Origin of the sequence: Nonomuraea typhae (assembly GCF_009760925.1) — a bacterium.
Taxonomy (GTDB): domain Bacteria; phylum Actinomycetota; class Actinomycetes; order Streptosporangiales; family Streptosporangiaceae; genus Nonomuraea; species Nonomuraea typhae.
The window spans coordinates 20,723-65,453 of the sequence record NZ_VRLV01000027.1 but is presented as its reverse complement, the minus strand read 5'-3'; the positions used below and the strand labels follow the sequence as shown (position 1 = coordinate 65,453).

At 66.3% G+C, this 44,731-nt stretch carries 38 protein-coding genes; 6 read left to right on the top strand and 32 right to left on the bottom strand.

Annotated elements, in window-relative coordinates:
* Positions 1-214: 214 nt before the first annotated feature.
* Positions 215-478 (top strand): hypothetical protein, encoded by a 264-nt coding sequence (locus FVE25_RS52730; protein ID WP_157254988.1) that lies wholly within the window; start codon positions 215-217, stop codon positions 476-478.
* Here the strand turns inward: FVE25_RS52730 and FVE25_RS52725 are convergent.
* The 3 genes from FVE25_RS52725 to FVE25_RS52715 are packed head-to-tail and all read right to left on the bottom strand — an operon-like array spanning position 473 to position 12,335.
* Positions 473-4,465 carry an Eco57I restriction-modification methylase domain-containing protein gene (locus FVE25_RS52725; protein ID WP_157254986.1) on the bottom strand — a complete coding sequence of 1,331 codons (3,993 nt, stop codon included), beginning with the start codon at positions 4,463-4,465 and terminating at the stop codon, positions 473-475. The two genes, FVE25_RS52730 and FVE25_RS52725, sit on opposite strands and share 6 nt — an antisense overlap.
* On the bottom strand, positions 4,462-7,272 hold the full coding sequence (locus tag FVE25_RS52720; protein WP_157254984.1) for a helicase-related protein: 2,811 nt from the start codon (positions 7,270-7,272) through the stop codon (positions 4,462-4,464). The genes FVE25_RS52725 and FVE25_RS52720 overlap by 4 nt, the downstream gene beginning before the upstream one ends.
* Entirely contained in the window at positions 7,269-12,335 is a 5,067-nt protein-coding gene (locus FVE25_RS52715) for a DEAD/DEAH box helicase (RefSeq protein ID WP_246268852.1), read from the bottom strand. The genes FVE25_RS52720 and FVE25_RS52715 overlap by 4 nt, the downstream gene beginning before the upstream one ends.
* Positions 12,336-12,540: 205 nt before the next feature.
* Between FVE25_RS52715 and FVE25_RS54210 the strand changes: the two genes are divergently transcribed.
* The gene (locus FVE25_RS54210; RefSeq protein WP_181020001.1) at positions 12,541-13,341 is read left to right on the top strand and encodes a hypothetical protein; all 801 of its coding nucleotides are present in this window, start codon (positions 12,541-12,543) and stop codon (positions 13,339-13,341) included.
* A 178-nt stretch (positions 13,342-13,519) separates the two neighbouring features.
* Here the strand turns inward: FVE25_RS54210 and FVE25_RS52705 are convergent, their stop codons facing one another.
* The 21 genes from FVE25_RS52705 to FVE25_RS52615 form a co-directional block, all read right to left on the bottom strand.
* Positions 13,520-14,923 (bottom strand): tyrosine-type recombinase/integrase, encoded by a 1,404-nt coding sequence (locus FVE25_RS52705; RefSeq protein ID WP_246268837.1) that lies wholly within the window; start codon positions 14,921-14,923, stop codon positions 13,520-13,522.
* Positions 14,924-14,943: 20 nt separating this feature from the next.
* Entirely contained in the window at positions 14,944-15,141 is a 198-nt protein-coding gene (locus FVE25_RS52700; protein WP_157254979.1) for a helix-turn-helix transcriptional regulator, read from the bottom strand.
* Between the two features lie 190 nt (positions 15,142-15,331).
* Positions 15,332-16,492: a DUF3631 domain-containing protein gene (locus tag FVE25_RS52695; RefSeq protein ID WP_157254977.1), complete on the bottom strand. Its 1,161-nt coding sequence runs from the start codon at positions 16,490-16,492 to the stop codon at positions 15,332-15,334.
* Positions 16,489-17,454, bottom strand: a complete 966-nt coding sequence (locus tag FVE25_RS52690; protein WP_246268835.1) for a bifunctional DNA primase/polymerase — start codon at positions 17,452-17,454, stop codon at positions 16,489-16,491. Before FVE25_RS52690 ends, FVE25_RS52695 begins: the two co-directional genes overlap by 4 nt.
* The gene (locus FVE25_RS52685; protein ID WP_181020000.1) at positions 17,451-17,846 is read right to left on the bottom strand and encodes a MazG-like family protein; all 396 of its coding nucleotides are present in this window, start codon (positions 17,844-17,846) and stop codon (positions 17,451-17,453) included. Before FVE25_RS52685 ends, FVE25_RS52690 begins: the two co-directional genes overlap by 4 nt.
* Positions 17,843-18,016: a hypothetical protein gene (locus FVE25_RS54205; protein WP_181019999.1), complete on the bottom strand. Its 174-nt coding sequence runs from the start codon at positions 18,014-18,016 to the stop codon at positions 17,843-17,845. Before FVE25_RS54205 ends, FVE25_RS52685 begins: the two co-directional genes overlap by 4 nt.
* A gap of 544 nt (positions 18,017-18,560) precedes the next feature.
* Positions 18,561-18,917, bottom strand: a complete 357-nt coding sequence (locus tag FVE25_RS52675) for a hypothetical protein (protein ID WP_157254976.1) — start codon at positions 18,915-18,917, stop codon at positions 18,561-18,563.
* 90 nt (positions 18,918-19,007) lie between these two features.
* Positions 19,008-19,457 carry a single-stranded DNA-binding protein gene (ssb, locus tag FVE25_RS52670; RefSeq protein WP_157254974.1) on the bottom strand — a complete coding sequence of 150 codons (450 nt, stop codon included), beginning with the start codon at positions 19,455-19,457 and terminating at the stop codon, positions 19,008-19,010.
* Between the two features lie 17 nt (positions 19,458-19,474).
* Positions 19,475-19,789 (bottom strand): hypothetical protein, encoded by a 315-nt coding sequence (locus FVE25_RS52665; RefSeq protein ID WP_157254972.1) that lies wholly within the window; start codon positions 19,787-19,789, stop codon positions 19,475-19,477.
* Positions 19,790-19,822: 33 nt separating this feature from the next.
* Positions 19,823-20,041, bottom strand: a complete 219-nt coding sequence (locus FVE25_RS52660; protein WP_157254970.1) for a hypothetical protein — start codon at positions 20,039-20,041, stop codon at positions 19,823-19,825.
* Positions 20,042-20,181: 140 nt separating this feature from the next.
* Positions 20,182-22,530, bottom strand: a complete 2,349-nt coding sequence (locus FVE25_RS52655; RefSeq protein ID WP_157254968.1) for a cell division protein FtsK — start codon at positions 22,528-22,530, stop codon at positions 20,182-20,184.
* A complete protein-coding gene (locus tag FVE25_RS52650; RefSeq protein ID WP_157254966.1) occupies positions 22,527-22,826 on the bottom strand; it encodes a hypothetical protein in 300 nt (99 codons plus the stop codon). Before FVE25_RS52650 ends, FVE25_RS52655 begins: the two co-directional genes overlap by 4 nt.
* Positions 22,823-24,106, bottom strand: coding sequence for a DUF2637 domain-containing protein (locus FVE25_RS52645; protein ID WP_181019998.1), 1,284 nt, complete (start codon positions 24,104-24,106; stop codon positions 22,823-22,825). Before FVE25_RS52645 ends, FVE25_RS52650 begins: the two co-directional genes overlap by 4 nt.
* Positions 24,103-24,252, bottom strand: coding sequence for a hypothetical protein (locus FVE25_RS54200; protein WP_181019997.1), 150 nt, complete (start codon positions 24,250-24,252; stop codon positions 24,103-24,105). Before FVE25_RS54200 ends, FVE25_RS52645 begins: the two co-directional genes overlap by 4 nt.
* A gap of 3 nt (positions 24,253-24,255) precedes the next feature.
* Complete coding sequence (locus tag FVE25_RS54195) at positions 24,256-24,528, bottom strand: hypothetical protein (protein WP_181019996.1); 273 nt, start codon at positions 24,526-24,528, stop codon at positions 24,256-24,258.
* Positions 24,525-24,926 (bottom strand): RRQRL motif-containing zinc-binding protein, encoded by a 402-nt coding sequence (locus FVE25_RS52640; RefSeq protein ID WP_157254962.1) that lies wholly within the window; start codon positions 24,924-24,926, stop codon positions 24,525-24,527. Before FVE25_RS52640 ends, FVE25_RS54195 begins: the two co-directional genes overlap by 4 nt.
* Positions 24,923-25,114, bottom strand: coding sequence for a hypothetical protein (locus FVE25_RS52635; RefSeq protein WP_157254960.1), 192 nt, complete (start codon positions 25,112-25,114; stop codon positions 24,923-24,925). Before FVE25_RS52635 ends, FVE25_RS52640 begins: the two co-directional genes overlap by 4 nt.
* A 188-nt stretch (positions 25,115-25,302) precedes the next feature.
* A complete protein-coding gene (locus FVE25_RS52630; RefSeq protein ID WP_157254958.1) occupies positions 25,303-25,662 on the bottom strand; it encodes a WhiB family transcriptional regulator in 360 nt (119 codons plus the stop codon).
* 99 nt (positions 25,663-25,761) lie between these two features.
* Positions 25,762-26,412: an NUDIX domain-containing protein gene (locus FVE25_RS52625; RefSeq protein ID WP_157254956.1), complete on the bottom strand. Its 651-nt coding sequence runs from the start codon at positions 26,410-26,412 to the stop codon at positions 25,762-25,764.
* Positions 26,409-26,630, bottom strand: a complete 222-nt coding sequence (locus FVE25_RS56080) for a hypothetical protein (RefSeq protein WP_246268833.1) — start codon at positions 26,628-26,630, stop codon at positions 26,409-26,411. Before FVE25_RS56080 ends, FVE25_RS52625 begins: the two co-directional genes overlap by 4 nt.
* 236 nt (positions 26,631-26,866) lie before the next feature.
* Entirely contained in the window at positions 26,867-27,025 is a 159-nt protein-coding gene (locus FVE25_RS52615; RefSeq protein WP_157254954.1) for a hypothetical protein, read from the bottom strand.
* Positions 27,026-27,175: 150 nt separating this feature from the next.
* Between FVE25_RS52615 and FVE25_RS52610 the strand changes: the two genes are divergently transcribed.
* Positions 27,176-27,841 carry a GntR family transcriptional regulator gene (locus FVE25_RS52610; protein WP_157254953.1) on the top strand — a complete coding sequence of 222 codons (666 nt, stop codon included), beginning with the start codon at positions 27,176-27,178 and terminating at the stop codon, positions 27,839-27,841.
* 54 nt (positions 27,842-27,895) lie between these two features.
* On the opposite strand, the gene FVE25_RS52605 is transcribed toward FVE25_RS52610, so the two are convergent.
* The 4 genes from FVE25_RS52605 to FVE25_RS52590 all read right to left on the bottom strand — a co-directional run bounded on the left by FVE25_RS52605 (position 27,896) and on the right by FVE25_RS52590 (position 31,972).
* A complete protein-coding gene (locus FVE25_RS52605; protein ID WP_157254952.1) occupies positions 27,896-28,723 on the bottom strand; it encodes a hypothetical protein in 828 nt (275 codons plus the stop codon).
* Between the two features lie 324 nt (positions 28,724-29,047).
* Entirely contained in the window at positions 29,048-29,566 is a 519-nt protein-coding gene (locus tag FVE25_RS52600; protein WP_157254951.1) for a hypothetical protein, read from the bottom strand.
* A 684-nt stretch (positions 29,567-30,250) separates the two neighbouring features.
* Positions 30,251-30,982, bottom strand: coding sequence for an integrase core domain-containing protein (locus tag FVE25_RS52595; protein ID WP_246268858.1), 732 nt, complete (start codon positions 30,980-30,982; stop codon positions 30,251-30,253).
* 513 nt (positions 30,983-31,495) lie between these two features.
* On the bottom strand, positions 31,496-31,972 hold the full coding sequence (locus tag FVE25_RS52590; protein WP_157254950.1) for a hypothetical protein: 477 nt from the start codon (positions 31,970-31,972) through the stop codon (positions 31,496-31,498).
* A gap of 1,329 nt (positions 31,973-33,301) precedes the next feature.
* Between FVE25_RS52590 and FVE25_RS52585 the strand changes: the two genes are divergently transcribed.
* Both FVE25_RS52585 and FVE25_RS52580 read left to right on the top strand, forming a co-directional pair.
* Positions 33,302-37,309, top strand: coding sequence for an SGNH/GDSL hydrolase family protein (locus FVE25_RS52585; protein ID WP_157254949.1), 4,008 nt, complete (start codon positions 33,302-33,304; stop codon positions 37,307-37,309).
* Positions 37,310-37,362: 53 nt separating this feature from the next.
* Entirely contained in the window at positions 37,363-37,806 is a 444-nt protein-coding gene (locus tag FVE25_RS52580; protein WP_157254948.1) for a hypothetical protein, read from the top strand.
* Positions 37,807-37,887: 81 nt separating this feature from the next.
* Here the strand turns inward: FVE25_RS52580 and FVE25_RS52575 are convergent, their stop codons facing one another.
* The 4 genes from FVE25_RS52575 to FVE25_RS52560 all read right to left on the bottom strand — a co-directional run bounded on the left by FVE25_RS52575 (position 37,888) and on the right by FVE25_RS52560 (position 43,494).
* Complete coding sequence (locus FVE25_RS52575) at positions 37,888-38,949, bottom strand: integrase core domain-containing protein (protein ID WP_157254947.1); 1,062 nt, start codon at positions 38,947-38,949, stop codon at positions 37,888-37,890.
* A 69-nt stretch (positions 38,950-39,018) separates the two neighbouring features.
* On the bottom strand, positions 39,019-39,324 hold the full coding sequence (locus FVE25_RS52570; RefSeq protein WP_157254946.1) for a hypothetical protein: 306 nt from the start codon (positions 39,322-39,324) through the stop codon (positions 39,019-39,021).
* Between the two features lie 447 nt (positions 39,325-39,771).
* Entirely contained in the window at positions 39,772-40,416 is a 645-nt protein-coding gene (locus FVE25_RS52565; RefSeq protein ID WP_157254945.1) for a M15 family metallopeptidase, read from the bottom strand.
* Between the two features lie 69 nt (positions 40,417-40,485).
* The gene (locus FVE25_RS52560; RefSeq protein ID WP_157254944.1) at positions 40,486-43,494 is read right to left on the bottom strand and encodes an AfsR/SARP family transcriptional regulator; all 3,009 of its coding nucleotides are present in this window, start codon (positions 43,492-43,494) and stop codon (positions 40,486-40,488) included.
* A 183-nt stretch (positions 43,495-43,677) separates the two neighbouring features.
* On the opposite strand from FVE25_RS52560, the gene FVE25_RS52555 reads away from it, so the two are divergent.
* Positions 43,678-44,731 (top strand): FG-GAP-like repeat-containing protein (locus FVE25_RS52555; RefSeq protein ID WP_219826049.1); only part of this gene is annotated, 1,054 nt, incomplete at its 3' end.

Genomic DNA, 44,731 nt, shown 5'->3' with positions numbered 1-44,731 from the left:
CGCCCGGCTCAGCAGTTCCGCACGCTCGTCCTCGGACAGCGTGACTTCCACAGCGGAAGGCCCCGGATGCGACATGCCAACAGGCTACTTCCTTACCCTCAGAATTTCTGGCGCATCACACTAGCGACGGGCCGTCTGGGGGAAGGCCATCCGCGACTCTCGCAGCACCCAGGCCACGGCCTCGCGTTCACCGAGGATGAGCAGGTACGGGGTCATGCCAACCACCGTAGCGGGTTCCGGCGAATCGCAGATTTTCATCCTTCTGACACAGAGCACGCCGTCGCTGCTTGCGGAGCAAGGGCGCGGACTGGCGTTGGTCCGGGAGCTGTCTCAGGGCTACTGCCGGACCTATCCGACGATGATCGCCACTTACGCCGCCCCGGGCAAGGCCGTCGCCTTCGCCCTCCCCACCCGGTCGGGAGTGCGGCTGATGGGCCCGTCACCGCTCGACCTCGGCCGCCGCCTCCAGCCTTCATGAGCGGGGCTGGTGACGCGGTCCCTGTCCCGGCGGAGGGTTCAGCATCGTCTGGTACGGCTTACCGCCCGCGATGGCGTCGCCCATCAGTTCGTAGATTTCGAGGATGGCCTTCTTCGTGCGGACGAAGCGTTCGGGGGCGTTGTTCTGGAAGGCACGGAAGGAGTCCATAATGTAATTCACGTCTTCCCGCTCGATGCCATAGAGGTGGAAGTACGCGGCATCCAACTCCGCCCGCAACCAGAACCGCCGCTCCTCATCCCAGCGGTACGGCGGGCCTTCGTCGCCGTGGTCGCGGGCGAACGCCTCCATTTCGTAGGAGTTGTAGGAAAGCTCTATAGCACGCGCATTGATCCACTCACCCAGACCGCCCTCCGCCCAAGCACTATTGCCGTCATATGTTTGTGGCAGTAGCACAGGAAGCTGCATGATGAGACTATATGTTAGGTGGGTGCTGGATATTTTTTGACGAGCGGCAAAGTCAAAAACCAATGAGCAGAAGTTTACATATAGAGCAAGAATGGCCGCCGAAGAAGTCAGTGCAAGTGGAAAGGTGTGCCCAACCCCAACACGAGGAATGATTGAGCTAATAACGGTGCGTTCATTCCACGAATTCGAGATGTCGCGCCAGCCCATAAGCCAGTTCTTGTCCCAGCCTTTGGCGTCGAGGCGCCTGTCGATCTCCGCTTGCTCCACCCAATACCGGGGCTGCACAACGTAGCCCGGATCGTCTTTCTGCTCAGGCGTTGATCGAGGCAGCGTGCCCTTGTTAGCCTGAGCCTCGGTCTGCCCGTCATATGTGCCGAACCTGTGGTCGAAGTGATGGACCATCTTCGCCTCATACAAGGGCAGCATGCGTCTGGGGCCATCCGCAAAGACGTTGCCTTCTAGGCGCCAGCCCGCCCTTTCCACCGAAAGGCGCTCATGAAAACTATTGGAGTCATTTGCCATATCCAGCATGCGCACGAATGACAGTCCCCAGGAGTTTCGCTCGGGACTCTCCTGCCACAGCACCGGAACCCGCCTGTAGATCTTCAGTGTGATCTCGGCATTTCGCCGATAGTCGAACACCGGGCAGGTCCCGGTGTTTGGGTTGAGCAAAGTTATGTCCTCGGGAGCGAGCGTGAAGCTGCGCTCTTCGACCTGGACGACCCTTCGCAGCCGGAAAGCCAGGCTGATGCGCTTCTGCTGCGCCCTTGCGCCCGCCGCCGACCAGAGGCAGAAGCGGAATTGATTATGAACCTGCGGGAACATCTTGTCTTCATTCTCGAAGTCGTAGATCGCGACCAACGTCCGCGAGGTGACCAGATCCTTGAAGAAGTACTGGGTGGTGGCGTCGGTGGCGATTCCGGTGGGCAGCACCATTCCGACCCGACCTTCGGCCGCCAGGATGATGCGGCCAGTCTCGGCGAAGACCGCATAGGTGTTGATGTCGCCGCGCCCGGTCAGCGGATATCTCCCGGAGGTCCGCAGCACATGGCTCCACCCCGAGGCCACCCGCAACTCATCCTGGTAATCCGCCCACAACGCCCGCTCGCGCGACTCCGCGCTCTCGGCCAGTGCCGCGATCATCTTCTTCCGCTGCGCCGCGTTCTTGGCCCCGGCGATCTCCGGGGCCCGCGCGGCGAAGAACTCCTGCTCCTGTAGCTTCACCCGCTCCCATGGCGGATTGCCCAGCACGCAGGCGAACCCGCCCCGCCACCCCGCTGCAGAGTCCGCCCCGCCATCGGACGCCTCCTCGAAGACCTCGGGGAACTCCAGGTGCCAGTGGAAGAACCGGTACCGCTTCACAATCTCCCGTAGCTCCCCCGCCACCGCCTTGGGCAACGTCCCACCGTCCGCGAGCCGCCGTACCATCTGCGTAGTGATCGCGGCAGGCGCGTCGGCGTGCTTGCGCCACACGAAAGCCGCACACCAGGCGTCCGCGACGAGACGTTTCCGCTCGGCCGCCTCCTCCATCGCCAGGAACCGCCGCTCCTGCTCCCGCACGTCGGCCACCGACGACACCGGCACGGCGGCGAGCGCCCGCGCCCGCCCGGCGAGGTCCTTGTTGCCCACCCGCACGCCGGTCTCGTCGATGAGCGTCTCCTGCCCGCCCCGCTCGCGGGCGTTCTGCTTCTTCAGCGACGAGGCGACCTTGCGGTCGTCGCCTTCGATCGGCTTGAACGCGTCGTCCGGGATGCCCGAGGTGAGCAGTGCCGGAGTGACGCCGAGCAGGGAGTTGCCCACCTTGATGTGGGCGTCGAGGAAGGCCAGCGGCCGGCCCGGGTCCAGGGACTCGATCCACAGCGACACCTTGGCCAGCTCGGCGGCCAGCGGGTTGACGTCCACCCCGTACACACAGCGCGCCACGACCTCCCGCATAGACTCGCGCACGGCCTTGGGTACCGGCTCGTCCTCGCCGGTCCTGAGGGCTGCCAGGCGCTTGGCGATGCGGCGGGCGGCGGCGACGAGGAAGTGGCCCGATCCGCAGGCCGGATCGCACACGGTGATCTTGAGCAGGTCCTCGCCGGTCGAGACGTACCGGTCGATGACGGGGTCGAGGGTGGTGTCGAGCAGGGACTCGATGAGGGACGAGGGCGTGTAGTAGGAGCCGGTGGTCTTGCGGTCGTTGCCCGCGACCTTGTCCAGCAGCGCGAACTTCGGCTCGGCGAGGTCGGGGTCCGGCACCAGCTCCAGCAGCGACTCGTACACACTGCCCAGCTCGGCCGTGCCCAAGTGCTGGAAGTCCACCTCGCGGGGACGTCCGTCCTTGCCTCTGACGGTGGACATGTTCCTGATCGCGGCGAGCAGCCGGTCGTTGGGCAGGTCGCAGGCCAGGAGCTGGTCGGGGTGCGGGTCGGCGCTGAGCGGGCCGACCGTGGGCGAGGTGCGGAAGAACAGGCCCCCGAGGCCGGGCAGGGCGAGCGCGGGCAGCCCGTCGTCGTCGCCGAGCGCGGCGATGACCTTGACAAGGGTCTTCCAGAGGTCGGTGTGGCGATCGCCGGTGCGCTTGGCGGCCAGGCGGCGCAGGCGGCGGGTGGAGAAGTAGGTGGTGTAACGGTCCTTCGCCTCCTGAGGAGCCTCGGGGAGCAGCAGGGCGGCGCGGTCCTCGGCGACAAAGACGAAGATGAGCTGGTAGGCCAGGCGCAGCAGCTCGTGGTGGAACTCGTCAGGGTCGAGATCGCCGGATTCGAGCTGGTCGCGGAGTAAGGGGTTGGCGACCAGGAAGCCGGTCCCCAGCTCCTCCAACGCCCGCTGAACGCCGAAGCGCATCTGCTCCCGAGCCTGCATGCCGGTCTCGGCCGCGTAAGCGCGCCAGCGTTCCAGCCAGCAGTCGGCGGGCGTGGGTGACGAGCCGTCCTGCCGTACGGGCAGCTCGAACCTGGAGGCGTGCAGCAGCGTGTAGAGCAGCACGAACTCGGCGTACAGCTCGCCGGCGAACATCGCCTCCAGGTCGAACTCGACGTAGGCGGAGCCGATGAGCGCGGTGGAGTCGCGCAGGATGCGCAGGCGGCGCCCGTTGGACAGGACGCCCCACAGGTGGTCGTCGGACAGGTTGAGGAACTCCTGAACCATCGACTGTGGCGCGCGCTTGGTGACTCCCGGAGTGGCCCGGTCGAGCCTGACGTTCCAGCCCACCAGGTGGACGGGGACGTGCTGCCACAGGTGGGAGACGGGGAACTCCTTGTCCCCTGCCCGCATGCCGCCCCGCACGTACGGGATCTGGCCGAAGCCCAGCTCGCTGAGCAGGATCAGCGACCAGCGGTCACGGGTGAGGGCGGTGGCGGGCTCGTCCTCCGGGACCCGGTCGTGGAAGGCCCGGTACGCGCCCAGCAGGTAGTCCCACTTGCGGCTGGCCGCGTCGCCGAGCCGCTCGGACGCGGCCAGGTGGTAGTCCTCGGGCCGGATGCCGGGCAGGTCCCGGTCGGCGGCGCCGATGCGGGACAGCACGTCGTGCGGGATGAGGCCGCCGGCCACGTCGACGGTCGAGTAGGTGGTCTCCCTCATCGGGTACCGCCCATGGGCAGGTAGACGTACATGCCGAGCACGTCGGCGGGGGTCGTGGCGGTCACCTTGAGCCCTCTCACTCCGGCGCCGGAGGCGCCGCGTACCCGCAGGTGGGATTCGGCCAGGCGCTCGGCGACCGCCCGGCCGTGCTCGTCCAGGTCGGTGAGCACGTCGTCCAGTTCGGCGACGGCACGCTGGGCCATGCGCTCGATGAGCTCGCGCATGGTGTTCTCGGGACGGGCGGACAGCAGTCCCGTCACCTCGTCCGGTGACAGCCATTCCCTGGCGGACGGGCCGTTGCGGTAGGCGAGGGTCTGGGCGTCCTCGGCGACGATCGCGCGGCCGGAACGGCCCGGCAGGGTCAGGTGGAAGCGGTAGCGGACCAGCAGCACCGTGGTACGTGCAGCGACCGACGCGGTGCGGACGACCCCGCAGCGGCGGGCCGGCCCCTCGGCGTCGAGCGCGGAATCCAGGACGGTACGCGCCAGCGTGCGGACCATGGGATCGGTGCGCACCAGCGGATGTCTGCCCGGCGGAGCGGGGATGTCGAGATGGAAGGCCAGCCGGTCGGCTCCGTTGAAGCCGAGCGCGTGCCGTACCGAGAGTGGGAGCTGGCGGGTGTCGGCGTCGAACCCGTCAGGGCGGGCGTCGATGATCGCGCCGAAGCCTGACAGCGCCTCCCTGACGAAACGGAAGATGTCTCCGGGGGCGCCCAGCGCGGCGCGGATGTCGGCGACCTCCCGCTCGACCTCGTCGAGCTTGACGCCGGAGTGGGCGTACTTGGTGACGGCCTTGGACTCGCGCTCGGCGGCGCTCTCCCAGGAGCGGTGGAGCTGGTCGCGGGTGCGGGTGACGCCGAAGTCCAGGTCGAGCTGTTCCTGGGCGGAGTCGTCGCGCAGCAGCAGGCCCTCCACCAGCGCCTTGACGACGTCGTCGCCGCCGGCGGGCACCGGGACGGCCACGCCGGTCTGGCGCGCGATGGTGCGGTGCTTGCGGATGAGCACGTCGAGAACGACACCGTCGATGCCGTTGTCCAGCCCGTACATGGTGAGCGCGCGGACGATCTGCTTGCGCTGGCCGAACCGGTCCACGCGGCCCTCACGCTGCTCGTGCCGGGTCGGGTTCCAGGCCAGGTCGTAGTGGATCACCGCCTGGAAGTGGTCTTGGAGGTTGATGCCCTCGGACAGGCAGTCGGTGGCGACCAGGACGTGGTGGCCGGGCTCGGCGCCCAGCTCCTCGATGGCGGCCACGCGCGCGGCCGCCGGGAGCTGGCCGGTGACGTGCCGGACGCTCGCCTTCTTCCCGAGCGCGACGGCCAGGTGCTCGGCGACGTACTGGGCGGTGGGGATGAACCGGCAGAAGACGATCGGGTCATAGCCGTCGGCCAGCAGCCCCTTGACTTCGGCGATGAGCGCGGCCAGCTTGGCGTCACCGGCCGGGCCCTCGATCCTGGCGAACGCGCGGGCCAGGCGCTTGAGCCGTTCGCGGTCGGCGGGTGGTTCGTCGTCCTCGCCGGTCCTGCCGCCGGCGGCGGCGTCGATGCCCTCGATGGCCTCGTCGTCGGTGAGGTCGAGCACGCTGGAGCGGCCCAGTTCGTCGGCCTCCTCGCGGGTTTCGGCGGCGACGGCGACCGATCGGGTGGTGAGGGTGGCGGCGGCGGCTCTGGGTGAGGAGGCGACCGAGCGGAGCAGGGCCAGCGCCGACCACCAGGAGACGCGCTGGCGCAGCCCGGTCCCCGGCCGGCGCACGGTCTCCCTCGCGTAGGCCAGCACGCTTCCGGCGAGTTTGGCGTACTCCCCCGTCAGGACGTAGGAGATGTCACGGGTCTGGCGGTCCTGCGGGAAGGGCGTGTCCTGCTGGTACGAGGTGCCCTGCAGATAGCGCCGGATGTCGACCCGGCGGCGCTGGACGAAGTTCCTGGCCAGCCGCTCGCGGCCCTTGGCGCTGTCGAGATCGACGTCGCGCAGCTCGGGGTCGAGCAGGCCGATCAGGTCGCGGAAGGCGTTCTCCTTTCCGCTGTGCGGCGTCGCGGTCACCAGGATGAGGTGGCGATGCGGGTCGGCGGCGAGTTCCTGCAGGAGCCGGTAGCGGAGCTGGCCTTGGCGGCTCGCCGAGCCGGTCGACACGCAGGTGTGCGCCTCGTCCACGATCACCAGGTCCCGGCAGGTGCGGACGAACTGCTGGTAGCGGCGGTCACTCTTGATGAAGTCGGTGGACACGACCGTGTACCGGTGGCGCTGGAAGATCGACTCGTCGATACGGAGTGCCCGTTCGAGCCGTCCTGCGGTGGAGGGCAGCACGAGCGTGGCCTCGATGCCGAACTTGTCACGCAGCTCCGCCTGCCACTGCTCGGCCAGCGCCGGGGAGCACAGCACGGTAAGGCCGCTCGCCTCGCCCCGTTCCAGGAGCTCCTTGGCGATCAGGGCCGACTCCACGGTCTTTCCGATGCCGACGTCGTCGCCGATCAGCAGTCGCACGGTTGGCATCCGTAAGGCCAGCAGCATCGGGACGAGCTGGTACTGGCGCGGCTCCACGGCGATCGAGGCCAGCGCGCGGAACGGCCCCGCGCTTGAGGTGAAGCCGATGCGCAGCGCCGTACGCAACATTCCGGCGGCCACGCTGTCGCCCACCTGGTCGGGGCGGGGCGGCGGGAACGTCGCCGCGGACACCTCGTCGGCGAACAGGCACGCCTCGAAGTCGGTGTCGCCGTTGAGCGGCCGGGCGAGCAGGAAGTCCGCGTCCGCAGACTGCACGACCCATTCCCTGCCGCGGGCCGCCACCAGCGAGCCCGCGGTGTAGCCGCTCATCGGCCGCTCCGGCCACTGCCGAAGACGCTCGGGTACCTGCGCACCGTCTGTTCCCACTCCTCGTCATACCGGAATCTGATGACCAGCCACCCCAGCTCCATGAGCCGGTCCTCGGCCTGCTCGTCGCGCTGCGCCACATACGCGGTGTCGTGGTGCGGCCCGTCCACGAAGATCGCAACGTCGCCGGCCTGGGTGTGGTAGGCGAAATCGGGCCTGGCCCTGGCGGTGGCCACGAGTTCCTGCGCCGCGTCGGGGAGCCGGTAGTCGCCCTGGCGCAGGAAGGCGAGCAGATCGCGCTCCAGCACGCTGCCGGCCGAATCGCGCAGATCCTGGATGTGCTCGTCCTGTGTGCGCCGGTCGTTGCCGCCGCGGGCGTGCGCGCCAGCGAGTTCGAGCAGCAGGTCGCGGGCGCTGAGCCGGTCGATCTGGGTGTGGTAGCGCTGGTTGGTGTAGGCGAGCAGGCAGTCGTAGCAGCCGCGCTCACATCTTTCGCGGGCGTCGGGGGCGTGCTCCTCGTCCTCGCCGGTGTCCGGGTCGACGTGGATGATCTGCAGGGCCTGGCGAGCGACGGCGGCGATCGCGCCCGGCTCGTCGCGCAGCCTGCGCAGCACGCCCGCGCCGCCTTCGGCGCTCTCGACGAACAGCATGCGGCCGCGGCGCTCGCGGTCGGGCAGTTCCTCACTGGTGAGCTCGCCGTCCTCGAGCTGGAACTCGGCCTCGATGCCGCGCTCCAGGGCGTAGCGGAGTGTGGTGGCCACGTGGTCGGGGACGGGCTCGGCCAGGCGCAGCACGAGGATGTTCTTGTGGTCCTCGACGAACGGGACGACCTTGACCACCCGGTTGGCGCTCTCCTCGGAGACCAGCCCCTCCTCTTCGGGAGCCCGGTCGGCCGCTCTGGACTCTGGCTCCCACTTGCCGCGTACGGGGTCGAGCCAGTAGCCGATATCGTCACGGTTGCGGCGGCCCTTGAAACCCCGGTTGATGAGGCGGACGGTGGCGGTGTCGCCGTACACGAGATCGGCCAGTTTGCCCTGCTCACCCTGAACCTCGGCCTCCAGCCGCCCGGAGCGGGCACCATGGCGGCTGAACTCATAGGTGGTGATGACCTCGAAGCCGGCGCGGCGGCGCTCCTCCTCGTCGGAGGAGATGCGCTGGCGGCGGATCGTCTGCACGGTCTGGAGCTGCATCAGGTTGGAGAGCAGGCCCGACAGCTCCGAATCGCACTCACCGCAGCGCTCGTTACCAGCCTCGCGCTTGTGCCAATAACCGCAGTTGTGACAGATCCAGGCCTCGGATGTGGCCACGTCCCCGGACTCGCCCGCCGGAACCTGGACGTTGGCCACCTGATAGCGCTGCCCCTCGTGATAGATCAGCGCGCCGGGCCCGAACTCCCCGATGGCGATGAACCGGGGCCGCTGGATGTAGGCGCCGCGCTTGCGCTGGCCGGGGATGTAGGCGGCCAGGGGCAGCCGGGGGAAGGAGTAGCCGGGCAGGAAGCCTTCGGAGGCGAAGTAGCGGTAGGTGTAGAAGTCGCTGAACTGCTGGTCGTTGTCCTCGTTCTTGAGCAGCCTGAGCTGGTTCTCGGCCTGCATGCGCCGCGACTGGGCGCGCCTGATCGTCTGCGGGCTGGAGGCGTGGTCGAGCACGCGCTTGTTCTGCTCGGCCTGCTCGTGCATGGCCGCCCGGTACAGGTCGCGCCACCGGTCGCACGCCGCGTCGAACCGCCGGGCGGCTCCGCGCACGGTGTCCTCCAGCCATTCCTCCGCCCACCACAGGCTCTGCCCGAGCCCTTCCTTCTCCAAGAGGTCCTTGAGGACGGCCCCGGCCCGAGGCACCGCGCGTCGGCGGGCGTTCTCGTCGGCGAGCTGACTTGCGATGTGGTCGTGGACGGGCAGGTCGGGCTGGGAGACGTCGAGCACGTCCGTCATCTGCCTGCGCAGGCTGGCGCCCGTCTCGGCCAGCCAGATGGCGTGGATGTGGGATTCCAGCAGGTCCTTGTTGGTCAGGTCCAGACGGGGCGGCTGGACACTGCCCGCGACCATCCGCTCACTGCGGCGGAAGTAGTACTGGTCGTGAGCGTTGCCGGTGGAGCAGTACGTGGTGATGAGCGCCGGCTGGCCGCTGCGGCCGGCGCGGCCCGAACGCTGGGCGTAGTTGGCCGGAGTCGGGGGCACGTTGCGCATCGCGACCGAGTTCAGCGTGGCGATGTCGACGCCGAGCTCCATGGTCGGTGAGCAGTAGAGCAGCGGCAGATCCCCTTCGCGGAAGAACTTCTCGCGCTCCTGGCGATCCTCCGCGCGCACCTGGGCGGTGTGTTCCGCGGCATGCAGGCCCGCGAGGTCGGTGGCGACGTTCGCATACAGGTTCTTGAAGAACTCGTTGACCCTGGCGCCGACCGCCGGGTCGACGGTCTTGCGCAGCGGGTCCGGCGCTCCCGACGTGCCGTCTCCGGCCCGCCAGATCATCGCCGACGCCTTGAGCCGGTATCCGCCCTCGTAATCGATGAGCAGGCCGTACTCTCTGAGCGTGTCGAGGAGACTGGTGATCACGTCCTGCGCCTCGTCCACCGTAAGCCGCGGCCCGTTACCGGGGCGGCGCAGGTAGCGGCCGAGCGCGGAACGGCCGGTGAAGTTGACCCGGTCGCGGCTCTCCCCCGGGCGCCCCGGTCGTGCGAACACGGTGCGCGCGGTGTCCCGGCTCCCGTCCCCGAGCGACCATGGACCGGTCAGGAGCTGATCGGACTGGTTGTAGACGCGCTCGAACCCCTCCTTCGTGAGCACCTCCACGTCAACGGCCAGCGCCCTGCGCATCTCGTCCAGCACGATGCGGGACAACTCCGCCCGCCGCCCCGGTTCGGCATTCCGCAGGACGGGGTGCGCCTTCGGCCAGCGCTCGTCGTCCGCCGCTATCTCGTCGAGGGCCACATAGTCGAACTTGAGGAGCCCGGTCTGTTCCAAGTTGGGCATGGTGATGCGCCAGCCACGTTCCAGATCGAGGTAGATGAGGTACGCCAGCACCCCACGGAACGCCTTGAGCACGGCCTCCTTCTGGCCGAACTTGACCCCGGGGTTCAGGGCGAACGCCTTCAGCGGCAGGTCCATGGCCTTGGCCACCCGCTGAGCCACCTCGTCGTAGGCCAGCCCTTCCGCACCCGCGGCGAGCGCGGCTCGGTAGAGCGCGCCGCGAAGCTGAGTCACCTGGACGAAGTCGTTGAGATGACCTGCCTGGAGACTGGCGTCCTGCCGGTTGTCGACGAATGTCAGCAGCTTCCTCGCCTTCGAGTCGATCTCCTGCCCGCGGAGGCTGCGGACGATGCTGGTGCTGATCAGCGAGACTGCGGAACTGCGACCCTCGGCGGCGAAGGTGGCCAGCTTGGCGAGATCCCTGCCTCTGACCTGCTCGTAGGAGACACGGCAGCGCAGGCAGAAGCGGAAGGGGGACGGCACGTACCAGGCGGGTACCCCCTCCCCGTCCGGGCGTTCGGTGCCGTCGGGGGCCAGCCACACCTGTCCAGGCAGATAGTCGATCAGGTTCGGGCGGACCTGTGTGCCACCGTCGGCGGACGGTTCCAGCCAGGTGTCAGGCAGGCGGCCGGCTTCGATGGGATCGGCAGGCCAGGGACGTTCCTCGCTGATGTACAGGTAGCCATTGACGCTGTCACCACCCTCCACGATCTGCTCCTGGCGGGCGACGAAGCTGCTGTCCTTCCGCTTGGCCACCACGAGATACTCCTGGCCACATTCCCGGCAGAAGGCCAGGGGCAGGAGGATCTTGTCGCGGTGGCCGGGGACGCTGATCTGGTATTGGCTGGTGATGTGCCGCTCGGCCTCGGGTTCGAGGCTGACGTAGCTGGTGTCCCCTTTGGATAGGAATTGGTGCAGCCGGAAGGCGAACAGGGGCCGGTTCGTCGTCGGGTGCCGGGTCCTGGCGCCTTCTTGCAGCAGGCGCTCGATGGCCTGCGCACACTCCTGCTCAGGACGTCCGGTCAGGTCGGCGAGTTCGGCGGCTGCGACGGCGACCTTGGTAGGCGTGCGGCGGACGAGGCGTCCGCCGGTCTCCGTCGTCAGGCCGAATTCCGTCTCGACCCAGCTCGCCAGTGGGTCGTCGGCAAGCTCGGCGTAGGAACGATCCAAGGAGCCCGCCCTCGTGACGCTCTCCGCCAAGCCTTTGGCCTGGCTCAGCTCCGTCGTGGCGCGGACCAAGGTTTCGCCGATGACGCGTTGCTCGGCGACCGGCACGCCGAACAGCCTGGTGGCGACGCCGGCGACCACTTGCCTGGTCTCGTGGAACGTGTCGGAGGTGGCCATCGTGGCCGAGGTGCCCACGCACTGGAGGTCGGGGGCGTCGCACGCGTCACGCAGGCGGCGGACGAGCAGCGCGACGTCGGCGCCCTGCCGGCCTCGGTAGGTGTGCAGTTCGTCCAGCACCAGGAAACGCAGCCCGCGAGCGGCGCTGATGAGGTCGCGGCGTTCGAGCGGCCGGGTGAGGAGGTATTCCAGCATCACGTAGTTCGTGAGGAGAATGTCCGGCTTGTCGGCGAGGATGCGAGCGCGCTCCTCCTCACTCTCCTGGCCGGTGTATCTGGCGAAGGTCACCGGACGCGCATCGCGGGGCAGACCCCATTGCAGGTAGCGGGTCAGCTCGTGTAATTGGCTGTTGGCCAGGGCGTTCATGGGATAGACGACGATGGCCTTGACGCTGCCGGGCCGCGGGTCGCGTAAGACCGAGTCGACGATCGGCACCATGTAGGTGAGACTCTTGCCCGAGCCGGTGCCGGTCGTCAGGACGTAGCTCTGGCCATCTCTGGCGGCCTCAACGGCCTCGCGCTGGTGGCGGTGGAGGGTGATGGGCCGCTCCCCCGCGTCGTCCGGGTTGGTCTTGACGCGGAACAGGAGCTCGCATGTGGGGTGCAGCAGCCCGTCGCGGACGGCCTCCGCGATGGTGCCACCTTCGGCGAAGCTTGGATTGAGCGACACCCAAGGGTGCGGCCAGCGGACCCGCCGGCCGCGTTCCTCCTCCAAGTGCGCGGCGATTCGGTCATCCCGAATATGCACCAAGGACATGGTGAAATCTTCGTAGTCAGCGACAAGACGCTCATGCAACTGAAAAACATCCATGTCCTACTTCTTCACCGTATGTCGTTTTTTTTTCACGCTTGGGCGAGATCACCGCCGTACATATCTATCATTGATCGCTCCAGGATCCGAGAGCCCTACAGATGTTCATTCTGTTATGTTCACGGAACGGTATGTGACAGCGAAGGAGCGCATGGCGAAGCTCGGCAACTATCGCGATTTTCTCCGTATGTTCGTCAAGCTCGAGAAACAAGTCCAGGACCGCGTCGCGGAGGTGTTCACGAAGTTCGAAGGCGCAACATACGCCTCACTCCATCTGGAACCAGTCAAAAACGCCAAAGATCAACAGATGCGCACAATGCGCATCAATGACTTCTGGCGTGGGGTTGTTCTCGCACCGGCCAAGGGCGACACCTACGTTCTGCTCAACGTGCTTCCGCACGACAAGGTGTACGAGTGGGCCAAACGGCACCGGGCCACGGTCAACACCGTGACTGCGACCATCGAGTTGCGGGATGTCGTCACACTGGAGACCACCTCCACTCCGGCGTCCTCGGCCGGATCCGGGGGCGGGTGCCTGTGGGTGCCGAAAATTCCTCCACCAAGTCTGACCTGCAGCTATTCAAGTGGCGATCGCTCTCATTCGAGCGAACACTCAGCCGAATTTGAGCGGGTGCTCAGCTTCTATACTCGAACGTCGCGTCACACCTCAAGCGCTATGAGCGCGGAGTACACTGCGCAGGACCATTCTGAGCACCAAGGCTTTCAAAGTGACATCGCGGTTTCGGCCCGAGGAGACGGCAAGACGCCCTGGCGTCGGCCGGACAGAACCGAACGTCAAGGACGCGCGATTGCTCGGTGGTTGCTCGCGCGCACGCGGCATAGGCCAGCACGCGGCGGCACACCCCGATACCCCGCTGATGACAAGCGCGTTAATAGTGGCACGAATCGCCACCACGCGACACTGGCTGACATCGATCAAGGAAACTCATAATCCGTGGGTCGTGGGTTCAAGTCCCACCCGCCCTACTCTCCAGACCAGCCCGAACCCCCGCTTGACCTGTACTGTTGCGCGGTGGCGGGGGTTCAGCATGTCCGACTGTCTACGGCTCTGTCCGATCGTTTGCGGGTGTTTCTACCCAATGCTTACCCACGATCATGAGGCTTTCTGATCAGGGGTCGGCGTCTTCTTCGCTGAGTGCTTGGGCGATGCGCCGCTTGGCCGCTTCCTCCTGACCGACGATGCACTTGGCATAGATCTTGAGGAGGACGTCCACACTGTGGCCTGCCCACTCGGCTACCTGCGTGGCCGGTACGCCGGCATTAAGCCACGTTGAGACGCAGGCGTGGCGCAGGTCGTAGGGTCGTTTGGCCAGCGGCGACCGTTGCTCCTTGTCGGTTAGGGCTGCCGTGCGCGCCCTGCTCCACACGCGCCGGCGTGTGATGTACGGCAGGTCTCCCCCACGAACTCCGGCAAAGATTCGACCGCCGGGACCGATGCCGAAGGCGGAGAGGTGCGCGCGAAACAGCTTGGTCAGCGGCGGTGGGCACGGGACGATGCGGACGATGCCCTCATCACGATGCTTCAGCGCACGTTTCTCGCGCAAGCCGCCGTCATCCGTCCACTCGCGGCCGACGAACGGACTCGCGCCAGCGAGATGGATTTCCCCCCAGTCGTCGGCGGGTTCCTCCAGCTCGCCCGTCTCTGGATTCTTGACGAGGTCTGGAATGGTGAGGTTGTCCTCTCCGAGGTTGTCGGCTTCCTCGGGACGGAGAGCGGCGTAGTACATCGCGCCGAAGTACGCCACCAACCGCTTTCCGCTGGGTTTCTGTGCTTCCACCTCGGTGAGGAGACGGCGTGCCTGGGTGGGGTTGACCACGCTGCGGCGGTCTATCTCGTGGCTGACCTTGGGAGGTTTCCAGTTGAGTGCCTTGATGGGGTTGACGTCCAGGAGCTTCAGTTCCATGGCGTAGTTGAGGGCGTTCTGGAGAATGGTTCGATGTCTGCGCATCGTGCTTCTCGCTGCGGGTTTGCCGTTCAGGCACGTTGTTGCCGCGGTAAGCATGGCTCGGGCGGTGGCGGGTTCAGTGAGATCGGAAACCGGTCTGGTGTGGTTGGCCAGCCATTCCAGCGCGGTCGCCGTTTCCTCCGGGGCCGCGTCTCGCTGTTTGGTGTTGAAGGCCCAGCGGCGCATGGCGGTGCGGAGTTCGAGGTCTGACGGCTTGTCTTTGCCGGTCGTGATCAGGGCGGGTGTGGCTGCGGTGAGGGCGCGGGCGATGTCTTGCCGGTATTTCGCGGATGCGGCTTTCCATTTGAAGTCCGCGAACTTGCGGGCGAAGTCGTACCAGCTCATTTCGGGTCGTTCGGAGCGGTTCCATTTCACCGGTTCGCCGGTGAGCAGGCTGAACGGTTCGCCCTCGCGGGCGGCGGTGATGAGGTTGCTGCGGTAGGTGTCGGCTTGTGCGCTCTTGTGGAAGGTCTTCTTCCAGGGCTTGCCGGCCGTAGCCCACTGGACGCGGTAGGACGTGACTTCGCCGGCGGCGTTTCTCCGGATCTCTGTCTTGTAGATGCGCACGTTGTATGTGGTGTCCCTCATCAGGCGGCGTCCTCTCGCGTGGTGAGCCAGCCGTCCAGGTCGGTGCGACGGACGCGGAGTGAGCCGTTGGGCAGGGTGATGCAGCGCGGGGCGCGGCCTTTCTGGCGCCAGTCGTAGAAGGTGGATCGGGAGATTTGGAGTTCGGCGCAGACCTCGGGAATGGTCAGCATCGCGCCTAGGCGGGTGACGGTGGCCATCGCGGCGCGTTCCTTTCCAGGATGGTGATCGGTGCGGGGGTAGCGGCCTCGGTGGGGCTTGGCTGGCTTGTCGCCGAGGCGGTGTTGGCGGGTTTTGAGGGGGGTAGCCGTACCAGCCGTACCAGCCTCGTTTTTGCTGGTCAGGGCTGGTACGGCTTTTTTGGTGGTACGGATTGAGCCGTACCAGATTTCAAGCCGTACCACGCTGACCTGCACTGTTGAGGCTGGTACGGCTGGTACGGCTCCCCCTCTCGAAGTCGAGAAGTTGGCCCTCGGGGAGGGGGTCGAGGGCGGGGCAGTAGCGCGCCCAGGCGTCGGCGAAATCGGCGCGCTGGTAGCCCTTGGCCTGACCGATCGGTGGCGGGAAGCGTTGCGTGGTCGAGCGGATGCCGTATTCGCGGAGCAGGGCGCCGAGTTTCATGGCGGTCAGGCCGGCGGGTCCGTAGTCGGCCCAGCCTGATTCGAGGTTGGCTTTGAGCCGTTCCAGCAGGGTCGCGGTGGGCAGGATGGTGTCGGCGCCGAACGCGGCGCGGCAGTCGGTGAGCAGGCGCAGCCCTGCGGACGGGGTTCCGTTGTCGTCGGCCTCGGCGGTCAGCGCGAGGGCGGCGGCGCGGACGCGGCCGGGCCAGGTGCCGCCGGCGTGGTCGGCGATGATGACCAGGGGTTCCCAGGTGTCGGCGGCGCGGTCTTCGACGGGCATGGCGGGTTCGGCTTCCTCCAATATGGTGAGGTCGGCGCGCAACCATTGGTTGAGGGCGGCGGCCAGTTCGCGCAGTGGGGGCCGGTCGCGGCGGATGCGGTAGGGGGCGGCTTTCTCGCCGGGGGCGCGGCGCCGCATGCGGACGATGACGGCGCGGTCTTCGATGGTGTCGGGCATGGCACCGATGCCGGCGAGTGCGGCCATGGCGAAGGTCGGGATGGACTCCACCCGGTTGGCGTTGGCGTTGTAGCGTTTGGCGGGCCGGTTGCGCTGGTGGCCGGCATTCAGCAGGCCGCGGAGGTCTTCGTTGCCGTCTGCTTTGGGGCCGAAGATGGTGTCGGCCTCATCGACCAGGATGGTGGGCGGGTCGGCGCCGATGGAGCGGTAGACGGCCGGCGGTGTCGAGTTGACGGTGATGAACGGGTCGTGGCAGGTGGCCTCGACGATGTCGAGGAGCCTGCTTTTGCCGCAGCGCTTTTCGGGGCCGCGGATGACCAGGCGGGGCGCGTGGGCCATGGCGGTTTGGGCATGGCTGGCGGCGATCCATAGGGTGATGGCGTCGGTGACCTCGGGCGAGGGCAGGATCACATAGCGGGTGAGGGCGCCGCGTAGCCGGTCGAGGAGGGCGGCGCCGTCTGGTGGTTGGTTCATGCGGCTCTCCATGGTGTGGGCGTGCTGGTGGTGCGGCGGCGGGTGGGTGGGGCTTTCATGCCGGCGCTCATGCCGCCGGCGATGGTGGCGGCGATCTCGCGCGGGCTGGCGGGTCGGCGGTCGGTGACTTGCCGGTTAGCGGCCTCGGCGGCGTGGGTGAGGGTGCGGGCGACCAGGTCGGCGGGCAGGATGCCGCGTGCGACCAGCCGGCCGAGGTTGAATGCGGCGCGATTGAGGGTGTAGTTGCGGCGTCCGCCGGGGGCGTCGGCCACCTCGGCGGCCTCGGCGCGTAGAGCGGCGTCGCCATACCTGCTCAGCCGGTGGGCGGCGACCTCGGCGAGTACGTCGGTGGCTTCGACGGGAGGTGGCGGGGCCGGGGTGAGCGATTGGGTGATCCAGTCCGGCAGCGGCGCGGGAGATACGTCATGGGTGATCCGGTAAGTGCCGGTGCCGTCGCGTAGGCGGACGTAGCTGCCGGGGCCGACCACCTGCCCGCCCCAGGCGCGGGTGTCGATGAGCCAGCCGAGGCCGGTGCCGCGCCGACCGGCGGTGTTGCCGAGCCGTACACCCTCGGGGGCGGTGAAATACAGGTGCAGGCCGCCGCGCCTGGTCTGCACAGTCAGCGTATCCCCGGGGTAGGGCTGGCCTCGGCGATGGCAGAGCAGGCGGAACACCTGCTCTCCGGTGTGGGTGGCGTCGCGGATGGCGTCGGCGGGCGGGTGCTCGCCGGGTTTGGGTAGATCGAGGTCGATCACCACCAGACCGGAGGGGCCACAGGCGATGCCGACGTTGTAGGGGGCGTGCCTCCAGATCGCGGCGATGCGGCCGGAGTCGGTGGTGGCGTGGGCCTGCCAGTCGTCGAATCCTCGCAGTGGCTTCTTGCCGTTGGGGGTGACGGGGAAGACGTGCCAGCCTCGGGCGGCGGCGGCCAGGGCGTAGTGGGTCAGGTCGTGGCGGATCAAAACGGCACCTCCTCCTCATAGGTGGGAGTGCGGCGTGCCCGGTGGCCGCACGGTTCGGCGGCGTGGATGCGTTCGATCAGCCGGGCGAACCGCTTGGTCAGGTGCTCGTCGATGAGCTGCCCGGCGCGGTCGGCGTCTCCGGCGACGCTGGCCAGCGCGACCATGGCGGTGACGATGACGTCGCACAGTTCGGTGGTCAGATCATCGCGGGTGTGGGTGACGCCCTTGCGCGGGTTCTGGCCGGTCATCCCGATGTAGGCGGCGACGGCTTCGCCGTACTCTTCGCCGATCTTCATGATGCGCATGGAGATCTCGTGATCGGTGCGCGGGTTGGTCGCGTCCAGCCAGGCCAGCAGGACGGCGACATGCTGGGCGATCGTGGGCGTGGTCATGCTGCGTTCCCTTCGGACGGGCGGATCGTGTACGGCCACAGGTGGCCGGGTAGCAGGTCGGCAACGGCGGCGGCACCTTGGAGGAGGACGACGCCGTTACCGATCAGCCGGAGTTGGCCGTTGCGGGAGATGCCGGGCACGTCGGTGACCCAGCCGGGGGGCAGTCCCATGAGCCATTCGGAGAATCGGGGGCTCAGGCGGGGCCGTCCTCCTCGTCCAGGCTCAGTTGGCCGGGGTGGCGGGTGCCCGAACGCCGCTTGCCAGCGCGCGATGGCCGGGGCGTAGGGTCCCCAGTCGAGGTCACGGCACCGGTGAGCGTCGGGTTGCCACGCGGGTAGCCAACGCTGGTCCGTTGGCTGTCGGCCGCGGTCGGAGTCGGCAGCAGGGAGATCGCCGTACGCAGGTCCAGCCCCCCGCCCCCGCGAATGCCCGGCCCGTTGGTGTCGGAGGTGCGCGGGGTCGGCAGCAGCATGATCGCATTCGGTAGCTGTCCGCGATAGCCGCGCCCCTTGCCGTCCCGTGCCACCGGTGTCGCCGAGGTTGGGCACGCCGGGGAAGCGGTGGGCCAGGACGCGGGCGGCGTCGCCGTCGTTGTCGGCCACCCACACCGGGCGGATGTCGAGCACCATCGACACGGCCAGGTCGAGGCCGCCGTACCCGAAACACATCGAACCGGCCGTGAGCGGAGCGGGCGGTGTCGGGGCTCGCGGCGTGTCACGCCACCCCATTGGACGCCGTCCTTTCGGGCTGCCACTGGCCAGTGCCAGCGCAGTGGCGGCAGCACCAGATGCGGAAGACCTCGGCACGCTGGTGGCCGGTGATGGCGTCCAAGGGGGTGGTCGGGTGCACGATCAGGGAGAGGCCGGCCCAGCCCAGGCGCACGGCGATCAGTGGTGGCGGGATCGGGGCGGCGGGTGCCGCCACGGGCAGGGTTCCGTAGCCGGCGATGCGTACGGCGTGGCCGTGCCGCAGGTCGGCGGCACGGGTGGGTGTGGGCGGGGCGGGTGGGGGTTGGGGTGGTGCGGGAGTGGGGTGGCGGCGAGTCTGGCTCGGGGTGCGGGTGGGTGTCATGCTGGGGTCGCCTTTCTTCGTGATCGGAAGTGGGGCAGCGGCCTCGGCGGGGGCTTTGGCTGGCTTGTCGCCGAGGCCGCACGCAGTGGGTCAGAACGGCGGCTTGTCGGCGCCGGCGGGTGCGTTGGTGGCCCAGGGGTCGTCGTGGCCGGCTGCGTGGCCGTTGGTGGTGTCGCGGGCTGCCTTTTGGGGTTTGGCGGTGGCGAACTTCAGGGAGGGTCCGATCTCCTCGACGGTCATCTCGGTGACGGTGCGGCGTTCGCCCTCGCTGGTGTCGTAGGTGCGGGTGCGGATGCGGCCTCGGGCGATGACGCGGGTGCCGCGGGTGAGGGATTCGGCGATGTGGTCGGCCAGCTCGCGCCAGGCGCTACAGCGCATGAACAGGGCGTCGCCGTCCTCCCACTGCTCGATGCTCTTGTTGTAGCGGCGCTCGCTGGCGGCGATGGTGAAGCCGGCGACGGCGACGCCGCTGTCGGTGTAGCGCATTTCGGGGTCGGCGGTCAGGTTGCCGGTGATGGTGATCACAGTTGCTCCGGACATGGCGGGTTCCTCCCTTGTCAGCCGGCGAGGGTGTCGGGGTGGGTGGGCTTGGTTTCGATGGCGGCGCGGCAGTGCTCGCAGATGCGATACAGCCGGTGTGTGCGGTGGGGTAGGGCGGACGGCTGCCAGGGTCCCCACTGGTGGCCGCCGCGTTCGCAGTCGAGTTCGGCGACGCAGCCGGGGCAGTACTCGGGGGTGATGTGGTCGCTCCACTGCCAGTCGGCGAACCAGTCGAGGACTTCGTTCATGGTGCTGGCGTGCACAGTTTCGAAGTCGTCGTTGACCTGACCGCAACGGGAGCAGGTGATGACCAGGCACGTGCAGGTGGTCACGCCATGATGGGGCGTCTCCTGTCGGCAGGGGGGTTAGCGGGTGCCGTCGCGGTGGAGGCGGCGGGCGTAGACGTAGAGCTGCCAACCGAGGCGGGGCCGCATGCCGGTGCCGTCGCAGGCGCGGCAGGTGCGGTTCTTGCCGCCGGGGGCGCAGCGTCGGCAGGTACTCCACGGGGATGCGTAGCACCAGGCGATGTAACACAGAGCGACGATGGGGAGGGACAGGGCTAGCAGGGCGACGAGGGCCGCCATGATGGCCTCCTGGATGGTTTTCGGGGTTGTCGCAGGTAGCGCGCTAGAGCGTTAGGCCGCTGGTAGATCACACTTTGGGGTGCTAGCGGGGTTGCTAGGTCTAGCGGGGGAAGGCGCTAGACCTAGCAGCCCCGGACAGGTCATGACGCGGCGGCCGAACTCCGCTTTCCGTCACGCTCGGTAATGGCTTTGGTGATGTCGTCGCGGGTGATGCCGCGCCGGTTGGCGCCCTTGCCGTCGTCGGTGGTGCCCCACACTTGACCGGTCTTGACGCCGTGGGGCTTCAGCGCGGCGGTGAGTTGGGCGGCGCGGGCGTCGGGCTCTTGGTCGGCCCACGCGCCGTAGACGGTGGGCCGCAGCTCGGCCAGCCGGGCGACGACGGTCTCGGACCAGAGTTTGGGCTCGGCGACGACGGCGGCGATGTCGGCCAACAGGTCGAACCTGGGGCCGACGTCTTCGGTGAACTCCTCCCCCAGCGCGTGACCGGACAGCGTGCCGGCGCGCTCGCGTGCGGCGCGGGCGCGGAGCGCGATCTTTTCGGCGGCGGGGGCGTCGATGTAGACGCTGCGGATGATGCGGGGCTTGTCGCCGTCGCCAGCGAAGTAGCAGATGCCCTTGTCGGAGAAGGAGAACATGGTGGCCTTGAAGCCGTTGCGGTTGGCCGAGGAGCCGAGAACCATGTCGTTTTCGGTGTGGCCCATGACCTTCAGGCACAGCCGAATGACGGCGTTGGCGCTGATGCCAGTGGGCAGCGACTTGGCATCGGGCCGTTGGGTGGCCACGACGAGCACGATGCCGAGGGCGGGACCGCGTTTGACCAGGTCGGTGCAGATATCTTCCAGCTCGGCGCCGTAGGTGGGGTGCTCGAACCACACTTGGCACTCGTCCACGAAAATCGTGATCGGGTGCAGGCGCAGGCTCTTGTTATCGGCCAGTTCGGGCGTGACCTTCGACTCGGGGCAGATGTCCTTGGGCAGGTTGCGGATCACCTTGGCGCGCCGGCGCAGCTCGTCTTTGAGGGCGCGCAGGTCGGCCACCGCATAGGCGATGTCGTCGTCCTCCTCGCCGGCGCGGTAGCGGTGGGCGCACGACTCCAGCGGCGACAGGTCGCCGGTGCCCTTGAGGTCGTACAGGTGCAGCTCGGCGCGCGGGTCCAGCGCCGCGATCAGCGCCAACAGGCGCAACAGGAACGTCTTGCCCATGCGCGGGATGGAACCGATGATCACCGAGACGAACATCAGCGTCAGCCCGACGAACCGACCGCGCTGGTCTGTGGCGAACGAGGTGGACTTGAACAAGTCCGCAACACCGGAGCGCAACAGCGGCCAAGCCGGCTGCTTGGCCTTGTTCATGTCCTGATCGCCGACGAACAACACCATGCGGCCGGTGTGCTCGTCCGGCACCGGTTCGGGCCACACGCAGCCCAGCGGGCGGCGCAGCCCCGAGGCGAGCTTGTCGCGCTTGTCGAGCACCTCCGACACCGTCACGCCCCAGGGCAGGTCGATGTCGGCCCGCCAGCCGGGACCGTCGCGGTGGATGGGGTTGATGAAGTCGATGGGGTTGCGCGGGTTCTTGGCGATGTGGGAGTTGATGGCGCTGTTGCCGATCGATCCCAGCCCGCGCACCACCACGTCGCTGGTCAGCTTCGCCACCTGGGGCGGGATGACGGCGCGGTCGATGAGCGGCCTATCCGTCGGCCGCCCCAGGACGCCGAGCATCAGCAGCGCGGCGGCCAGGGCCGCCCACTGGGCCAGGGTGGGGGCGCCGGCCACGATGATGGCCGCGATCAGCAGCGCGACCAGCGCGATACCGGCCACCCACACCCGTAGCCGCACCCGTGCGTCGCGCTGCCTGCTCAGCTTGAGGTACGCCTCGGGGTCGGCCTTCATCACGGCTGCGCGCCGTACCGGCTCGCCCTCCAGGTCGAAGGTCCACGTGATGGCGCCACCGACCAGCCGGCCGAACCCGCGCGGGGTACGCGCCAGTAGGCGGGCCGCGTACAGCGGGGTGCGGGTGGCCTGGTAGCCGGCGACGTAGGCGTAGTGCTTGCCGACCCACTTGAGGGTGGCGGCGGCCTCGGCGCGCGAGCGCAGCCACAGCGGCACGATCGGACGACGGGTACGCGCCTTCTCCTCCAGATCGATCCGCCAATCACGACGGTCGCCCGGACGGTCCGGCTGATCCACCCGGACCACCGCGCCCTCCAGCGTCGGCAACACCGACAGGTCCGGCAGATCCGGCAGGCCGGTCAGGTCCGGCCTCGGGGGCGGGTCGGGCTGGGTGCCGTACGGCAGGCGTCCGGCACGGGCGGAAGCGATGGGGACGATGTCCGCGCTCCCCCCGTCCGCATCGTGGTCCGCGCGTTCGTCCGGTTGGTGGCCGGTGGGACGGTCCGGCCGGTCGGTCCGCGCCTCGTCCGCCACGCCGTACGGCGCCCCGTCCGGTCGCGGACCGGGACGGTCGGCGGGGTTGAGCGGTTCATGCGTCATGATGTGGTCACCTCGTGCTCGTTGCAGGATGCGAGGGCGCAGGGCACGGCTTCGGTTTGGCGACTGGGGGCCGTGCCCTGTTGGGTTGTGGTGGTCAGGCGGTCGAGATCGGAGGTCCGCCACGGGGTGCCGTCGAGGTCGAGAAGGAAGCGGTGATCGTGGCGGCACTCCCACCAGCAGCCTTCGTAGTCGGCGCTGATGGCGTCCCAACGGGTATCGCCGGTGTGGCATTGCGGGCAGTGCGGGCGGTCAGGCAGCTCGCGCCATGGCCGGGTATGCCATGCGGGTTCGGTCATGAGGGGCTTTCCTCTGTGGTGGGGGCGGCTTTGAGGTCGGTGGCGGGCAAGATGACACCGTCCGGGTGTGCCGTCATCAGCTCGGCGATCGCCTTGCGGATGGCGGCGTTTTTGCCCTGTCCGGGTCTGGCGCCGATCAGCGATCTAGCGGTGTGGCCAGAAAAGAGCTCGTGGCATTCGTCGATGACGTACACGGTCGGTGGCTCGCTCCGCTCACGCCGGGCAGGCTCGGGCGTGGGCGGGTTGGAGGCGGTCATCAATGGCTTCCTTCCGGGATGGCGATGGGTGGGTTGTCGGCAGGGTCGGCAGGCGCCTCGGTCTTCAGCCGCGCCAAAAGCGCCGAGGCGCGATCCGAAGAGATGGACCGTCCGTTCGCGCGCACGGCGGTGATGAGCTGATCGCGGGTGAGCGCCACGCCGCGGTCGGCGAAGTCGGCGGCGATCGTCCACCCCAGCGGCATCAACTCGTCCACGTCCGGGGGCGGGGTGCGCTTGCCGGATTTGCCGCGGGTGCCGGTGGGGCGTCGGCGGGGTGCGGGCGGCAGTGCCGGGCGGGCCGGGCAGCCGTTCGGCTTCGATGTGGATGGGGGCGCCGGCGGGGGTGAGTTCGCCGAGCCGGTACAGGGCGCGCTCGCGCCGGGTGGCCTTGAAGCGCCACAGCCGGCCGTAGCGGTCTTGCAGGTCCGTCTTGGCCAGCACCCGCGTGCGCTCGCGGGCGAGCGCGTCGGGGTAGGAGCGGATCTCCCACAGCACCATGCGGCGCCACAACGCGAACGTCGCGGCCGGCGCCAGCAACCAGCGGGAGCGGCGGATGCCGTCCATGCGGTCGGCCTTGGCCAGGTCGGCGCGCTTGCGGATAACGTGCGCGCCGACCTCGACGGCGACCACCCACAGCAGCGGCAGCACCGCATGCGCCACGACGGCGATCCAGTCGATGGGGTCGGCGGACAGGTAGGCGGCGATGTTGAGGTAGACGGTCGCGCCGGTCAGCGCCCATGGGATGAACCGCAGCCACCGCACCCGCATGCCGAGCCGGGCCAGAACGATGTCCAGGGCGGAGAACACCGCGATACCCAGGTCGATGCCGAGCGGGACGGTCCAGGCCAGCGGGCCGAACGAGGGTTCGGCGGCGGCGCGCACGCTGTCGAAGCTGTTGACGAAGCCGAGTAGACCCAGCACGCCGGTGACGGCCCCGGTCACAATGACGGCGGTGTGCTCGCCAGTGGTCAGCGGGCGGGCCGTGGCCGGTGGGCCGGTGCCGGGGGAAGCGTGGGGTGTCATGCGATCACCTCCACGTACACCCGGACGGAATAGGGGTCGCGGCGGGACTGGTAGGGCGCGCTGACGCTTTCGATGGTCAGCCGGTCGCGCAGGCTGAGAAGCACCTCGGCGACCTCGGCGGGGGTTCCGATCAGTCGGATGTTCATCTGTCAGTCCTCCTTGGGCAGGCAGGCGGGGTAGGCGGCGCCGACCGGGCAGGCGTGCCGCTCTCGCGACAGCACGCGGATGTCCACCGGCGTGCCGCCGGTGGCGGGTCGGACCGTGATGCGATAGCGCCAGCCGCAGGGTTTCGGGGTGCATCTCCAGACCTTGATGTGGCGGGTGACGGTTCCCTCGGGGCCGTTGGCGGTGGCGGGTGCGCAGCCGCTGGCGAACACGATGACCAGCGCGATCAGCGGTGGCAACAGCCTGGTGGTGGTCATGCGGCATGTTCCCTTTCGCGCCCTTCGGCGCAGTCGAGGCAGATGCCCAGGTGGCGCGGCAGCACGTAGCCGACGTCACGTGAGCAGTTCGGGCAGGTGCGGCGGGCACGGTTGGCCTTGTCGAGAGCGGCCATCTGGCGTTCGGTCGGGGTGCGCTTGGGCAGCGCGAACCGCACGTCATACAGGTAGGCGGGACGGATACCGCCGCGGGCGCGGTAGCGGCGCGAGCGCCACAACACTTGTGCCTGCACGCCTTGACCGCCGGGACGTAGCCCTTCGTCGGCCAGTTGGCGCAGCGTGCGCAGGTGCGGCGGCGCCATGCGCCACGGGTAGGTGGGGATGCCGTACCGCTCGCCTGCCGGATCGTAGAAGGCGGCACGGATGCGGGAGCCGGTCATGACCGTTCGCCTCGTGCGTGGCGCCGGTCAAGCAGCGCGAAGTAGGCATCCGAGCCGAAAGCGGGACACTCGCACGGCGCCAGTCGGCACAGCGCGCAGCGCACCTGCTCAACCGGCATATCGCCGCGGGCGTATCGATCGATGTCGGGAGACCAGATCACTGAGGTCTTGTCCGGGTTGCTGCTCATGGCGTGGAACTCCTCTCGTGAGCCGGGGCGGGGTTGGCCGGCATGTGGCCGTAGGGGCACGGCCCCCCGTTGGTTGCCGTCGCGTGCCGCCAGCGCAACGCGATGCTTTCGGCCGTGACCACACGAGGTGTCGCATCCGGCCGCGGCCGACGCGTCATCTCGATGGGTGTGAGCCAGCGGGGTGGTCATCAGGCCACGTCGGGAAGATCGCCCGAGGCGTCGTATCCAGCTGGGTGCGACACCTCAAGGTGCGGGGGAATGGCGTCCGCCGTGTGGCCGGCCCAGATGCCCGAGGTCGGGCGGGCATTCACCGCATATGGCAGGCACAGTGAGCGGGCCGGGCAGGTAGCGCACACCTCGCGCGCCACGTGTTCGCGGGCCGCGCGCTGCTCATCGGTCTCCAGGCGCGAGCGTGGGCCGGTGTGCAGCTCGGGATCGTAGGTACATTCGGGCAGCGCCGGCGGATCACCACCGCTGCTCCAGCCCGCTTCCAGGTCGGCCAGCGTGAGCCGGGAGGGGTGCGGCAGCAAGTTCATGTTCACGGGCATGACGGGATGTGCTCCTTTACAGGGATGCCGAGCGCGCCGCAGTGCTAGGCGGGGCGCGCTCGGCATTAGAGGTGCGGCGGGCGCCGCGGGGGTGGCGGGTCAGCCGAGCATGTCGCGCAGCATCGCCTGGTGGGCACGGAAGATCTGGCCGCCATACAGCCTCTTGAGCTGGGCTGCCAGGTCGGCATAGCTGGTCGCTCGTACCCATGCCGCGCGCCGGGCGTCGTCGGCGCCGAGTACGGCGGGCAGCTCGGTGTAGCGCATGACGCCGAGATCGAAGCGGACTGGTACGGTCACCATCCACGCCTCATCGCTGGCGCGGGGGTCGGGCACGTACCGCGCCGGGAACACTCGGCGGGAGGCGTTCGACAGGTCCAGGCAGGTTTCCTCGACCAGCTCGCGAACCGCCGCAGCTTCGGGATCTTCTCCGGCATCCACGTAGCCGCCGGGAACGGCCCAGCCGTGACCGTCCGCGCGTTCGATCATCACCACGTGGCGATTGCGGTCGGTGTTCGCGGTGACGATGGCGTCGGCGGCCAACTGCTCTCCCCAGTGGCCCAGCTCGTTGCGGCCGAAGCGGATGCCGGTCGGCGCGTACGGGTTGTAGGGCCGGCCGTTGACCAGCCGGAACGGGATCGCCGCGGCCATCTGGCGGGGTGCCCAATCGATCTCGGTCGGATCGGTGATCGGGTCGGCCCAACCCTCGGAGATGCCGCTGGCGAAAACGTCGGGATGCGTGTAGGTGATCACGTCGTCTTCCCCCGCCGGTTGATGCTGATGGTGATGTTGCCGACTACGGCGTCGGCCTGCACGCCCACCCTGGCGTTGCCCGAACGGACGTTGACGGCACCCTTGCTGGGCTTGTCCTCGGCGGGAGTGGCCGGCTTGTCCGCGGTCTTCTTGGGGTCGTTCTTGCCGCGGATCGCGCCTACCTGGACGGCGGTGAAACCGGACGAGGCTCTGTTCACCTTGGCCATGAGATTCACGACCTTTCTGGGTTCGGTACGGGCTAGGGATGAGAAACGAACCGTTCATGAGCAGGGGAAACGCCCTGCCAGCCGCCTTTTCGCGGGAAGCGGTGGCCCTTCGTCGTCACTGTTGAGTTCTCAAGTGGTGCCGAGCGCGACAGCCGTTGGGACGCGAGATCGCGTCGCCCTCCCGGTAGGGCGTGGACTGTGCCGGGGTGTGGCGCCAACGGCGCCGACTAGCCGAGGTTCGAGAGGAAGGTCACGGTGCTTTGAAAGACCGTGGTCACGAGCTGTGCGGCGGCCACGGGCTCACGGAAGACGAAGATGATGAACCCGATCGCGACCAGCCACATGAGGACGGGAAGGAACCGGCCCTTGGTAGGCATGGGAATCATGTGGACGCTCCTTTGGCCCTCCGGGTGACCTCTGAGTTGGTCACTGCTCGCAGCGTATACGCAGCTGCGTATACGCACAAGCCCTAGGTATACAATGATGCGTATACACTGAAGGAGTCAGTCGCCAACAACCGAAGGGATGATCGCCAAGTGCCAGAACCGGCCTACGTCCGCATCGCAGGCGAGTACGCCCGACGTATCCGCGGTGGCCAACTGCCGCCCCGTGTGCAACTGCCGAGCCACAAGGAGATCGCCCAGGAACAAGGCGTATCGGAGATCGTGGTCCGGAAAGCCCTTGACCTACTTCAGAGTCAAGGACTCGTTCGGTCCGTGCCGCGCCGCGGCATCTTCGTTGCCGACCGACCCAACCTCGTGCGTGTCTCTCCCGAACGTCAGATGGAGAGCGCGGAGAGCACGTTCGGAACCGAATCTGATCGAGACGTTCGGGTCATCCGGGAGACTGAGCAGATCCCCGCCTCCGAAGATCTCGCAGAAGCCCTAGGCATCCCGGAAGGTGAGCTGATCACCCACGTCATCACCCGGGCCAGCGAGGATGGCCGGCCGATCTCGATCTCAGACACGTACCATCCAGTCGAGGTCACCGACATATCGGGCGCAGCTCACCTAGAAGAAATACTCGCCGACCAGCTACCAACTTCGTCGCATGCCGAATGGCTGCGCACCGCACATGGCGAAATCGTCAAGACGGTCCATCAGCGGTTTCTCGCCGACGACGGCAGGATCATCATGGTCTCGGACGTGTCGTATCCACGCGATCGCTATGACCGGTACGTGTTCCGCATGAACTTGAAGTAGCACGACCAAAGGAGGGGCGCCGGACAGCTTCGGCGCCCCTCCTTTGATGTGGCCTTAGCGCCGAACCCAGCTCTGCGCGACGTCCCCTTCCGTCCACCAGGACACGAAGTGTGGATCTGTGGAATCCAACCTCCAGCGGGATGACAGGGCATCAAAGAACGCATCGTTACCGGTCTTACCGCCCTTCGGCTCCCCGATGTAGATAAGCCTGTCGCCCCCCGCTTCCTCGAACGCAGTCAGCGCCTCGGAAGCCATTTTGTCCCCCCATCCAGGAGGCCAGCACAGGAACAGCACATGATCCGCCGTTCGAACACGAGTCGCGAAGGCGTCCAGATTGCTGACAGGGAACCACACGTCAGCCTGCCCGGCAGCTCCAGGGAATGAGGTGTTCTTGGACTTGTCCGGCGGTTCCACGTCGTATGCCTCGACGCGCAGTCCCGAACGAGACAACTGAGCTGCCCAGTATCCCCGGCCGGCTCCCAGCTCGATGAGCGGGAGATCTGCGCACACGCCGCAGATCCAGTCCACGGTCTGCGGCGAAGGGATCGCATAGGCGTAGGCTGCTTGCAGGATCATTTGCGCATAGGCAAGCCTTGGACTTCCTTCTGGGTGCGCACCATCCACTACGCGGCGCCCCTCACGCTCCGACACGAAGGGCTCTACGATGTCCCAGTACGGATTCAGGCTCGCCCCGCCAGTCAGATAGTGGACGAACCGCAGGTCAAACGCGGCATCGACCTTCGAATCGCCGGTTCCCGACAACCTAGCCGCCATATCTAGATACTCGGCCACCTTCGGGTACTCCGCTTGGAGTCGCCGTTCATCCTGCAGGAGTGCAGTGAGTTCGTCCCATCGTTGTGCCGTCATGGTTAGCTCAGCCATACAGACGAGTCTCTCCTATTGAGCCTGACTACGCCATACATCCTGATGCTTTCATGACCAACTTCAATGCCCTCACCGCCAAGGGCACCGAGGCCATCTCATTCGTCGTCCTCCTTCTTTTGGCGAATCTTAATACTCGATGCTGTCACCGCCAATAGTGATACCACTAGGCCAGCTATCGCCAAAATGAGCCCTAGAATAGAGCCTATCCTGTCGGCCTGTTCAAGCCCAAGAGCAGCAATACCCAGGCTCACGCTAGTCACTATCGAAAGGAAGATGCCAAACATAACCCGGCTTCGGAGTGGAGACCGCCACTTACGCATCTCATGGCTCCGATCGCTTGACCGTTTGAAACGAAACAGCGGCCGACATGACACAATAAATTGGAGATACTATGCTCACCCACATCTTTGTTGCTTCGAGAGTAGTGAAGCGCTTAGCAATCTCATCCGGCGACGCTTGCAGGGATTTTCGCCCTGCATCGAATTCCAGAGCACCGGACAGGTCTAGATTTTCCTTTGCCAGAATATACAATGCTATTGCGATGGCCGAGAGCGCCAGACACAAGAGGAGCCACTTGACATGGCCTAGCGGCGGGGCGGCCGGGACTATGTGATCAAAAAGCATATCGCCCGCTGCGGCGGCGGTTAGGCCGATTGAGGCCGTAAACAGCCCTCCACCACCAAAGATCGCAAAATACAGATTTGTCTCACCAGTGGGGCCGATGAGCGCAGAAAGGCAATCTATAAAGATCAGTATGCCCACGATCGAAAGAGTGAAGTACCGCCACTTTGCAAGCTTGATCTCAAGCTTAGTTGCGGCGGGCGGCGGCTGCGCGATCACATCCCCTCCCGGAGGGAGTCGCATCGTGCGGTCTAAGCAACCGCATCGTAGCGTTCCAGTGACCGCCTCGCCTCTCAAGCCTTGTCCAGGGCATCAATGACGATCGGCACACCGCCACCGGAGCACATCCATGGGGGCACGCAGAGTGGGGTGCCGACTCTCACAGGGAAGAGTGAAGCCACAGAATGGATTCTGCAGGCTAAGCACCGCGGTTCCGTGGGCGTCGCCTTGCGAGCTTCCACGTGACGACAGGTGGGCCCTCAGCCTTGATCGTTACCCAATGACTACCCGCTTCCCGAGTAGCACATCGACGGGCCGCCTATCTGCACAGGCCAAGAGGGTTACCCTCTTGCTTGGCACACCTGTCTCATAATCCGTGGGTCGTGGGTTCAAGTCCCACCCGCCCTACTCTCCCATACCGCGTTTGACGTGGGATTTCTCGGTTCTCGTGCACCTCTGGGCTTGTTGTTGATCATGGTTGGTTGCTCGGTGGTTGCTCTTGTGTGCGGATCGTGTATCGCGGTAGATCATTTAGGCGGTCACTTCCAGTTCAGACCCCAGTGACGACCATCTGAAGACCAAGTCAGAAGGCCCGCGCGGTGGTGCCGGCCAGCGGCGGCCTGGTGCGCGGTCAAGCCTTGTCCAAGCCCGCTCGTCGTTGTGGGTGCCAAGAACTCGGCTACCCTACGCGACCTGCGTGTATTCGTGAATCAGCCCGTCGAGGCGGTCACGCCGGATGACCTTGATATCGGCCTCAACCGGATCGGGAAGGGCTCGCAGTGGAGCGGCCTGGCCCAGGGAGCGATGCGGGCGATGCTCATTGAAATGGGTCTCATAGGTAGCCAGCACGCGCCGTAAGTGGCGGGCGTTGACGATGAGGATCCGATCAAGGAGTTCTCGGCGCAAGCCGCCGATCCAGCGTTCGGTGAACGCGTTGGCCCGCGGAGCCCGAGGTGGCGTCTTGAGGATGCCGATGCCTGCGGCCGTGAAGACGTCGTCGAACATGGTGGTGAACTTCGTATCCCGATCGCGGATAAGGAACCTGAACCCCTCCGCTCTGTTACCCAGCTCGATCATCAGGTTCCTGGCCTGCTGCGCAACCCACGGGCCAGACGGGTGCTCGGTGATACCGAGAACGTGCACCCGGCGGGTGCCGAGCTCCATGACGACCAGGCAATATAGACGTTTGAACAGCACGGTGTCGCAGTGGAAGAAATCGCACGCCAAGATCCCCGTAGCTTGAGCACGCAGGAACTCACTCCAGGTCGGCTCCACGCGTCGGGGCGCCGGGTCGATGCCCGCCGTCTTCAAGATGAGCCACACCCTGGAGGCTCCCACCCGGTAGCCCAGAGCCGCGAGTGCCCCGGCGATCCGACGATATCCCCACAGCGGATTCTCCCGGGCCAGACGAAGCACCAAGGCCCGGATGCAGGCGCGGATGGGAGGCCGACCATGGCTGCGGCGCTTGAAGGTCCACCGCCGCTATACCAGATCGGCGTGCCAGCGCGCAACATACCCGGCGTCACGAACAACCGCAGACGACCTTCAGGAGACAGCAGCCGCGCCAGCGCTCTGATCACCGCCCGATCCGCCCACGACAGCCGGGGCCTTGCCACCTGCCGACGCAACACCGCGAGCTGATGACGCAAGACGAGAATTCCCGCGTCCTTCGACCTCTGCGAACGCCACACCAGCACCAGCCAACCCGCGAGCCGGACAAAGATCGGATAAAACAATCGCAACGCCATGGACAGCGATCATGCCCGCAAGAACGGGAACACCAAACCCCAGGTCAGCCCCGACGGCCGAGTTTCAGGCACCCACAGGGTCCCGCCGGGCCGCATAGCCGACAGAAAGCCGCAGATCAGGTGCTGCGATGCGGTTTTGGCACCGCAGGTGCGGTCAACGGCGATCATGGAACGGGTTAGATCAATTGTCGTTGATCTTTGCCGCGTTGGCGAGCCTGCGGTTCAGCGTCTCTCGAAACGTCGCGAGGTCGTTTGTGTGCTTTGAGATGAGGGCTCGCTGTTGCTCGCTCTCGGCTTCGTACCATGTGGCGATGTAGTTGGTCGAGTCCTTGCACGACATGTCAGTCAGTGCCGTCGCGATTTCTTCTTTGGACGGACCATCGTTGGGCCGAGTACGCCAGCGTGGATCCTCCCATGCATCCTCGGGGCTTCGGTAGCTATAACCCTTCTGCGCCATGCAGGAAACCCATTTCTGCGCCGCCTGGATGACAGCAGGGCTCTGACTCGCAAGATTGTAGGCTTGACCTTCGATGCGGCGAATAAGCTCATCATCGGAGGGTGATTCGAAGATCATAACCTCACGTCGTGCTTGTCCGTAGCACCCGCCATCGGGAACCTGAAGACCCTTGTAGGATGACGGCCCCTTACCGTAGAACACGATTTGCTCGTCCGCGGACGGTGCGCCAGCAGAATCTCTAGGACCTCCGTTGGCTGGGCCCGCGGAAAGCTCTTCAGGTGTGAGCTTGTATCCGTGCCGGGTCACACGATCTCTTCCGATGTAGAGGTACGGGTTGGCCCGGCCGGCGACGCTGAGATGGCTTGACTGGTTGCGACTGCGAGAAGCGCAGCCGTCGACGTTGCGAGCATTTTTTTAGTGCGATTCCCGCCATCTTAGCTCCTGATTGTTTAGTGGCTTCTGAGGGCCGTTCCGCACCTCTGAGTCCGAATTTTTGATGATGCATAAGCCCAATGAGCTTGGCAAGATCTTGATGAGTGACATGCACTCACGTTATTGTCCGCTTCCCTCGTAGCTCAACGTAAACGTCTTTGTTTCAGTTCTCTTTGGGAAGTGAAATTTTCTCTACCCACGACTAGCGCCTAGGCTGGCGCATTCGCCATAGCTGCAGGGCCGGAGTGGGAGTCTCCTCTGTCGAGAACCTTGCCGCTACTATTGATTCTGGCCGAAATGGCCGTGGGGCAGGTGGAATACTGCCCACCATTGCTTGGCGGGGTCACGACAAGTTCGAGCATGATAGTGTTAAGGGGCGCGATTAATTCAATCGCCTCTCCTTCGATGCGGCCTGCTTGATCGGTTCTATACAGGCGTTGCCTGATAACCCTATAGCTGCGGGCAGACGACTCGCCTTTGCCCACGTCGTCGGAATAGGTGTGCGAACATCATGAAGCTCTGCGGAGGACGCGTCGAATGGCCCTGCCGGGCATGGTGATATGGATCGCTTCCAACGAAGAAGACTCAGGCCCGCCACGTGAAGCAAGAGGGAATCAAGGAGATCTTTGCCTCTTGTCGAGGTTGGTCGAATGTGTTCCTATTGTGGGGCCTTCGCAGTGATCAAGATGACCTGCGCACCTGGAAGATAGGGTCGAACCGTATCGGAGGGCTGATCTTGCGGCTCACAGACTTGCTATCACCTGGTAGCGGATTCTCGTCGGGTTGCCCGGCATCCCTTGGATGTGCGCGAGCGGGATCTGCCCGCTCAGGAACCATGTGCCCCGCACTGTCGACCGCTGAATGTCTTTCTTGCAGGCACCAGCATGCGCTGAACGCGACAATCTAGCCTCGTGAACCTGCCGCAGGAGACAGGGCCAGGTAGTCCTGCATATCCTGACGGCTGCCGGAGCTCCGGCATGACCGCTCCCGCCCATCCGTTAAATCGTGCCTCAGTCACCGTGCTCCGCTGCACGACGTCACCCGAGGAGCGTAGAGTCTTTGAAGCGTGCACGTTACACCCTGTTATCCGTAGCCCTCATGACCACTGCGCTTTCCGTACCCCAAACCATTCCCGGCGTAAGCGGCGCAGCCGCCGCACAGACCCAGACGCCAGCTACACCACAATTGCCGAAGGAAAGTTCATCGGTTGAGCCATCGCAACGCGACAAGGTCCTGACCGAAGGATGGGACAGGTCGAATGACCTGGCCATCACCGCTACGGGTGACGCGGACGGATTCCACGTCCTGGCAGCTAAATCCAGCGAAGGCTACTCTTGGCGTACGGTCGCGACGCTCAGTGAGCCGGGCATGAACACGGATCAATGGGTCGGCAACGCATGCCTGACGACCTCGGGCAGCCAGGTCATCGCGGTCTATGCTCCGCGGCACTTCACCAACCGCGCGTGGCTGTTCAGCCGAGGTGCCTTCGCCGCCGTCATCGATGTGAAAAGCGGTGAGGTTACGAAGCTGAAGGACCAGGTCAGCCTTGCCTACTACAACCCCGGGTGCGGCGCAGGCAACGAGGTCGCCTTCACTCAGGGCACCACCGACGAGCGCAAGACGACCCGGTTGTTCACCGTCGACGCCGGCTCGAAGTCGATCGCGCGAGCGATCGTCGTTCAAGGGCAGGTGACCTCTGCCGTGGCCACCGCCGACGGAATCGTCGCGGCGGCCGGTAACCGGCTGGTGAAGGTCGAGCTGTCAGGCAAACTCAAGACTCTTGCCAAGACCGATTCGGTACCCGTCGCCTTGCATGCGACGGCCGACGGCGGCATCGCGTTCATGGACCGGGAAGAAGGCGCGGACGAAGCCCGCGTCAAGCACTACCGCCAAGGCTCGGTACGGACCTTCGCCTCCGGACGCCTCGGAGACCTGGCTCTGCACGCCGGTGCCGATGGCCGGGTATTCGTCACCGGTCAAGCCCGCCAGGTTGGTGACCTACCTGCACGCGTGTCCGTGCTGGGCGGCCCGTCGACGGTGGAAGCGGTCTCCTCTGAGGGAAGGCTGCTTATCGAAAGCGCCGCACACCGTGGACTGAAGCGCGAACAGCAGAGCGATCAGGCGAATACCGAATATCCCGGTGTCGTGCGTGAGAGGGAGAGTCCCGAACTCATCGACATCAAGGCGCAGGTGGCTGGGACCCGATCGCCGCTCGCCTTTGCGATTGATCCCGCCCGTGCGAGCACGCAGCCTTCCGGCAGAGCAGAGAACCCGAAACTGACTCAGGCACGGGTAAAGGTGGCTACGAGAGCAGGCACCGCCGCGACCGCGTCCGGGACCGTCGATCTGAACTACAGCTGCTCCGTTCCCCGCAACGACCCGAAGACGCAGGTGTACCAGCCGCACTGGCGTCAGGTCGAGTGGGCGGTCGACCAACTGGTGTTCAAGGACCGGCTGCAGGTGTGGCGCCAGAGCGACTGGAAGGGTTCCGGAGTTCCGCAGTGGAACCCACAAGACCTCTTCCCCACACCCGACCTGGCCGGCGGCGGTCGAATCCCCGTCTCGGTGATGTTCGGCATCCTCGCGCAGGAGTCCAACCTGTGGCAGGCCCAACGAGACGTACTCCCCGGAGAGACTGGCAATCCTCTCGTGGGCAACTATTACGGCGTTCAGATCTACGATGCCGACCCCACCAATGACTGGGACATCCGCTTCGACGAAGCCGACTGCGGCTACGGCATCACCCAGCAGACCGATCACATGCGACGGCAGGGGCACGCCAGGCCCGGCGAGTGGCTGTGGGATCCGGAAACCCAGCGCAGGATCGCCCTCGACTACGCGACGAACATCGCCGTCGGCCTCACCACGCTCGCCGAGAAATGGAATCAGGTCCACGCTGACACCGGCGGCGTCATGAAAATCAACAACGGCGATCCCGCCAAGATCGAAAACTGGTATTTCGCCATCTGGGCGTACAACTCCGGTTACTACCCCAAGGCGCAAGCGAGCGCGAACGGCGGCGCATGGGGCGTCGGCTGGACCAATAATCCCAAGAACCCCGACTACCCGGTTGGCCGTCGCCCGTTCCTGCACAATAACTCCTACTCCGACGCCGCACACCCTCAACGCTGGCCCTACCAGGAAAAAGTGCTCGGCTGGTCGGCGTGGCCCATCGCCAAGACCTACTACAACGCTGCCACCGGCCAATGGGTCACCGAGGGCGGCTACAACCACGCATGGTGGAACGCGGCACAACACCGCACCAGCATCGTGCCGGTCTTGCCGGACATCGTGGACGTGAACGCTTTCTGCACTGCCGACAACGAGTGCGAGGTGGCCCCGCAGATCAACTGCACCAGAGCCGATCGAAAATGCTGGTGGCACTCGCCGAAAACATGGAAGACCTGCCCGGACGAATGCGGCAACGAAGCCTATCTCCGCTACGACGCGAGCTACGCCAGCATAGAGCGCGCCGAACCAACCGACCAATGGACTCCCTGCCTGACACCAGGACTACCCCCGGTGTCCGGTGATACGACGAACATGCTGATCGTCGATGATGTGCCCAGGACTGTGCCGGCAATCCGCGGGAACTGCCAGAACTCCGGATGGACGAACTCAGGGACGTTGTCCTTCGAATTCGAACAGGTAGGCACGGATGTACCGGGGCGAGCGGACTTCCAGCAACTCGGCAACGGCTTCGGTGGCCACTTGTGGTGGGCCTACTCCCGCAGCCCCCAGCACAACGGCGCCGCCATGAAGGTGACCGGCACCTGGGAACTCAACCAGGCAATCAACAGCTGGGCACGGGTGATCGTGCATGTCCCCAAGCGACGAGCCGAGACCCAGCAAGCCCCGTATACCGTCGATCTCGGCAACGGCAAACGACAGACGCGATACCTATCCCAGGGCCGCTTGGACAACAGCTGGCAGAGCCTGGGTGTCTTCGAGTTCGGCGGGACGCCGAAGGTCTCCCTGACCAACCTGAACAAGGAGGGGCACGGCACCGCGGCGGTAGCCTTCGACGCCATCGCGTTCCAGGTGCTGGCCAAAAAGCCCAAGCACTTCGTGGTCGGCATGGGCGATTCTTACGCTTCAGGTGAAGGCGTCGGCAACTACGCTAAGGAAACCAACGTCTCCTACAAGACGAATGCCTGGAATGCCTGCCGCAGAAGCAACGATTCCTGGATCAGGAAGACCGTCCTTCCTGGCGAAACTAGAACTATCGGCGAAATGGCAGACAGCCTCGACCCGAAACTGGACTTCCATTTCGTCGCCTGCTCCGGCGCCACAACGATCAGCGTGAAGCATTCATCACCCTCCTGGCAGACTAGCTCTTACGTATGGAGCAGGTTCCGCGACTATGCAGATGGGAGATTCCGCGAGATCAGCCAGCTAGAGGCCGGGTATCTCGACGAGAACACGACACTCGTCACACTGTCCATCGGTGGAAACGACGCAGGCTTCCCCAAGGTCGTAGAAAACTGTTACTTGTGGGCCTGTCAGGGCGACGACTATGAACAAAGGCTGAGAACTGATATCGCTGGATCGGTGAACAACTATCTGCGTGACCCCGACGGGACCGGCTTTGTTCCTTACAACGTGAAGGACACGCTGGAACGCATAGATACCGACGTCAAGAACTCCCTATCCTCTCGCGGCAAGAAAGCCAAGATCGTCTTGATGGGGTACCCTCGAATCTTCGATGGCCAGACAGCAAGCGACCCCCTCCAATCCTGCTCCTCCACAATCAACTTCAGCGCGCCAGAAAAGGACATGCTGAACAGGCTGTCGGACTACATGGCCACACAGGAATCATCGATGACCGCTACTCTGAAGGCGGCAGGCCGAGAGGTATCCTTCGCCAACCCGATCTCGAAGTTCGGGATCCACGGCGCCTGTGACGACGACCCCTGGATCATCCCCGTCACCTTCACAGATACCGGCGGCGGCGACTTCGGCGATCTACCCGACTGCCTCCTCAACGACGGCGTGCGATGTGCAAGCCGGACGTCGATGCATCCGAACACAAAGGGCGTCGCGGCCTACACGGAGGTTCTCCAGGAGCATCTCGCGAGCCCGGCGGTCAACTACACCGGCTGGTAGGTGACTGTATACGCTAGCTGCAGACTGCGGTGAACTCATGTCAGGGGCGACGGGTGAAGAGCGAGCGGCACAATAGGCCCTATTTGCTGGTACTATTCATTTTCTTGCTCATCGTCCTTGGCATTTTATTCCTCCCGCGCCTCGTATACGGCGCCATTTTGGAATCCCAGGTCGAAAAGAACTCCGAGGAAGCGCTGGAGAAGTACGCCGAACAGGTTAGCCGACGACTCATGGTGGATCCCCAGGGACACTCATGGCGGAACGTCAAAGGAGCCCGGGTTCTCGGTCACAAACGGCAAGGCCAGGGCTCTCTCATCATCTCCACGGTCGTCACTGTGCCAGCAGGAGCCGTCATCTTCAGCAGCAACGGATACGAGGTCAGGTGCTACGACATCGTCTTCACGCATCTCGGCAGAGCCAGCCAGCGGTTCGAGCTGGACAAGGTGCCGGGATGCGAGGAGGAACTGCTCGGGCCGGCTCGCCTCCGCCCTTCGTGAACCTGGGCGTGGCGACAATCTCTTCCTGTGCGGCGCCAAAGCCCCGTGCCCTATATCCTGACCTGCAGCTTTGTTTCAGCGTCAGGCGGCCCGGCAATACTCACTGATCAGACCACTGACGGCCTGTCGTCGCTGTATCCGAGCCGCGAGATCGGGCTTCTTCGCCGGATCGCGGGTGGGTGGCCGTAGCGACAGTGCCTGATGCGGCCGGTGCTGGTTGTAGTGGCGCTCGTACTCGGCCAGGACCTGTCGCAGGTGCCGCTCGCCATAGACCAGAAGGTGATCGAGGCATTCGCGCCGGAGTGTGCCAACGAACCGCTCGGCGAATGCGTTCGCCCGTGGCGAGCGCGGCGGAATCTTGAGAATGCGCACGTCCGCCCCGGCAAGCACGCTGTCAAATCCTCCGCCGAATTTGCCGTCCCTGTCTCGGATGAGGAACTTGAACCCGTCGGCCCGCCCGTCCAGTTCCATCAGTAGATTGCGTGCGTGCTGCGCCGTCCAGATACCGCTCGGATGAGCCGTTCCACCAGGGATGTGCACGCGCCGCGTTTCGATCTCCATAACGAACAACACGTACAGGCGTTTGAGGAACACTGTATCGACGTGGAGAAAGTCGCACGCCAGGATGCCGGACGCTTGTGAGTGGAGGAATTGGCGCCAGGTCGGCGAAGCCCGACGCGGCGCGGGTCCAAGCCCCGCCGCCGCCAGGATCCGACGGACCGTCCCCTCCCCCACCCGCACCCCAAGACCATGAAGCTCGCCCCGGATGCGCCGATGCCCCCACCGTGGATTCTCCCGCGCCAACCGGAGGATCAGATCGCGGGTCTCTTCAGAGATCGGTGGCCGGCCGTGTTTGGCAGGGTAGATCCACCTCTTCTTGACCATCCTGCGGTGCCAGGCCAGCAGCGTGCCAGGCGCCACGATGCGATGCAACCGAAGGCGAGCAGGTAACAGCCTGGCCAACGCGGCCAGCAGCGCCCGATCGGCCCAGTCCGGCCTCGGCTGGGCGACCTGGCGACGCAGCACCGCGACCTCATGCCGCAACACCAAGATCTCCACCTCCTTGGAAGCGCTGCCCCGAGCGAGCAGCACCAACCAGCCGAACACCCGACCCACCAGCACATACAGAAGACGGAACAGCACGAGAACCGAGCCTAGAAGACCAGGTCAACCGACCTGCACCAGTTCTGGCAGCTCACAGGCCGGTCCGGGCTATAGCGTTTGAAGGTCCCAGCGCCGCCGTACCAGATCAGCGTGCCAGCGCAGCACCGTGCCCGGCGTCACGAACAACCGCCGACGACCTTCAGGAGACAGCAGCCGCGCCAACGCGCTGATCACCGCCCGATCCGCCCACGACGGCTGAGGCCTGGCCACCTGCCGACGCAACAGCGCGAGCTGATGACGCAAGACCAGAATCTCCACGTCCTTCGACCTCTGCGAACGACCCAGCAGCACCACCCAACCCGCAAGCCGGACAAAGATCAGATAAACAACCGCAGCGCCATGAACAGCGATCATGCCTAGCAGAACGGGAACGACAAACCCCAGCTCGGCCCCGGCGGCCGATTATCGGGCACCCACAGGGTCCAACCGACACTGCCGACTGCCAGCCTCACATGAGCGTGAGGCCCGTCACGCGGGCCGCGCACGCCGACACCGACCTTCACCAGTACCCAAACCACGATCAGATACAGCGAGCGAACGGACACAAGCCGCGATCTTGCCCGCACCACCTGCGCGGGTCAACGTCGCAGGCAGGCACCGTGCAAGGAGTTATGAAGCGGCACAGGCGGCCGCCTGCACCCAGAACCGGACGGTGACGTCCTTGAGGGCGCCGAACACCCGGAGTGTGATCAGATGGAGCAGGCGGGCAAGCATAAGACGCGATCTTGCCTGCAGCGACAGACCCGGTCAACGCACAGGTCAGAGCCGCCGTGACTGTGTTCTACGCGATACAGGGTCGTGTCAGAGCGTGCCGTAATGCGCGTGACGAGCTTCCGAGGCGAAGGCCCAATAGCGGTCCCCATATGACCAGTGCCACCACTCTGTCGGATAGTTGACGAACCCGACAGCCGTCATCGCCACTCTCAGGATCCGCCGGTTCTCCACCGCCTCAGCCGGGATCTCCAGCGAGTCGGTGTAGCAGGCCCCGTCCCCGCTGAGCGGAGTGGCATTCACCTCCGTGCCCATCGGCAGCTCCACGCCCGAGGCGGTGCACAGGGTGAGATCGACTGCGGCACCGGACACGTGGGGGCCGATCTCGGGAGGCGATATGTACCGGGCGGCCTCGGTGTGCGCCTGCTCCCGGGTCCACCCGGGATGCGCCGCACGCAACTGGTCCACCGAGTCGGCGAAGTAGCGCTCCTGCAACCCGGCGGGACGATACCCCTCGATCACCAGGAGCCGGATTCCGCGCGGGAGCTGCGTCTGTGCCGCCACCAGCCGGTCGGCGACGGTTGCGCGCACTCGTGCGTACGCGCCGTCGTCGTCGGCGAGTCTCGTGTCCAGCCGGATTGGTTCGATGTCGCGCAGATCCACCAGAGGCTCCCCGCACTCGCGAACTGGAAATTCCGTGATCCTTGCATCCGACAGCAGCACGATCGGCTTCACCGTTCACCTCCGTTGAACCAGCGCCGACCATGCTCCCGCAGCGTCCTTCAAAACTTCTGTAAACGGTCGTCAGGTGAGCTCCGCATACTCCCGGGCACCGTACAGGCGGAAGGTCTCTATGGCATCCGCCCGTATGCTCGTCGCCGTCGCGGATTCGCCGAGCGCTTCGTAGACCAGGGCCAGGTCCCGTTCGGTACGTGCTACGAAAAGCTCGGCACGCAGCGTGCGCCACCGTTCGCGGGCCTGCCGGAGATAGGTCTCGGCGGGATAGAGGCGGCCCTCGCTCAGGAACAGCTCGCCGAGCGTGCGCAAGGTGCATGCCTCGCCCCAACGGTCCTTGAGGGCGCGGGTGACGTCCAGTGCGTGATCCAGCGGACGCCGTGCCTGTTCTGGCCTGCCGAGCCGGAAGTGCACCTTGGCCAGAGAACGCTGGCAGTACGCCTGCATGAGGCGGTCACCCAAGCCGCGCATGATCTCCAGGGACTGCGCGGACAGGCTCTCCGCCTGCTCCAGCTCACCCTTCGCCCGATGGAAGAGCGACAAGTTGCGCAGCGTCAGCCCCTCCCCGTGGCGGTTGCCCGCCTCGCGGAACAGCCTCAGAGCCTGGCTCAGCTCGCTTCTCGAGGCTGCGTAGTCACCCAGTTCCAGATGTACGGTGCCCGCGATCCGCTTGATGTGGCCGAGCGCCGCCGGATCATCTGAGCCGTCGAGCAACTCGCCCGCGCGGCCCAGGAAATGCAGGGCCTCGCGCAGGTATCCCTGTTCGCGGCAGGCGGCGCCCAGAGCCGCGACCGTCGCGGCCTCCGCACGAGCGTCCCCGGCGTTGCGGAAGATGGGCAGCGCCTGGCTCAGGTACGTGCGCGCCTCGGCATACAGGTCGCGTTCGAGGTGAAGCTGTCCGAGACCCGCCAGAAGAGTGGCCTGCCCGACGGCGTTGTCCTGCCGCCGGGCGGCGGAAAGAGCCGCTTCGTGGGTGCGATGCCAGGTCGCGAACGGGTTGTCGAAGGCGTGCTGGTTGCTGCCCAGCGCCACGTTGCCCAGCACAGAGGCCAGCTCGACGGCGATCTCGTCCAGGTTCATGCTCGAGGCCAGTTCGACGCCGACCGTCAGCGCCTCTTCCTCTTCCTGCAGCCAGCCCTGCGGATCAGCCGCCACCATCTCGGCGACCTCGTCCGCCACGGGCGCGGCCAGGATGTAGGAGGCGCGCAGCGAGATGGTGCTGGCCGGGCTGGCCTGATTGATCTGCTGGATCAGCCACAGCCAACCGCGCAGCACACGCAGGAGCATGTCGGTGCGTTCCTGCTCGCTTTCCTCGGCCTGGGCGCGTTGCCTGCCGTACAACGCGATGAGATTGTGCAGCCGGTAGCGGATCTGCCCGACGCCCTCGACGGAGTGGACGTCCGTCAGCGAGGCGTCCATCAGTTGCTCGAGAATCCTCTCAGCCTTCTCCTGGTCGGTTCCGAGAGCGGCTGCGGCGACCCAGGCCGGGAAATGCGGCAGGTTCAGAAAACCCAGGCGACGCAGCGCCGTTCTCGCGTCCGCGTCGAGCAGTTCGTAGCTCAAACCGATGCTCGCCCGTACCTCCTGATCGCCCGCCGCCAGCTCGTCCAGCCTGCGGTGCTCGTCGGCAAGCCGGTCCGCGAGCCGTGACAGGGGCCACTTGCGTCGTGCGGCCAGCCTGGCTCCTGCGATGCGCAAGGCGAGCGGAAGACCGCCGCATTGTTCTGCGATCTGGCGTGCGACCTGCGGCTCCGCGGCGATCCTGGCCGGGCCCGCCACGCGGGACAGGAAGTCCACCGCGGTGTCGAGCGACAGCACGTCGAGATCGGTGAGGAGCGCGCCGGCCAGGCCGGCGAGCCGGTTGCGGGAGGTGATGAGTACGGCGCAGCCGCTGCTGCCCGGGAGCAGCGGCCGTACCTGGCCCTCCGAGGCCGCGTCTTCGAGGATCAGCAGTTTGCGCTGGCCGGCGAGGAGGGAGCGATAGCGGTTGACCCGCTCGTCCAGGGTCGCGGGCAGCGGCGGGCCCGCCGGGTCCAGCTCACGCAGCAGTCGCCCGAGCACTTCCACGGAGGTGGCCGGGGTCGCGGACGTGCCGCGCAGTTCCACATGGAGCTGGCCGTCCGGGTACGATTCCGCGACCTCGTGCGCCACCCGGATGGCGAGGGTGGACTTGCCGACGCCCCCGGTCCCGGACACCACACAGATCGCCATCCCCTCCGCCGTGGCGAGGTGGCCGCTCAAAGCGGCGATCTCCTGCTGGCGGCCGGTGAAGTCGGGCGGCGGCGCGGGAAGCTGCCGGGGCGGACCACCGCTCGCGCCTGCGCCCCGCATGAGCGCGGGATCGGACCGCAGTATGGCCTCGTGCGCCCGTCTGAGCTCGGGTCCGGGATCGATGCCGAGTTCCTCGATCAGCGCTTCGCGTCCCTGGCGGAAGACGGCGAGCGCCTCGACTTGCCGACCTGCCCGGTAGAGCGCCACCATCAGGTCGCGGCGCAACCGCTCGCGGGTGGGATGCAGGGCGACCAACTCGGTGAGCTCTCCGAGGAGACGCTCGCCATGGTCTCCTGTCATCAGGTCCATGGCGATGCGCTCCTCGACGACCGCGAGCCGTAACTCGTCGAGTCTGAGCGCCTCCGCATGCAGGTACGCATTGCCCACGCCGCCGAGAGCGTCGCCGCGCCATAAGTCAAGCGCCGCGGCGAAGGAATCCCTGGCCTCTTGCGGACGATTCTCCCGTACGGCATGGCGGCCTTGTTCTGCCAGCCGCTCGAACACATTCTTGTCGACGGCGTCCGGCGGCACATCGGCCAGATAGCCGGCCTGGTGAGAGACGATGATCTCCGGCAGGCCGGCCTGGGCTAAAGATCTGCGCAGCGACGCGACATAGGTCTGCAAGACCGCACGCCCGCTCTTCGGCGGTGTATCCCCCCAGATCGCCTCGCTGAGGCGCGCGGCGGAGATCGCATTGCCCGGGCGCAGCAGGAGCGCGGCCAAGAGCGCACGAGGCTTCGCTCCGCCGATCGGGACTTGCTGCCTGCCGTTCCAGACCTCCACCGGACCGAGCACACGGAATTCCATAAGGCTCCTGCAACTCGCAGCCAATGATCTACAAGACCGTCGCCGGACATTTGAAGGATGCGCGGTGCGCACCGCATCGCCCCTTCCGGACTTTCCCACGAGCCGGCGACGGGGGTCCACACTCCAGAGCGCATTGAAGGCCGATTGAAGCCGATCTGAAGAGCACTCATTAAGCCTTGCCTCATGCGACACAAACACGGATCGGTACTCCGCCGGAAATTCCCCGATGCCGGGTCCAGCCGCCCGCGCGCATTACTGGCGGCGCTCGGCGTACTGCTGGCCCTCCTCACCGGCTCGCTCGTCATCGACGTCAGGCCCGCGCACGCCGGCGCCACTCGCGATCAGATCGTCTCCGTCGCCCAAGCGGAGATCGGCGCCTCCGAGGCCAACGGGGGCTGCCTCAAGTACGGACCTTGTACCACCCAGGAATGGTGCGCGTACTTCGCCGAATGGGTGTGGCGCAACGCCGGCGTCTCACCGGTGTTCGACACCGCCGTGGCACGCGCCGTTGGCCTGTGGGGGGTGAACAGCGGCCTGTGGAGTGCCCGCCCCAGTGACGGCATCGGTAACCCAGAGCCGGGTGACGTCGTCGTCTACGGTACGCCCGCCCAGGCCACGGGTGGGCACGTCTCGATCGTCGCCTCGGTGAACGCTGACGGCACCATCGACACCATTGACGGCAACTGGAACGAGGCCGTGGTCCGCCGGAGCATCAACCCGCTGACGCAGCGGGCCGGCGCCGACAACCTGCTGATCGCCGGTTACGTCAAGCCCCCCGGCGTCACAGCGACTCCGATGGACGGGTCGCTGTCGGGTGATGGCCGGGCCGAGGTCGTCCTCGTCGAATCGAGTGGCAATCTGAAGGCGTGGTACAACGGGCGCGGTTTCACCAACACGCCGTGGACCAGCGACACCAGCATCGGAAACGGCTTCACCGACCCCAGCCGGGTGCGCTTCGCCGACATCTCCGGTGACGGTAAGAAGGAGCTCATCTACATCGAGCCGAGTGGCAATCTGAAGGCGTGGTACAACGGGCGCGGTTTCACCAACACGCCGTGGACCAGCGACACCAGCATCGGAAACGGCTTCACCGACCCCAGCCGGGTGCATTTCGCCGACATCTCCGGAGACGGGCGCGCCGAACTCATCCTCGTCGAGCCGAGCGGCAACCTGAAAGCCTGGTACAACGGCCGCGGCTTCACCAACACCCCCTGGACCAGCGACACCAGCATCGGAA

What these genes read in the sequence shown, in the direction of transcription:
- FVE25_RS52640 (WP_157254962.1), bottom strand. Translation starts at nt 24,926, where the DNA reads ATGACCGGCTCCCGCATCCGTGCCGCCTTCTACGATCCGGCAGGCGAG.
- FVE25_RS52645 (WP_181019998.1), bottom strand. Translation starts at nt 24,106, where the DNA reads ATGACACCCCACGCTTCCCCCGGCACCGGCCCACCGGCCACGGCCCGC.
- FVE25_RS52605 (WP_157254952.1), bottom strand. Translation starts at nt 28,723, where the DNA reads ATGGCTGAGCTAACCATGACGGCACAACGATGGGACGAACTCACTGCA.
- FVE25_RS52700 (WP_157254979.1), bottom strand. Translation starts at nt 15,141, where the DNA reads ATGGCCACCGTCACCCGCCTAGGCGCGATGCTGACCATTCCCGAGGTC.
- FVE25_RS52650 (WP_157254966.1), bottom strand. Translation starts at nt 22,826, where the DNA reads ATGACCGAACCCGCATGGCATACCCGGCCATGGCGCGAGCTGCCTGAC.
- FVE25_RS54210 (WP_181020001.1), top strand. Translation starts at nt 12,541, where the DNA reads ATGGCGAAGCTCGGCAACTATCGCGATTTTCTCCGTATGTTCGTCAAG.
- FVE25_RS52660 (WP_157254970.1), bottom strand. Translation starts at nt 20,041, where the DNA reads ATGGCGGCCCTCGTCGCCCTGCTAGCCCTGTCCCTCCCCATCGTCGCT.
- FVE25_RS52715 (WP_246268852.1), bottom strand. Translation starts at nt 12,335, where the DNA reads ATGTCCTTGGTGCATATTCGGGATGACCGAATCGCCGCGCACTTGGAG.
- FVE25_RS52730 (WP_157254988.1), top strand. Translation starts at nt 215, where the DNA reads ATGCCAACCACCGTAGCGGGTTCCGGCGAATCGCAGATTTTCATCCTT.
- FVE25_RS52725 (WP_157254986.1), bottom strand. Translation starts at nt 4,465, where the DNA reads ATGAGGGAGACCACCTACTCGACCGTCGACGTGGCCGGCGGCCTCATC.
- FVE25_RS52655 (WP_157254968.1), bottom strand. Translation starts at nt 22,530, where the DNA reads ATGACGCATGAACCGCTCAACCCCGCCGACCGTCCCGGTCCGCGACCG.
- FVE25_RS52570 (WP_157254946.1), bottom strand. Translation starts at nt 39,324, where the DNA reads ATGATCGCTGTTCATGGCGCTGCGGTTGTTTATCTGATCTTTGTCCGG.
- FVE25_RS54195 (WP_181019996.1), bottom strand. Translation starts at nt 24,528, where the DNA reads ATGACCACCACCAGGCTGTTGCCACCGCTGATCGCGCTGGTCATCGTG.
- FVE25_RS52615 (WP_157254954.1), bottom strand. Translation starts at nt 27,025, where the DNA reads ATGATTCCCATGCCTACCAAGGGCCGGTTCCTTCCCGTCCTCATGTGG.
- FVE25_RS52635 (WP_157254960.1), bottom strand. Translation starts at nt 25,114, where the DNA reads ATGAGCAGCAACCCGGACAAGACCTCAGTGATCTGGTCTCCCGACATC.
- FVE25_RS52585 (WP_157254949.1), top strand. Translation starts at nt 33,302, where the DNA reads ATGACCACTGCGCTTTCCGTACCCCAAACCATTCCCGGCGTAAGCGGC.
- FVE25_RS52695 (WP_157254977.1), bottom strand. Translation starts at nt 16,492, where the DNA reads ATGAACCAACCACCAGACGGCGCCGCCCTCCTCGACCGGCTACGCGGC.
- FVE25_RS52675 (WP_157254976.1), bottom strand. Translation starts at nt 18,917, where the DNA reads ATGACACCCACCCGCACCCCGAGCCAGACTCGCCGCCACCCCACTCCC.
- FVE25_RS54205 (WP_181019999.1), bottom strand. Translation starts at nt 18,016, where the DNA reads ATGGGACTGCCCCCCGGCTGGGTCACCGACGTGCCCGGCATCTCCCGC.
- FVE25_RS52630 (WP_157254958.1), bottom strand. Translation starts at nt 25,662, where the DNA reads ATGCCCGTGAACATGAACTTGCTGCCGCACCCCTCCCGGCTCACGCTG.
- FVE25_RS52560 (WP_157254944.1), bottom strand. Translation starts at nt 43,494, where the DNA reads ATGGAATTCCGTGTGCTCGGTCCGGTGGAGGTCTGGAACGGCAGGCAG.
- FVE25_RS52685 (WP_181020000.1), bottom strand. Translation starts at nt 17,846, where the DNA reads ATGACCACGCCCACGATCGCCCAGCATGTCGCCGTCCTGCTGGCCTGG.
- FVE25_RS52720 (WP_157254984.1), bottom strand. Translation starts at nt 7,272, where the DNA reads ATGAGCGGCTACACCGCGGGCTCGCTGGTGGCGGCCCGCGGCAGGGAA.
- FVE25_RS54200 (WP_181019997.1), bottom strand. Translation starts at nt 24,252, where the DNA reads ATGAACATCCGACTGATCGGAACCCCCGCCGAGGTCGCCGAGGTGCTT.
- ssb (WP_157254974.1), bottom strand. Translation starts at nt 19,457, where the DNA reads ATGTCCGGAGCAACTGTGATCACCATCACCGGCAACCTGACCGCCGAC.